This is a genomic window from Methylophaga sp. F-2 (genome assembly GCF_056859315.1).
The window spans coordinates 516,778-574,448 of sequence record NZ_JBSXOF010000019.1; the positions used below are offsets into that span (position 1 = coordinate 516,778).

Annotated in this window: 51 protein-coding genes and 1 tRNA gene (2 of these 52 only partly in view); 15 read left to right on the top strand and 37 right to left on the bottom strand. The window is 43.1% G+C overall.

Annotated features, from left to right (window positions below):
• From AC13DA_RS11815 to AC13DA_RS11855, 9 genes are all read right to left on the bottom strand, one after another.
• Positions 1-655, bottom strand: partial view of a hypothetical protein gene (locus AC13DA_RS11815; RefSeq protein WP_284451922.1) — the 5' portion only. 335 nt of this gene lie to the left of the window's left edge; the window shows 655 of its 990 coding nt (coding positions 1-655); the start codon lies at positions 653-655; its stop codon lies beyond the left edge, outside the window.
• A gap of 179 nt (positions 656-834) precedes the next feature.
• The gene (locus AC13DA_RS11820; RefSeq protein WP_284451923.1) at positions 835-1,818 is read right to left on the bottom strand and encodes a hypothetical protein; all 984 of its coding nucleotides are present in this window, start codon (positions 1,816-1,818) and stop codon (positions 835-837) included.
• 45 nt (positions 1,819-1,863) lie between these two features.
• A complete protein-coding gene (locus AC13DA_RS11825) occupies positions 1,864-5,364 on the bottom strand; it encodes a TonB-dependent receptor (protein ID WP_284451924.1) in 3,501 nt (1,166 codons plus the stop codon).
• 120 nt (positions 5,365-5,484) lie between these two features.
• Positions 5,485-5,886 (bottom strand): type II secretion system protein G, encoded by a 402-nt coding sequence (locus AC13DA_RS11830; RefSeq protein WP_284451925.1) that lies wholly within the window; start codon positions 5,884-5,886, stop codon positions 5,485-5,487.
• A 317-nt stretch (positions 5,887-6,203) separates the two neighbouring features.
• Entirely contained in the window at positions 6,204-9,758 is a 3,555-nt protein-coding gene (locus AC13DA_RS11835) for a TonB-dependent receptor (protein WP_284451926.1), read from the bottom strand.
• Positions 9,759-9,834: 76 nt separating this feature from the next.
• A complete protein-coding gene (locus AC13DA_RS11840; RefSeq protein ID WP_284451927.1) occupies positions 9,835-10,800 on the bottom strand; it encodes a FecR domain-containing protein in 966 nt (321 codons plus the stop codon).
• Positions 10,801-10,802: 2 nt separating this feature from the next.
• A complete protein-coding gene (locus AC13DA_RS11845; RefSeq protein ID WP_284451928.1) occupies positions 10,803-11,300 on the bottom strand; it encodes a sigma-70 family RNA polymerase sigma factor in 498 nt (165 codons plus the stop codon).
• Between the two features lie 125 nt (positions 11,301-11,425).
• Positions 11,426-12,397: a FecR domain-containing protein gene (locus AC13DA_RS11850; protein ID WP_284451929.1), complete on the bottom strand. Its 972-nt coding sequence runs from the start codon at positions 12,395-12,397 to the stop codon at positions 11,426-11,428.
• A gap of 9 nt (positions 12,398-12,406) precedes the next feature.
• Complete coding sequence (locus AC13DA_RS11855; RefSeq protein ID WP_431522810.1) at positions 12,407-12,955, bottom strand: sigma-70 family RNA polymerase sigma factor; 549 nt, start codon at positions 12,953-12,955, stop codon at positions 12,407-12,409.
• A 428-nt stretch (positions 12,956-13,383) separates the two neighbouring features.
• Here AC13DA_RS11855 and AC13DA_RS11860 point away from each other — a divergent pair, with 428 nt between their 5' ends.
• The 7 genes from AC13DA_RS11860 to AC13DA_RS11890 all read left to right on the top strand — a co-directional run bounded on the left by AC13DA_RS11860 (position 13,384) and on the right by AC13DA_RS11890 (position 19,802).
• Positions 13,384-14,127, top strand: a complete 744-nt coding sequence (locus AC13DA_RS11860) for a dienelactone hydrolase family protein (protein WP_007145253.1) — start codon at positions 13,384-13,386, stop codon at positions 14,125-14,127.
• Between the two features lie 158 nt (positions 14,128-14,285).
• Positions 14,286-15,260, top strand: a complete 975-nt coding sequence (locus tag AC13DA_RS11865) for a zinc transporter ZntB (protein WP_284451930.1) — start codon at positions 14,286-14,288, stop codon at positions 15,258-15,260.
• A 127-nt stretch (positions 15,261-15,387) separates the two neighbouring features.
• Positions 15,388-15,463 (top strand) — tRNA-Val (locus tag AC13DA_RS11870).
• A 90-nt stretch (positions 15,464-15,553) separates the two neighbouring features.
• Complete coding sequence (locus AC13DA_RS11875) at positions 15,554-16,327, top strand: nuclease-related domain-containing protein (RefSeq protein WP_284451931.1); 774 nt, start codon at positions 15,554-15,556, stop codon at positions 16,325-16,327.
• A 29-nt stretch (positions 16,328-16,356) separates the two neighbouring features.
• Complete coding sequence (gene ypfJ, locus AC13DA_RS11880; protein WP_284451932.1) at positions 16,357-17,265, top strand: KPN_02809 family neutral zinc metallopeptidase; 909 nt, start codon at positions 16,357-16,359, stop codon at positions 17,263-17,265.
• A gap of 125 nt (positions 17,266-17,390) precedes the next feature.
• Entirely contained in the window at positions 17,391-19,466 is a 2,076-nt protein-coding gene (locus AC13DA_RS11885) for an EAL domain-containing protein (RefSeq protein ID WP_284451933.1), read from the top strand.
• A complete protein-coding gene (locus tag AC13DA_RS11890; protein ID WP_284451934.1) occupies positions 19,467-19,802 on the top strand; it encodes a hypothetical protein in 336 nt (111 codons plus the stop codon). It begins immediately after the preceding gene.
• Positions 19,803-19,825: 23 nt separating this feature from the next.
• Here the strand turns inward: AC13DA_RS11890 and AC13DA_RS11895 are convergent, their stop codons facing one another.
• The 5 genes from AC13DA_RS11895 to AC13DA_RS11915 all read right to left on the bottom strand — a co-directional run bounded on the left by AC13DA_RS11895 (position 19,826) and on the right by AC13DA_RS11915 (position 23,048).
• Positions 19,826-20,632: a quinoprotein dehydrogenase-associated SoxYZ-like carrier gene (locus AC13DA_RS11895; protein WP_284451935.1), complete on the bottom strand. Its 807-nt coding sequence runs from the start codon at positions 20,630-20,632 to the stop codon at positions 19,826-19,828.
• A 4-nt stretch (positions 20,633-20,636) separates the two neighbouring features.
• Positions 20,637-21,578, bottom strand: coding sequence for a quinoprotein relay system zinc metallohydrolase 2 (locus tag AC13DA_RS11900; RefSeq protein WP_284451936.1), 942 nt, complete (start codon positions 21,576-21,578; stop codon positions 20,637-20,639).
• Between the two features lie 42 nt (positions 21,579-21,620).
• Positions 21,621-21,884 (bottom strand): DUF4242 domain-containing protein, encoded by a 264-nt coding sequence (locus AC13DA_RS11905; RefSeq protein WP_284451937.1) that lies wholly within the window; start codon positions 21,882-21,884, stop codon positions 21,621-21,623.
• Positions 21,885-21,945: 61 nt separating this feature from the next.
• The gene (locus AC13DA_RS11910) at positions 21,946-22,539 is read right to left on the bottom strand and encodes a TetR/AcrR family transcriptional regulator (protein ID WP_284451938.1); all 594 of its coding nucleotides are present in this window, start codon (positions 22,537-22,539) and stop codon (positions 21,946-21,948) included.
• 53 nt (positions 22,540-22,592) lie between these two features.
• Complete coding sequence (locus AC13DA_RS11915; protein WP_007145263.1) at positions 22,593-23,048, bottom strand: hypothetical protein; 456 nt, start codon at positions 23,046-23,048, stop codon at positions 22,593-22,595.
• A 163-nt stretch (positions 23,049-23,211) separates the two neighbouring features.
• Here AC13DA_RS11915 and AC13DA_RS11920 point away from each other — a divergent pair, with 163 nt between their 5' ends.
• The gene (locus AC13DA_RS11920; protein ID WP_284451939.1) at positions 23,212-23,541 is read left to right on the top strand and encodes a hypothetical protein; all 330 of its coding nucleotides are present in this window, start codon (positions 23,212-23,214) and stop codon (positions 23,539-23,541) included.
• Here the strand turns inward: AC13DA_RS11920 and AC13DA_RS11925 are convergent, their stop codons facing one another.
• On the bottom strand, positions 23,542-25,227 hold the full coding sequence (locus tag AC13DA_RS11925; protein WP_007145265.1) for a GAF domain-containing hybrid sensor histidine kinase/response regulator: 1,686 nt from the start codon (positions 25,225-25,227) through the stop codon (positions 23,542-23,544).
• Positions 25,228-25,457: 230 nt separating this feature from the next.
• Here AC13DA_RS11925 and AC13DA_RS11930 point away from each other — a divergent pair, with 230 nt between their 5' ends.
• Together AC13DA_RS11930 and AC13DA_RS11935 are read left to right on the top strand one after the other, a co-directional pair.
• The gene (locus tag AC13DA_RS11930; RefSeq protein WP_284451940.1) at positions 25,458-26,867 is read left to right on the top strand and encodes a phospholipase D-like domain-containing protein; all 1,410 of its coding nucleotides are present in this window, start codon (positions 25,458-25,460) and stop codon (positions 26,865-26,867) included.
• Positions 26,868-26,900: 33 nt separating this feature from the next.
• A complete protein-coding gene (locus AC13DA_RS11935) occupies positions 26,901-27,176 on the top strand; it encodes an Lrp/AsnC family transcriptional regulator (RefSeq protein WP_007145268.1) in 276 nt (91 codons plus the stop codon).
• A gap of 1 nt (position 27,177) precedes the next feature.
• Here AC13DA_RS11935 and AC13DA_RS11940 read toward each other — a convergent pair whose 3' ends face one another.
• The 4 genes from AC13DA_RS11940 to AC13DA_RS11955 are packed head-to-tail and all read right to left on the bottom strand — an operon-like array spanning position 27,178 to position 31,898.
• Positions 27,178-28,077, bottom strand: a complete 900-nt coding sequence (locus AC13DA_RS11940) for an efflux RND transporter periplasmic adaptor subunit (RefSeq protein WP_284451941.1) — start codon at positions 28,075-28,077, stop codon at positions 27,178-27,180.
• Position 28,078: 1 nt separating this feature from the next.
• Positions 28,079-28,288 carry a DUF1656 domain-containing protein gene (locus tag AC13DA_RS11945; RefSeq protein WP_007145270.1) on the bottom strand — a complete coding sequence of 70 codons (210 nt, stop codon included), beginning with the start codon at positions 28,286-28,288 and terminating at the stop codon, positions 28,079-28,081.
• A complete protein-coding gene (locus AC13DA_RS11950) occupies positions 28,285-30,426 on the bottom strand; it encodes an FUSC family protein (RefSeq protein WP_284451942.1) in 2,142 nt (713 codons plus the stop codon). Before AC13DA_RS11950 ends, AC13DA_RS11945 begins: the two co-directional genes overlap by 4 nt.
• Positions 30,426-31,898: an efflux transporter outer membrane subunit gene (locus AC13DA_RS11955; protein ID WP_284451943.1), complete on the bottom strand. Its 1,473-nt coding sequence runs from the start codon at positions 31,896-31,898 to the stop codon at positions 30,426-30,428. Before AC13DA_RS11955 ends, AC13DA_RS11950 begins: the two co-directional genes overlap by 1 nt.
• A 119-nt stretch (positions 31,899-32,017) precedes the next feature.
• Between AC13DA_RS11955 and AC13DA_RS11960 the strand changes: the two genes are divergently transcribed.
• Positions 32,018-32,944, top strand: coding sequence for a LysR family transcriptional regulator (locus tag AC13DA_RS11960; RefSeq protein ID WP_273181503.1), 927 nt, complete (start codon positions 32,018-32,020; stop codon positions 32,942-32,944).
• Between the two features lie 37 nt (positions 32,945-32,981).
• On the opposite strand, the gene fldB is transcribed toward AC13DA_RS11960, so the two are convergent.
• From fldB to AC13DA_RS11990, 6 genes are all read right to left on the bottom strand, one after another.
• Positions 32,982-33,497, bottom strand: coding sequence for a flavodoxin FldB (gene fldB / locus AC13DA_RS11965; RefSeq protein WP_007145274.1), 516 nt, complete (start codon positions 33,495-33,497; stop codon positions 32,982-32,984).
• 103 nt (positions 33,498-33,600) lie between these two features.
• Positions 33,601-34,383, bottom strand: coding sequence for a hypothetical protein (locus AC13DA_RS11970; protein ID WP_273181506.1), 783 nt, complete (start codon positions 34,381-34,383; stop codon positions 33,601-33,603).
• Between the two features lie 444 nt (positions 34,384-34,827).
• Positions 34,828-37,935, bottom strand: a complete 3,108-nt coding sequence (locus AC13DA_RS11975) for an efflux RND transporter permease subunit (RefSeq protein WP_273181508.1) — start codon at positions 37,933-37,935, stop codon at positions 34,828-34,830.
• A gap of 15 nt (positions 37,936-37,950) precedes the next feature.
• A complete protein-coding gene (locus AC13DA_RS11980) occupies positions 37,951-38,883 on the bottom strand; it encodes an efflux RND transporter periplasmic adaptor subunit (RefSeq protein WP_273181511.1) in 933 nt (310 codons plus the stop codon).
• Positions 38,876-40,183 (bottom strand): TolC family protein, encoded by a 1,308-nt coding sequence (locus tag AC13DA_RS11985; RefSeq protein WP_273181514.1) that lies wholly within the window; start codon positions 40,181-40,183, stop codon positions 38,876-38,878. Before AC13DA_RS11985 ends, AC13DA_RS11980 begins: the two co-directional genes overlap by 8 nt.
• 67 nt (positions 40,184-40,250) lie before the next feature.
• Complete coding sequence (locus AC13DA_RS11990; RefSeq protein WP_273181516.1) at positions 40,251-40,541, bottom strand: hypothetical protein; 291 nt, start codon at positions 40,539-40,541, stop codon at positions 40,251-40,253.
• Positions 40,542-40,660: 119 nt separating this feature from the next.
• On the opposite strand from AC13DA_RS11990, the gene AC13DA_RS11995 reads away from it, so the two are divergent.
• A complete protein-coding gene (locus tag AC13DA_RS11995) occupies positions 40,661-41,527 on the top strand; it encodes a carboxylesterase family protein (RefSeq protein ID WP_482945954.1) in 867 nt (288 codons plus the stop codon).
• Between the two features lie 49 nt (positions 41,528-41,576).
• Here the strand turns inward: AC13DA_RS11995 and AC13DA_RS12000 are convergent, their stop codons facing one another.
• Together AC13DA_RS12000 and AC13DA_RS12005 are read right to left on the bottom strand one after the other, a co-directional pair.
• Complete coding sequence (locus tag AC13DA_RS12000; protein ID WP_284451945.1) at positions 41,577-42,539, bottom strand: hypothetical protein; 963 nt, start codon at positions 42,537-42,539, stop codon at positions 41,577-41,579.
• Between the two features lie 152 nt (positions 42,540-42,691).
• Positions 42,692-44,002, bottom strand: coding sequence for a sensor domain-containing protein (locus AC13DA_RS12005; RefSeq protein WP_007145283.1), 1,311 nt, complete (start codon positions 44,000-44,002; stop codon positions 42,692-42,694).
• 149 nt (positions 44,003-44,151) lie between these two features.
• Here AC13DA_RS12005 and AC13DA_RS12010 point away from each other — a divergent pair, with 149 nt between their 5' ends.
• Together AC13DA_RS12010 and AC13DA_RS12015 are read left to right on the top strand one after the other, a co-directional pair.
• Positions 44,152-45,165 carry a catalase family peroxidase gene (locus tag AC13DA_RS12010; protein ID WP_284451946.1) on the top strand — a complete coding sequence of 338 codons (1,014 nt, stop codon included), beginning with the start codon at positions 44,152-44,154 and terminating at the stop codon, positions 45,163-45,165.
• Between the two features lie 32 nt (positions 45,166-45,197).
• Positions 45,198-45,440, top strand: coding sequence for a hypothetical protein (locus AC13DA_RS12015; protein ID WP_284451947.1), 243 nt, complete (start codon positions 45,198-45,200; stop codon positions 45,438-45,440).
• 55 nt (positions 45,441-45,495) lie between these two features.
• On the opposite strand, the gene fae is transcribed toward AC13DA_RS12015, so the two are convergent.
• The gene (gene fae / locus AC13DA_RS12020; protein WP_284451948.1) at positions 45,496-46,047 is read right to left on the bottom strand and encodes a formaldehyde-activating enzyme; all 552 of its coding nucleotides are present in this window, start codon (positions 46,045-46,047) and stop codon (positions 45,496-45,498) included.
• A gap of 158 nt (positions 46,048-46,205) precedes the next feature.
• A complete protein-coding gene (ahr, locus tag AC13DA_RS12025; RefSeq protein WP_007145287.1) occupies positions 46,206-47,204 on the bottom strand; it encodes an NADPH-dependent aldehyde reductase Ahr in 999 nt (332 codons plus the stop codon).
• 179 nt (positions 47,205-47,383) lie between these two features.
• Here ahr and AC13DA_RS12030 point away from each other — a divergent pair, with 179 nt between their 5' ends.
• Positions 47,384-49,000 carry a methyl-accepting chemotaxis protein gene (locus AC13DA_RS12030; RefSeq protein WP_284451949.1) on the top strand — a complete coding sequence of 539 codons (1,617 nt, stop codon included), beginning with the start codon at positions 47,384-47,386 and terminating at the stop codon, positions 48,998-49,000.
• Positions 49,001-49,044: 44 nt separating this feature from the next.
• Here the strand turns inward: AC13DA_RS12030 and AC13DA_RS12035 are convergent, their stop codons facing one another.
• The 8 genes from AC13DA_RS12035 to ureE form a co-directional block, all read right to left on the bottom strand.
• Positions 49,045-49,824, bottom strand: coding sequence for an RMD1 family protein (locus AC13DA_RS12035; RefSeq protein WP_007145289.1), 780 nt, complete (start codon positions 49,822-49,824; stop codon positions 49,045-49,047).
• An 85-nt stretch (positions 49,825-49,909) separates the two neighbouring features.
• Positions 49,910-50,986: an NAD(P)-dependent alcohol dehydrogenase gene (locus AC13DA_RS12040; RefSeq protein WP_284451950.1), complete on the bottom strand. Its 1,077-nt coding sequence runs from the start codon at positions 50,984-50,986 to the stop codon at positions 49,910-49,912.
• 230 nt (positions 50,987-51,216) lie between these two features.
• Complete coding sequence (locus tag AC13DA_RS12045; protein ID WP_007145291.1) at positions 51,217-52,158, bottom strand: response regulator transcription factor; 942 nt, start codon at positions 52,156-52,158, stop codon at positions 51,217-51,219.
• A complete protein-coding gene (locus AC13DA_RS12050) occupies positions 52,151-55,564 on the bottom strand; it encodes a hybrid sensor histidine kinase/response regulator (RefSeq protein WP_007145292.1) in 3,414 nt (1,137 codons plus the stop codon). The genes AC13DA_RS12045 and AC13DA_RS12050 overlap by 8 nt, the downstream gene beginning before the upstream one ends.
• 181 nt (positions 55,565-55,745) lie before the next feature.
• Positions 55,746-56,315: a HupE/UreJ family protein gene (locus tag AC13DA_RS12055; RefSeq protein ID WP_284451951.1), complete on the bottom strand. Its 570-nt coding sequence runs from the start codon at positions 56,313-56,315 to the stop codon at positions 55,746-55,748.
• 21 nt (positions 56,316-56,336) lie between these two features.
• A complete protein-coding gene (gene ureG / locus AC13DA_RS12060) occupies positions 56,337-56,945 on the bottom strand; it encodes an urease accessory protein UreG (RefSeq protein WP_007145294.1) in 609 nt (202 codons plus the stop codon).
• 12 nt (positions 56,946-56,957) lie between these two features.
• Positions 56,958-57,641 (bottom strand): urease accessory protein UreF, encoded by a 684-nt coding sequence (locus AC13DA_RS12065; protein WP_284451952.1) that lies wholly within the window; start codon positions 57,639-57,641, stop codon positions 56,958-56,960.
• 2 nt (positions 57,642-57,643) lie between these two features.
• Positions 57,644-57,671 carry the 3' end of an urease accessory protein UreE gene (ureE, locus tag AC13DA_RS12070; protein WP_284451953.1) on the bottom strand. 464 nt of this gene lie beyond the right edge of the window, so 28 of the gene's 492 nt are visible here — the last part of the coding sequence; the start codon falls outside the window, past its right edge — the gene reads right to left on this strand; it ends in the stop codon at positions 57,644-57,646.

Consider the following 57,671-nt stretch of genomic DNA (forward strand, 5'->3'; position numbering starts at 1 on the left):
CAAGATAGTTCGTGCCATTGAGCTCTTTATTAGCTAACGTGTCATATTTGTATGCCCGATGCTGCACCGAAGTAAATGTACGTCCAACACGATAAACAGGTGAAGTATTTCCTGTAGCACTAAAAATGGTATAGCCAACATTCACTGTTCCTGAATCAGCAAAACCGCCACGGGCAATATCATTAATTTCAAAATACTGTGTGCCACTAGTGTCACTATCATGATCAGCATTAATCATGGTTACACGAGTTCCAAAAATGCACATCGTTTTAGCTGCATTTCGCCAAACCCGATCTACGATTGTGCCAATATTTCCACTGCCACCTGTAGTAGCAGGAATAGTGGTAGTACGAACCCCTGCGGGCAAATATCCTGCTACAGGTGATGCTGCTTCACTTGATGGTGGCGATACATAACAAGTGTTATTGCTTGTTGAAGAAGGCTGATTTGCTGTTGCAATCGGATATGAACCAAAATTTCCTTTTACATCATCAGCGGTGCTTGGAGGTACAACCCTGCCATCGTTATAACAGCTTGTATAGGCTGAACTGCTAAACCCCGTATCGGGTAAACCTACCAAACCTAAAGCGCTTGCCTGCGTTGCAGTCAATCCTAATGCTGCAAGCATGCTGAGTTTTAACGTGCTGTGTTTCATAACTGTCTCCTTACGAGCTACAATAAACAGGCATTTGTGGCTGCCTGTATCACCCCTTCATTTCAAGCGTCACTAAATTTGCCAATTTCTACGCTTGAATATGAATTCTTTCTGGCAGTCACAAATGTCTGCCTCTATCCATGTATCTACTTTAAATTTTCTAATAGTGACTCTTGCAATTACGGCAATGTCGCACCTGGTGGAGCGTAACCATCAACAGCAATTTCTTTCAGTGAGGTAACTTCTTGCCCTGTTTGACGTAATCGAATAGCCCCCGACTTCACCCATGTGCTGGGTGAACTTGAATCACAAGGTGCCTCAATATATAAAAAAGATGACAGTGCAAATGTATCGCCACTATCATGATCTGCATATGTTGCCCTTAGTGTGAAATCAACCCAGTTACTGTTCACTACTCCATCTTGTTTAGCCAATGAAGTACTATAGGGAGGGGTTGTACTGGTTTCACCAGTAATAGCTGCCGTGACACTATTTTTAGTTGGCAAATCTAGATAATTAATACCATTGATTTCTTTATCTGCTAAAAAGATATAGCCATATGGACGATGCTGAACAGAGGTAAAAGTTCGTCCCACTCGATAGACAGGTAAAGTATGGCCGGTTGTACTAAAAATGGTATAGCCAACATTTACTGTTCCAGACTCAGCAAAGCCACCTCTTGCAATATCATTTACTTCAAAGTACTTGTATATGGAGCTGCCATTAGTATGATCAGCATTAACCATCGTCACTCTAGTACCAAAAATACACATTGTTTTAGCTGAATTTCGCCAGACACGATCTACGATTGTGCCAATCATTCCACTACCGCCGGTATTAGATGGAATATCAGTTGCTCTAGCAGCTATTAGGTAATAACCTGAAACTGGTGAACTCGCTTCACTCGATGGTGGTGCAACATAACAAGTGTTATTCTTCGTCGTCGAAGGCTGGTTAACTGATGCAATTGGATACGAACCAAAATTCCCTTTCACATCATCCGCTGTAATGGGCGGTACAACCCTGCCATCGTTATAACAACTTGTATATGCCGAACTACTAAAGCCAGTATCCGGCAAAGCAATCAAACCTAAAGCGCTTGCCTGCGTTGCAGTCAGTCCTAATGCTGTAAGCATGGTGAGTTTTAACGTGCTGTGTTTCATAACTGTTTCCTTACAAGTTATCTACAAAAAAGTATTCCAATTTACCTAATCAAACTGCCAGTTAAAGCTTAACCACGCGGCTCTGGGGGCACCGGGAGCAATAAAGTTAGTACTCAGCCAATCATTGGAATTGTGGTTATACCCATCTGGACCAATTGCACCATTCACACTGGGTGAGAATGGATTACGCCCCAAACGTCCTGCTGAGTAATATTCTTTATCAAAAATATTATTAATCAGCAGGCTCGCCGTCATAGTGGGTGTGAACTTATAGCTGGTTTGAAAGTTAAATGTAGCGTAGCCAGGCAACTCACCTTTATTAGTCATAGGTTTTCGCTTTACACCATCATTTCTGGTCTGTACTTGACCTATTTCATGCTCATTATTTTCGTTACCACGTACATAACTACCTGAGTGCATCACGGTAGTGAAGCCGACTTGCCATTTTGGTGTTACTTCATAAGTTACAGTGGCATTAAGGTTATGTCGTGAAACACCTGGCATGGTGTCACCTTTATCAACAGTGATGACTTGAGCTCCTATCGTTTTGTCAAAAACAGCTGAACCATTATCATCACTAATCATCACGAAGGGATCTTCAAAAGTCGCTTCTGTTAGGGCATAGTTAACACTAAAACCCCATTTGCCTTTCTGACCAGAAAGTCCCGCTTCGATACCACGACGACGTGTATTACCAATCGTGTCATAAAAACCGGAGCCACCACCAATAGCTACAAAATAGATATCGTCTTTCAAATCTGTTTGATAGGCACCTAAATTCCATTGAAGATTTTCACCGATAATACCTCTGACACCGATATCATAGGATGTAGCTTTTATCTGAGGTAAATACGGGTCGCCAGACAGTGTATTAGGTAGGTAACAGGTTCGTTTTTCCAATACGCTTTTGGGTATTTCGTATGTCCCACCTTGACCATCTGAATAATATTTACCTGTTGGCGTATGATCTGCCGCACAACCTAATTCGATAACACTCGGTACTCTCGTACCCTGTGACCAATTTGCATAGACATTTAACGTTTCTTTTGCTTGCCAGGTGGCACCGATTGAGGGATTAAACGAGTAATAGCTAAACTCTTCCGTTTCAGGTTTTTCTACAGTGCTATCCAAATTGTAGCGTTTAAAATTGGTATCAACACCAGTACAATCGCCATCCGGACATACATTATAGTAATCGGGATACCCTATTAGATCCGTGACTGAGTAATTAGCACCATAACGACCATATCGTGTAGCTATTTTATTTTTTGTTTTGGTGTCGTTATAGCGCCCTGAAAAATTGAAATTCCATGTTTCCACAGGACTCCAAGTCTCACTAAAGTAAATACTTTTAGTTGTATTTGTTCCACTAAAATTATTATTTTCAAGTGGGTCAAAGGCTGCAAGGAACTGTGGATGTGCATTATCAGGATCTAGATAGGCTTCACGATTTATCGTAAAAAAACCAAGTCTCTGACTATTACGATACTCCGCACTGGCATCATCAATTGACAACCCCACCATAAACTTGTGTTTATCCAGGTTCCAGTTAAATTGAATGGAAGCACCATCCGTATTTTGTGTGATTTGGTTATCGGTGATAATGGCTGTGGGCGTCCCTTCGACATAGCCCGATGCATTTAAACCCGCACCATCTATATAAACAGGATTACCCGTATCAGGATCCGTAATCTCATAGTTATTAGCAGTTGCCCGCGTTTGACTACATACATCTTCATTCAGCGCTGGCAAAAACATAAGGTAATTTTTTGAAATTACCCCATTCTCATCTTTAGTAAAGAAAAAGTTTAGATCTGAATGAACAACTCCAGAAGGCTCACTACTTGCCCGCTTTAAATCATAAACTGACTGCAAAGCGTCATAGGAAACCTGACCATAATAATCTGAACTTGCCGACCCTGTTGGAGGAAAATACTTCTCGCCGGCCCTATCGTATGTAGTCGCCTCTTGAAAATTCTTGAACTGTTCAAATACCCCTCGAAGTGCTTTCACATAATCATCAGGAAGCTCGGTATTCTTGTTATCCGCGTATTTTGCTTCAAAGTCTTCTCTACTCAAACTGTACGGATCATCATAAAGAAAAAATGAACCAGCATTATCAAAAGTAAACTCATCCCTGACATCGGGCTCATAATTATCAATAGCAACTACATAATAATCCGGTAGGTTATATTCATTTGAGCTGTTGTATAAACAGGTATATTGTTCACCATCAGTAGGTAAACGTTTTGCAAGCAATTCTTGATCATAATCCGTCACCACATCAGACCCAATCTGACGCCGATCACTATTTCGTCGATAGACCTGTGCAGTTACGCTGAAGGTGTCATTAACTTGGTAAGCACCTGAAAGTTGAAATTGTTGCAAATCATTATCTGTTTTGTCTGGAGAGGTAAAGACGCTTTCTCTATCATCTTCGTATTCTTCAACAGGGCTTAAGCCATTACCCACTAATTTTGTTTTTACCAGCAAGGTGCTGAGATTCATGTCTATCTTGTCACCACGATAGCTAGCTTTACCAAACACTTGATTGACTTTACTGGGAGAGTTGTCACGCCAACCATTTTCATCATGAAAACTACCAGCACCATAAAAAGCGATAGTGCCGTTATTCCAACCTTTATCCACTTGCAATTGTTTTCTATCGAATGAGCCCGCTAAAAGTTGAACATCGCTTTTTGTATAGTTAAAACCATCTTTAGTTTTGACAGTAAATGCGCCCCCCAGAGTATTCAGACCGAAAATCGGGTTTGACCCGGGAAATACATCCACACTTGAAATGGCATTCATTGGGATCATGTCCCAGTTGACGACATCACCAAAAGGTTCGTTAACACGGATACCATCAAAGAAAACGCTCAACCCTTGAGGTGTACCTATTTGTGGGCCCGCCGTGAAGCCACGATATTGGATATCCATCTGGAACGGATTACCTTGGTAATCATTAACTGTGACACCTTGAAGCTTCTGATTAAACAAATCAGTCATGCTTAAGGCGTGGGCCTCTTTGATATCTTCTGCTGTTAAGCTTTGTACGTTGCCTGGAATTTCGTCTTTGGTAAGCCCAAGACCTGGCAGCGGTCCGACTTCATAAAAACGTTGTGCTCTGACTTTAACGGTGTCCAGAATTAGACGGTCATCACCAAGAGCAGGTAATTCTTCTTGGCCTGGCACCAAAAAATAGCCACCATCAGTATCATCAATAGCTTCGAGGCCACTGTCGTTTAATAATTTCTGGAACCCTTCTTCAACAGAATATTCACCATGAAGACCTTGGGTTTCTTTTCCTTCTGCCAAAGCAGGGTCAAAGGTTAATCTCACACCATTTTCGGCTGCGTAATTTGAGATGGCTTTGCCCAAAGGGCCAGCAGGAATGTCAAAACGTTTGACCTGTTCAGCCTTGTTATCTTCAGCCAGGGCAAGATGATTGATTGACATGGTAGCTACCATGCTCATCGTGGCGATGGATAAACAACGACATAGTTTTTTCTTAAGGCACACTTGGCCCTTTGCTTGCAGTTCCAATATTTCTCTCCGACTAATAATTATTATTTTTTTGTTGTTCTTATTAGGTATGCCAATCGAGAATTGGAAAGTGACAATTATTTTTTAGACTTTTTTTAAATTGGTTTGCAAAACATTGATTTACCAGTCTGAATACGGTGTGCCTTTTGATGACATAAGCCGAGAGCTACTTCGGACATCAGTAATCACGTCGTCAGTTTCTGCCTGTCTTATTAATTCCCAGGTTTCGTGACTATTGGTGATGGGATCGGCAGGAATGTGTCGCAAATAGCCAGTATCAACAAGTTGCTCTAGTGAGTGAGGATAGGTATTCATGACACTGTGGTATTGGGTGATAGCACTACGCATCACGATAAGTTCATGACGGAGCACATTCTCTTGTGCAGTGAGTTGGGTATCCGTGGTTTCGTAATTATTGATGAATACAATAACAATGATGCTAAGCGTGACGAAGATAACGAGAAGTTGATATATCGAAATCCCGAATTGCCTATGCTTCTGCTTGTTTTTAATCCCCTTCACTATTTTTGATGTCCTTTTCTTTTTTATCAGTCACATTCATTAGCTGAATCAATAGCCATCCTTAACCATATTAGCCAATGACCTTGGATCATGTAGCTATCTTCCCTACGATGTCTTGAGTAAATTAGTTGGACTAGTCCAGGCCATAATGGACTAGTCACCAACAAGAGATAGACGGGCATTCGTTGCTGCCTGCAGCACCTATTCACGCAACCTCTAGTTCGTGTCTCACTACTTACCATGGTTATAAGTGAATTCCTTGTAAGGCAGCCACAAATGCCCCGCCTTTTTTCCCTAATTTTTCCTCAACCCTATAATCAAAATTGCCACCTTAGGCTCAACCATCCAGCGCGTGGTGCACCTGGCGCTACAAAGGTGTCGGTATCCCATTCCAGTGAATTATGGTTATAGCCACTTTGACTGGTAGCTCCATAGGTTGCCGGAGAAAATGGGTTACGTCCTAAAGAGCCTGCACTGTAATACTCTGTATCAAACAGATTATTGACTAATAAAGTGACACTTAAACTGTCATTAAAGTGATAGCTGCTCTGGAAATTAAACGTGACATAGCCAGGCACTTCACCATCACTTTTTGATGCTTTTCTATTAATTTTTGTAGGTGTGCCGTTAACATCGACTGTATCTGTGATGACAGCTCCTGCTTGATGTTTATTATTTTCATTGCCACGCACATAACTTGATGAGTGAGCAATCGCGGTAATGCCTACTTGCCATTTTGGTGTTACTTGATAAGCCACTGTGGCATTGAGGTTATGTAAAGGTACACCTGGCATACGGTCACCCGGTTTAACCTTAATCATGCGGCTATAATCATAGTTACCATAGAAGTCTTCTACTGAACTGCTGTTGTCATTCGCTGGCATCCAGAATGTATCTTGAAATGTAGCTTCTGTCATAGCGTAGTTCACTTGAAAATGCCATTTTTCAACTGCTGCAGTAATCCCTGCTTCCAAGCCTTGGCGTCGTGTCTTACCAATAGTGTCAAAGAAATTCCGATTGCCGGGGAAACCTATTAAATAAATATCGTCTTTAAGATCTGTACGGTAAGCGCCTAAGTTCCATTCGACATTTTCGTTGAGCCGTCCGCGGATACCAATATCAATACTGGTCGATTTAATTTGGGGTAGGTATGGATCACCTGACAAAGTGGTAGGCAAATCACAAGAGCGATTTTCTATAAGACTTTTGGGACCTCTGTAATCCCCATTGGGCAAATACATCGGCGTATCATCAAATGCACAACCTAGCTCGATAACAGAAGGTACTCGAGTACCTTGTGCCCAGTTTGCATAAATATTGAGATCTGGTGTTGCTTGCCAGGTGGCACCAAAAGAAGGGTTTAACGAGTAGTAACTAAAATCTTCTTTTTCAGCATCATTAAGCAGCTTACTGACATCTGGAACATAATAACCAGTTGGGCAATCTTCACCAGGTGAACATACATTATAATAAGCAGGAAACGCAGCATATTGTGCTAAGTTCCAGACACTGCTGCCCCAGCTCCTGGCAGCGATTTTATTTTCACCTTTTGTGTCGTTATAGCGCACAGAACCAGTAAAATGCCAATTATCTACTGGACTCCATGTTTCACTGGCGAAAATGCTTTTTGTGACTTGATCACCAGAAAAATTACTGTTGCTAATTTCAGCATCAGCAGCAGCATATTGATCACGGATTTCATCAGGTGCCAGGTAAGCATGACGATTTTTGTCCAACATGCCTAATCTCTGACCACTTTTGTACTCTGCAGATGGGGTGTCAATCGAAGCACCAACCATGAATTTGTGTTTATCTAAATTCCAGTTGAATTGAATTGAGGCACCATCAGTTACTTGATCAATAGTTGTATTAGTAAACACCGCCGTCGGCGTGCCATCAGCATACCCAGTCCCAGTCTCGCCATAGACAGCACCGTCTACAGTGTACGGTCGGCCTTGAGAATCTGTAACTTTCAATCCATCGTCATTGATATCACCTACACATTCGTCACCATTAGTTGGAGGAAGAATAAGCAAAATATTCTTCACACCAACACCATCATTAGGCGTTAGGTCACCAGCAGCTGCAGTATCTGGCGTATAAAAGTAGAACGCACTGTCACCAGCGAAAACAGTATCAAATGAAGAGTTATATTTGAGTGCTGATAGGTTTGATGCTGTTAGGTAGATATATGAATTTCCCCCAGCTGAATAACTGGTGGTTTCACCTGGTAAAACAGGCTCGCTTTCTCCAGCACTAGGTACAAAAATTGCGTTTTCCGCAAATTTATTATTTGGCCCATTAAGTTCATACTGTGCATAATTTACATAATAATCGGGTAAATCAGCATTAAAATACTTATTAATATCTTCACCGTTGTCGGTTATTGCTTGTGCTAATGCTGCAAAAGCAGCATCGCTAGCGCCTTCAGATAGAAAAGCAGAAATATATGGATCAGCAAAAAAATTGCCATCTTGTACGGGTATCAGATAATAATCCGGTAAGTTATAGTCGTTAGTAGTAGTAAACAAGCATGTGTATTGCTCACCTGCATTTAAATCTCTTCTAACAAGTTGATTATCAAAATCAGTATAAACATCAGCTCCTTCCTGTTTCCGTTTGCTATTTCTTCTATATATCTGACCTGTAATCGAAAACGTGTCATTCACCTGATAAGCTCCGGAAAGCTGGAACTGTTGTAATGTGTTCTCAGTAGTATCTGGCGATGTAAAGACACTTTTATCATCCTTGTCATACATCGCTGTAGGGATTAACCCATTACCCACCAGTTTGGTTTTCACTAATAAAGTACTTAGATTGATATCTAGTTTGTCACCTCGGTAGCTGGCTTTACCAAACACTTGATTCACCTGACTCGGTGAGTCATCACGCCAACCGTTTTCATCATGGAAACTACCTGAACCAAAAAATGCGATAGTGCCGTTATTCCAACCTTTTTCTACTTGTAATTGCTTTCTGTCGAATGAGCCGGCTAATAATTGAACATCACCATCTGTGTTGTTGAAACCATCTTTTGTTTTGACGGTAAATGCACCACCCAAGGTGTTCAAACCAAATATTGGGTTTGAACCGGGAAACACATCGACGCTGGCTATCGCATTCATTGGGATCATGTCCCAATTGACGACATCACCAAATGGTTCGTTAACACGAATGCCATCAAAAAAGACGCTTAACCCTTGCGGCGTGCCAATCTGTGGGCCCGCCGTAAAACCTCGGTATTGAACATCCATTTGAAAAGGATTGCTCTGGTAGTCATTAACCATAATCCCTTGAAGCTTGGAGTTAAATAAATCCGCCATACTGAGTGAATGTGATTCTTTAATGTCTTCAGCAGACAAGCTTTGCACATTGCCGGGGATTTCTTCTTTGGTTAGCCCAAGACCTGGCAGTGGCCCAACTTCATAAAAGCGTTGTGCTCTGACTTGGACGGTATCCAGAATTAAGCGGTCATCACCGAGTGCAGGTAATTCTTCTTGGCCTGGTGCCAGAAGATAGCCGCCATCTGTATCAGGTATCACAATCAGGCCCGAGCCTTTTAATAATTGTTCAAAGCCTTCTTCTAGACTGTAGCTACCTTGTAACCCTTGTGTGGTTTTGCCATCGGTGAGGCTGGGGTCAAACGAGAATGTAAAGCCGTTGATACCGGTATAACTCGATAACGCTTTGGATAGTGGGCCCGCAGGAATATTGTAATGACGGTTAGCTTTTTCTGTTTCATTGCCTTTTTCGTTGTCAGCGAGTTGCATTGTTTCGGCAGAAAGCGGCGGTAGATAGAAAAAGGCCAATATCGCCATGATGATGGTGAATTTAATAAAGCTGTTATCACTGGAAATTGTACGTTTCGACATGGTTAACCTTGGGTAATTAAGTGATTCTTAATTACTAGGTCAATTAAGGATTAAAAAGGGGACACGATTTTTTAAATTAACGTTGTTTTTTGCTGATTTTTGCCCAGAAACGAGTTCGCCATTCAATTTCTATTGGTCTTGTTTTTTCTAATACGTGCAGGATGTGGTCAGGGTCATTAATTTGAAATGAGCCTGAGACATAAATGTCATCACATGACTTATCACAGGTGATGACACCTGTTCGATAACGTTTTAGATAACTAATAAACTCGCTGAGCGGCATATTGTCGGCGTAGATAACACCGTTTATCCATGCATTGGCATTATCATCTAATGCGGATGGTGCCTCTATACCTGTCGAATCAAACCGCGTTTGTTGACCTTTTTCAATGATCTGGTTTTGATTTGGGTCATCTTTGGGTAAGACATCAACCGCGCTCTCAATAACACCTAAATAGCTATAGTCGGCGTGCTGGCGAACTACAAACTCAGTACCCAAAGCATGGAGTCGACCCTGTGCAGTTTGTACCAAGAAAGGTCTTTGAGCTGAATCTTTAGCCGTCTTAATATAGATTTCGCCTCGGTATAATTTCACCAAACGCTGAGTATCATTAAAGGCTAAATCGACAGCACTATCAGTATTAAGTATGAGTTGGCTGCCGTCAGCTAATTGAATTGATCTTTGCTCACCGGTCGCGGTTTTAATGTCAGCTAAGGCGGCTTGCCATGGAGCATATTTATACGTTATGCCACCAATTGGAACGAGCGTAAGCAACAGGCCAAGATGTTTGGCAAATTCACGCCTATCCATTGTTGCTGATCGGCCTAATACCTGTTTGCCTATATCTGGTGGTATTTTCTGTAAGGTCATGCCGAGATTTTCAGCACGCTGCCAGGCAAGTTCGTGCAGATGATTTTCATTTCGCCACGCGAGTAATGTTTGTTGTTCTTGTGTTGTTAAATCGTCGTCTTGCACTTTGACAAGCCACATGACGACTTCTTTAATGACATTTTCTGGAATATCGGCTGGATTTAAAGACATCGTTAAGCTGCGAAAGTGAGACAGTGGGTAAAGGCAAGTGCCATGTAGCGTTTAACGGTACGTTCGTTAACGTTTAACTTGGCAGCAATCTCTTTATATCGCATGCCGTCAAGTTGTGACATTAAAAAGGTCTCTCTGACATGATCTGGCAACGTAGCGAGCATTTCGTCAATTTCTTGTAAGGTTTCTAATAAGAGTAATCGTTCTTCACTGCTTGGCGTGATAGCCTCAGGCAGTTGGCTGATGGCTTCTATATAGGCCTGTTCTAAAGATTTTCGACGGTAAAAATTCACCATCAAGTCATGGGCAATCTTAGTTAAATAAGCACGCGGTTCGATAATATCTTCCGGCATGTCTTTCTGTAATACTTTGACGAACGTATCTTGCGTCAAATCAGCGGCATCATGATGCGAGGCCAATTTTTTACATAGCCAGCTATAGATCCAACTATGGTGACTTTCATAGGTTTGACTAAATGATTGAATAGTTGAGGTAGTCATAATGAACTTGCATCACTCCATATCAAAACAGGGCTTAAGATGTGTGCGGTTGGTTGTATTTACTTGCCTCTTAACACTATTTTTATTTGTTGTATTCATGTCTCTCTCCAACTTATTTTGATGTATCAGGCCGGTTTAATCATCACAAAATAGCGGGTATAGCGTTCTATTCGTATTGATAAAACTTCACTGGTGCTGGTTAAGGCGGCATTTACATCATTGACTGGGAACGCGCCTGAGATAGTCAAATCAGCAACAGCAGGATCACAACGTATGATGCCTGAGTGGTAACGTGATAGATGATCAACAAAGTCAGCCAATGACATTTTATCGGCGATAATAAACCCATTTATCCATGCCATCGATGCCCTATCTATGAGCTGCTTCTGCTGAGAAAAGGCCGTATTAAATGTGACTAATTCCCCCGCATTGACCACAACATTATTATCTAAATCATCACAAGGTCTGACTTCTACCGCATCCTGATACACACTGACAGAGCTGTGTTTAGACTTAATTCGAGTGCTAAATTTAGTGCCTAATGCTGTTACCGTACCGTGATCAGTAATTACACTGAAAGGACGATAATTCCGGTCTTGCTCCTGTGCCGTTTCAATGTAGATTTCACCCTGCAGTAACCTGATTGTTCTGGCTTGGTCACTAAAATCAATAGCTACCTTGGTATCAGTATTTAAAACAAGCAGACTGCCATCTTCTAAGGTGAGGTGTTTAATTTCACCTACTGCCGTTGAATAATCTGACATTAATAGATACCAAGGCTTTTGTTTATAGCCATACCACCCTGCCGTTCCAGCAGTCAGCATAAGACTGAGGGTTTTAATGAATTGGCGACGTTCCTGTGATTTGATGTCTTTGGTATCAATCGGACGATTTAATACGGTGATACTGGTTTTTGAATCCAGCCCCATAAAACAGTTGGTGACCGCTTCTACTTGTTCCCATACTTGTCTGTTTTCTGGGGAGGCATTTAGCCATCTTTGCCATTCTTTACGATCTGCGTCTGTGGCTTCACCAGAAGTCAGCTCAACAAACCAGTTGGTCGCTTCGTAGATAGCATCTCTATTAGAACGGGCCATAAAAAAATTTTAATTATTCATGTTTAAACAATGCAGCAATGCCTTAGCAATGTACTGTCTAACCGAGCTGACTGAAACTGATAATCTCGATGCAATTTCTGCGTGTGAAAGTCCTTCGAGCTGACACCATAGAAAGGCACTACGAACACGTGTAGGTAAGCCATCGAGCATTTCATCTATTTTGGCGAGCGTCTCCACCATAATATTGAGTGACTCAGGTGAAGGGACTTCCGCTTCTGGCATATTCTCTAAAGCTTCAAGATAGGCTCTTTCAATATCCCGACGCCGAACATGATTGACCATCAGGCCGTGCGCCACAGTGGTGAGATAGGCACGAGGCTCTTTGATACCCGACAGATCGTCTTTTTGCAGAATTTTGGAAAAGGTATCTTGCATTAAATCAGCTGCATCGAAACTGCAACCAAGTTTCTTACGTAACCAGCCTAATAACCAGCTATTGTGTGCACGATAAAGATCGGTGACGATGGAGTCACGCGTTGCATTAAGATTACCCAGAATACTGACGTCTGATTCGTAGTGTAGGGCTATGTCACTCAATTGCCTGCTCCCCTTTTACATAAGCTGCCGGATTGTGCCTGCCTTATGTTTTGTCGAGGTTTGCAGTAACATGACTAACCACAAGTTCTGGGTAAACTCTGCGTGCATGTTCACAAAATTTCACATAAGGTAACGTAAATTTACTACGCATTACCTTGAGTAAATATAGGAAAAAATCCTAAATTTACAAAGATTAATCCATTTATAAAAAATGAAAGCCTGCTTAGCCGCATCGGGAGGTTTTTACCCTGACTTTTTAAATATTAACTATTTTTCATTTTTTCAATCTGAATACAAAACTTAAGTATGGAGGTGATGGAGGATGCTTTTTGATTTGCGGATAAATACAGCGATGATGAAGCAAACGACTTCTTGTACAATAGCCTCCTTTCATTCTTCAGACATTCAAGCAATCTAGCGAGCCTACTATGAAAATTCAAAGCCACTTTGTCGATCTTGATACACCTACTGGCGTTATGCGTACTTATATCCACCGTCCGGTTGGTGAAGGTAGCTACCCGGTGATTTTGTTCTACTCTGAAATTTTCCAACAGACTGGCCCGATTGAACGTGCAGCAAGACTGATGGCAAGCCATGGTTATGCTGTATTAGTGCCTGAAGTCTTCCATGAGCTGAACCCTATCGGCACCGTATTGGGTTATGACGACGCTGGTCGTGATAAAGGTAATGCCGATAAAGAAGCGAAAGATGTTCAGGGTTATGACTCTGATAACGTCGCCATGATTGAGTTTGTAAAAACCCAACCGTGGTGCAATGGTCATATTGGTGCTATGGGTTATTGCATTGGTGGTCACCTGGCTTTCCGTGCAGCTTTACAACCTGAAGTTAAAGGCACAGCGTGTTTCTACGCGACGGATTTACATATCCAAAAAATTCCAAACAAACCCGGCCAACACAGTATGGAACGCCTTGATGACATTAAAGGCGAGTTATTAATGATTTGGGGTAAACAGGATAATCATGTACCTGCTGATGGTTTGTTAAAAATCTATCAGGAATTAAAAGCAACCGATATTACTTTCACCTGGCATGAGTTTAATGCTGAACATGCGTTTATGCGTGATGAAGGTGATGGCGGCCGTTATGATGCACAAACCGCACAAATCGGCTATCAACTGGCGTTAAATCTGTTCAGCAGAACACTTCGTTAATCAGCTTTTCTATTTAGCCTGAAAGGGAGTCAGTGACAGCATTGACTCCCTTTTTTATTAGCCAAAGATTGAGAAAATCATCTGGCTGAAATACTGGCAATGCCCCAGTCTTGTTATGCTAAGCTCAAATTTTTTAATTGCATGGGAACACCTTTGTCATGTCCAACCCTTCAGGTTTAGCCTTTGCCCATTTACTTAACGGTGAGGGTGGAAGTACCCGTCTCAATGTGAATGATCTGCCGCAATGGCAGGCTGAAGATGGCATTCTCTGGCTGCATTTTGACTACACGCATCCTGATGCTGAACGTTGGCTACTTGAACAATCCGGATTGGATGGTGTGATCGCTAATGCCCTATTAGAAGAAGAAACACGACCACGTACCACTTCCATTAATAATGGTTTGTTGATGTCGTTACGGGGGATTAATCATTATCAGGATACACACTCGGACGATATGATTTCGATTCGGGTGTGGATTGATCCACGTATTATCGTCACTACCCGTCGGGAAATGTCCGCTTCTGCAGGAGAACTGGATAAATTACTGGACAAAGGTATTGGCCCTAAGAACAGTGCAGAGTTTCTCATCAAGTTAGTGGATCTGACCGTTGATGGTATGTCAGAAACTATTGCCGGTTTCGAAGATACGATTGCCGATTATGAAGATGCTGTCTTAGTGAATGATACGGAAAACTTACACAATGATATTGCCAATTTACGCCGTCAGGTGATTAAAATGCACCGGTATTTAGCCCCGGAAAGAGATGCCTTGGCTCGTCTGACTCTGGAGAAGATATCCTGGTTATCAGATTATGATCGTCTTCAAATCCATGAAATCAGTGACACCCTCATTCGTTATATTGAAAACCTGGATGCGGTGCGTGAACGAGCCGTACTGGTTCAGGAAGAGCTGCACAGTAAAACGTCTGAACAACTTAATTCGCGTATGTATGTGTTATCGGTGATTGCAGCCGTGTTTCTTCCATTAGGCTTTGTGACAGGATTATTAGGTATTAATGTGGGTGGCATCCCTGGTGCCAATGACAGTCATGCTTTTACTGATGTAATCGTGATTCTCTGTGTGGTGGCTGTATTGTTATTATTTTTATTTCGTTGGAAAAAATGGTTTTAGATGCGCTTTAAACGGTGAATCAATCACTTATCGGCACTACTGTTGAATCCACCAGATAAATATAACAATTTCTTTATTTTTTTCGAGCAAATCTGAAAAAGATGTTGTAGAATGCCACGCTTTCTTGGGGTGCTTAGCTCAGCTGGGAGAGCATCGCCCTTACAAGGCGAGGGTCGGGGGTTCGAACCCCTCAGCACCCACCAAGAAAAATTCCTCTTTGCATAATCAGTACTTGTTTCCCATTAAAATATTGTGCATTGTAAGCCCTTGGCGACTCTATCCAAGGTGCTGAAATGGACTTCACTCCGCTCTACACGTCATTACTGTCTTTCTGGTATTTCATTCCTTTATTTTTCTGTCTGGCTATCCTGCGTTCAGCTTGGTTCAAAGGTGTGATGGGCGAGTTTCTGGTCAATGTCATTGCCCGATGGCAACTCGATAAACAACATTATCATTTAATCAAAAACGTGACCCTACCGACCGAAGATGGGACCACTCAGATTGATCACATTATCGTTTCGGTTTATGGTGTTTTTGTGGTGGAAACAAAAAATATTCGTGGCTGGATATTCGGTAATCCCTCCCAGAAAAACTGGACTCAGCAACTATACAAACATAAATACACTTTTCAGAATCCACTGCAGCAAAATCATAAACACCTCAAAACGCTTCAGGCTTTACTCAACTTATCTGACGAACAAGTCTTTTCTGTGATCGTTTTCATTGGTGACAGTGACTTTAAAACGCCCATGCCAGACAATGTCACTTATGGTCTGGGTTATGTTCGCTATATCAAGTCTAAAACCAATCCAGTTCTCAACCTGGCAGAGAAAGAAAACCTCATATCACAGATTGAGTCTGGTCGGCTTTCACCTAGCCTGAAAACAAACAGAGAGCACGTGGCCCATGTTAGGCAGTTAGTTGAACGAAAGCTGATAGATGCCCCCATATGTTCACGCTGTGGTCATAAGATGGTGAAACGTCAAAGCAAAAAAGGTGACAATGCGGGCCAGTTTTTCTGGGGCTGTAGTCAATATCCGAAATGTCGTAATATCAACACGGTGTAACCCTATTCCCTTCTATTAAGGACAGGAAAATGAAATGGCGCGGTAACCGAAGAAGTAGCAATATTGATGACCGTCGAAATCAGCGTGTTTCAGGGATTCGTGGTGGTTCAGGCGGTATTATTCGATTATTACCCGCCGTGTTTAGATTACTCGGCTTCAAAGGCACCGCCTTATTGCTGATTGGCATTGTTGTATTAGCGGCATTGACTGGTAATTTACCTGTACTGTTATCCCTTCTCGGTATGCCCTCTTCGGCACCTACAGTCTCCTCCTCCGAACCGCTACAGGAAACAGCTGAAGAAAAAGAACGTGTCGAGTTTGTTTCTGTCATTCTGGCGGATACCGAAGACACCTGGTCAGCCATCTTTAAAGAAAATGGTCAGCGTTACACTCCACCCAAACTGGTTTTGTTTCGTGGAGTGGTGAACTCGGCCTGTGGTTCTGCACAATCAGCGATGGGGCCATTTTATTGTCCAGCCGATCAACAGGTTTACATCGATCTGAGTTTTTATGACCAGCTAAAAAATCAGTTCAAAGCTCCTGGCGATTTTGCCCAGGCTTATGTCATTGCCCATGAGGTGGGTCATCACATCCAGACCTTATTAGGCATTTCACAACAAGTAAATGCCGCCCGCAGCAAAATGAGTCAGGTGGAATGGAATAAACTCTCTGTCAAACAAGAATTACAGGCCGATTGCTTTGCCGGTGTTTGGGCATATCATGCCAATGAAACAAGACAACTCTTAGAAGCTGGTGAGTTAGAAGAAGGCTTAACAGCGGCCAGTGCTATCGGGGACGATACATTGCAAAAACAAGCGACGGGCGTGGTTAGACCAGATTCATTCACCCATGGCAGTTCAGCTCAACGAGTGAAATGGTTTAAAACCGGTTATGACACAGGTAATGTTGAAGCATGTGATACATTTATCAACAGATAAAAACAAGATTAGATCATCACGCTTAGGTTATGATTTATATAAATTTATGAAGCGATTCACTGCTTTTTATTAGTGTATATGTTTCAATTGGAAAAATTTTAGAAATGTCTTTAGGGAGAAGCATATTGAAACAACGAATGCTGTTATGGATAGTAGCTACACGTAATAGCTTTGTTTCATTACTGCCATTGACATTTTTACGAGTGACTTTGGATTTACTTATTTATCTGCCATGGCCTGCCTACCAACAATTGATGAATTCGCTGTTTGGTGCTTCATGGAAAACTCCACTACTCAGTATCAGTGAGCTGACCTTTAGCTTTTTTGCCCTGGCTTTGACAGCCATTATTTCAGTGCAATTGGTTTATAGACTTAATAGTAGCAGTAACATTGAAAGCGATATGCCGACACCATTAATGGTCGCTATCAGTGCGGCTATTAATTACATTATCGTGACTAGCTTGCTGGGATATTCTGCTATCGAATTCAGTATGGAGTCTATGCTACTGGCGGTCATTTTAGGGGTTGCAACGGCTGAAATGATCTGTTGGTTAACCCATAAACGACTGCTGGATTTATTACACTTATCCGTCGAATCTGACACCGCCTTTTATAACGCCATGCGCCTGACCCCGACCATTGTTATTGTCGGGGTTTTCTTTTTTGTAGTGGCAGCATTTATAAACTTGTTACCTGATTTTCCTGATGTGTACGATGCCCTCACACATTGGGCTCAGGCTGAGGGTTATGGTGCATGGATATTAAGCACGCTGACGGTATTGGTTAACCAAAGCTTGTGGTTTATCGGCATACACGGTGGTATCGCTATTGAGTCATATCACCAAGGCGCTTTTTTCATTAATGACGTTACAACTATTAGTACTGACTGGGTGACACGTCCTGTTTATGACAGTTTTGTTTTGATCGGTGGCTCTGGTGCAACGCTAGGCTTAGTGATTGCTATTTTGATCACGACACGCCGTGGCATGCAAAATAAAGTCGCCAAAATTTCGATCATCCCTAGTCTTTTTAACATCAATGATATTCTCATTTACGGTTTACCCATTGTTCTCAACCCACGCTATTTAATTCCCTTTTTTATGGTGCCTTTGTCATTAATGGCTATCTCATTGCTGGCTTTTCAATCAGGCTTGGTGCATGTAGTTAACCCAGGCAGTGTCACCTGGACGACACCGCCCATTTTGTCTGCGTGGTTACTCACTGAGTCATGGCATGGTGTCGCGCTGCAATTATTGGCAATCAGTATCAGTACACTCCTCTATTTACCTTTTGTTCGCAAAACCGAGATATACAGACATCAGCAAGAGCAATTGGCTTTTGAAGAGGCGACTAATACCATTATTCATAATGGCCAAACCAAGCAACAAATTATCAGCAGGCAAGACAAGGTTGGAATGATTGCCAGAGATCTGGTCTATGACTTGCGTCAGGCAATTTACCATGATGAATTAACGGTTGTTTACCAACCTAAACATCATCGTGCTGGTCACATTGTTGGGGTTGAAGCACTGGTTCGCTGGACGCACCCAAGATACGGTTTTGTGTCTCCTGCGATGCTAGTCATGCTGGCTGAAGATAGTGGTGATATTAATAAATTAGGTCGATGGGTATTTGAACACTGCTGTATCACTAAGGCGAAATGGAATGCTTTAGGCCACCAGAATCTGACAATGGCCATCAATATCTCTCCACTGCAACTGAGTGATAATGCTTTACCGAGTTTTTTATCGGGGTGTGTTACTAAGTACGGACTTCATCCTGAAGAAATTGAGCTGGAAATTACCGAGTCATCAGAAATTTCTGATTCACAGCAAGTTGAGAAAATATTACAAGAAATCAGTGATATAGGCATTCATCTGGCTATGGATGATTTTGGCATGGGGTATTCATCACTGTTACATATGCGTCGCTTTAAAGTAAATGCGATTAAGATTGATGGATCAATCACACGTGATGTTCTAACCAATTCAACGAATGCCGATATCATTCGCACCATCAGTGCTTTAGGTAAAGCTCAAAAAGTCTCTGTGGTAGCTGAATACGTGGAAACACAAGAACAACGTGAAGCCTTGCTTGAGATGGGCTGTGATATCTTTCAGGGCTATTATCATAGTCCACCACTCAAACCTGAAGATTGCCCTGGGTATTTTTTATCTCACCGCCATGAAGTTGCTGAATAAATGACAAGTGCCGCTGATACGGTGATGACGCTTTATCACTGGAATATTCTGATTCTGCCCACTGGTGAGGAAATTTTTGTTGGGCTCCGTCAACGTCCTGAAACCGTGCCTCCGTTCAAACCTGTTGATGAAGAAGATGAGCTGCTTCCGTTTACTTTACGTAACAGCAGCCCAATTACTGAATTTAATCCGGCACGAGGTATAGGTTATACCGAATCAGGCAGACGTTATGTTGTGATAGGATCGGCCAGCGATCCAACCGGGATGATTCGTTTGAGTGTCGATCAAATGATGCCAGCTGAACAAATTAACTGGAAATATCCATTCAGCGACTGACATCCTTGTCAGTCAGAACACTATTAAATCTGCTTTTCTATCGTATAGATCTGCTTTTTATTATCGGTTACTTCTGCTTTCAACAAACCATGCCCTGCTTTCCCGGCTGGCAACATAAAACGCATGCTGGGATCTTCACTAATCGATATGCCAGTATCAATAGTCATCAACACCTTATCATCCAGCGTAACCTGCATTTTTTCGACATAATGTGCTGGTATATAACCACGGGTTTTTAAGTCCATTTGTAGACCGCTATTGTTGGGATGACTGATGACCACCTGGACAGGTTTTGCCTCATCAGAGTCACCATCACGATAACGAATCTGCATTTTGCCCAGTCTCGCCATGGCAGCGACCTGATCTTTTGCTGCTGGCGCACTACAACCACCCGAAGCTTTCACAAAACGCTTCACCATGTGCAGGCTGCCATCTTTCATTTCTGCAATGGCTCGAATATAGGTGTATTGATCAACACGCATTCGTGTCGAGATATCAACCGTTTCCAAACTCGGTGATAAATGGAAGTTAGCCGAGTATGGCATTGGATTATTATCAATAAATACATGCAGATTTTTGATGTAAGAACTGGCGGTTTGCGGTTTCTTTGAATAGAGGTGGATTGGAACTATCGCGGCATCTTCAGCTCTTTTAGGTGCTTCGATCACTAACCAGTCGTCGGCATCTTCTAAAATCGTTTTATTTTCAAAATAGATTTCTTTAAGGGTTTGCCATTGCTCTTGAGGCTCATCAGCGGCCATGCTCAAAATAGGCAACAAAAATAAGCTCAACAAAGCAGCAAGCCCGATATTTTTAAATGATGTGTTCATTCGGTTATTCCCATTCCAGTTCAGTAAAAGCCGCTGTGATATTACGTTTATGATAGTCGTCGAATAACAGCCACTTACCCTTCTCACTCAGGCCGACAGATTCGGTTGCTTCGTTGATGGTTCCCATATCATTAATGATGGCTCTGATTTGCTCTCGAATCGTACTGAAATAATGCGCTTCATCATCAAAGGCTTGTTGCCACTCTTCATGTTGAGCAGGTCCATGGCCGGGAATCACCGCATTTAACTTCATGGATTTAAGTGCTTCAATTGTGCTTAGCCAGCCATTAATACTGCCATCCAAGGCTGGAATCCGTTTTACAAAGAGTAAGTCGCCGGTCCATAAGGTCTTGGTTTTTTTATCCAGCACCGTCAGATCATTATCTGTGTGAGAGGTGGGATAGCTGGTCAGAACCAGTTCACGTTCACCCAAGTCAATGGTGATGGGGTTACCCACACTCACTAATTGGCTGGGTTCAATAAACTCTGTGCCTTTAAAGTGGGGCCCCAGAATGTCACTGAAACGGGTTTCATAAAACGATTTTCGGGCTTCGATTGCAGCTGGCATTTTATCGTTGCCAATAAAGGTTGCTTCAGTATCTTTGAATGCTGCATTGCCTAAAAAATGATCAGGATGGGCATGGGTATTGATGACATAACAAACAGGTAAATCACTTTTATCGCGTATCGCTGCAAAGAGCGATTTCCCCTCAAGGTAACTGCCGCCGGTATCGACAACGGCAATACACTTTTCACCGATGATAAAACCGGTATTAGCTATTTCGCCTTTATTGTCCCGATTCGCATCTTCCTGAACACCCTGGTGATAATAAATCCCCTCACTCACTTGTTTTACTGAGTATTCTTCCGCATTGGCTTTCAGCATCAACAAGGTGCTGATGGCTATAGTCACGGCGCTTAACGTGACTTTTGTTTTATTTTTCATTTCTCTCCCCTTTTCTATGTAGGGTGTGTTCTCTCTCAGTATTTATTTTGGTTTAATCATATTTTTGACTTCTGAGATAGCGTTGGCAGGAAAACCACCTTGCTCTGCATGACGCAAGATTAAATCCTTACTTTCAGCTTTGTATACACAATATATTTTATTATCTGTCACATAACTTTCTACCCACTCAATTTCCGGCCCCATCTCTCTTAAAATTGAACAGGATTTGTCCGTTATCTGGTCAAGTTCATTCTTGGTTAGCTCGCCTGCTCCTGCTATTTCACGTTCAATAATGTATTTATTCATTTTGTTACCTCATAAATATGACCGGTCGTCTTTACAACCTGTTAAAAAAAATCAACGTCATTTAACGTTGAAGAAAATAGCCGTCCAGTAATTGCGATAAACAACGTGATAACGGGGCTGTAGATTTTTCCACTTTCATATGCAGTAACGCCCCTTGCCATTGATCAAACAATAGTTTTGCCATTACGTCAGCTGTTATATCCTGTCGAACAATGCCTTGTTGCTGAGCTTTATACAGTCCTTGTTCCATTAGTTGACAATAGTCACTCACTGCAGCTAACAATGTTTGTCGGCATAATTCACTGGCACTGCTGATTTCCCCCATCATATCGCCTAATAAGCAGCCACCACGGTAATCTGACTGCTCCAGATCCTCGATTAGTGATTCAAAGTAGGCTTTGATAGCCTCGTGACCATTTAAGTCTGTTTTGTTCAGAAAAGATTGTAGCCGTGCAATAAATGGGGCGATGTAGTGACGAATGGCTTCTGCCGTGAAGTTCTCTTTACTTTCAAAGTAGCTATAGAACGAGCCTTTGGGCACCTGAACGGTATCTAATATCAATTTGATACCGGTGCCGTGATAACCATTTCGCATCAGTAACTCAATCCCCTGATTGAGGATTTGTTCTTTTTTAATCTGTTTTTGTGTGCTCATAACCGCATAATGCGACCGGTCGTCTTTGCTTGTCAATCATTGATTATAGCGATTTACTTTTCGCTTCGGCACTCTCTGGCTTGCAAGCGTGCATAGGCTTCCGCTTCATGATGGATATCACTAATCAAACCGCGATGTAATGCAACCGAAATGGCATCCTGATTATGAAAACGAGCTCCTTGTTTAAACAATAAATCCAGTAAGTCGCGTGCAGGCATATCTAAGTATTTCGATAATTCCTGGGCTTCTTTGGAGAGCTTGTCCAGTACTTCAGGATGTTGCTGTTGCACATTCAGCGTCGCCAGGTTATCAATGATGGCCAACTCTCTTATCGTTTCATCACTGAGCCCGTTATCCTGAACAAATCGCAGGCTGGTTAACCCTGTTAATTGGTGAAATGTATTTTGAACAAGATTTAAATCGGCATTCCTTCCGGCTAACGCGACTTTTAACCATTTCAGGCGATGCCGGGCGAGAACAATCATGCTTTTTTCTGTTTCTCTACTCATGCTAATTGCTCCGAGTCAAAACACACTTCCTTGTTATCACATAAAAGCTGTCTCTGACAAACCTTGATCGTATTTTTTCAGTCACGAAAAACAGCCGGTTTCTCTCATTTTCTATTAGAATCAATAACTCACTATGTGAATAATCATTTAGGGGATAACTCAGATGAAATACGTTTATTGCCTGATAATGTTATGCCTGACCTCATCACTAGCCACAGCGGATGACCTTGAACGAAATACAATCACCAGTTGTGCTTACCAGGCTGGAACAGCCTATGAAATACAAAAAATCAGACAAACTGAGGGCGATGACTGGTCCACATTTGAGAATAAAATCAAGTTGATTTATAAAGATACACAAGGACGTGATGATCTTTTAGCGATAGGAAGACGCGTCTATATCTACCCTGTTGAAACCTCTGTCGATAAAGTGCATGAGGAGCTGTTTCAGGCCTGTGTAAAACGCCAGCAAGGCACTGAACCATTAATTTAACTAATGGGGATGTTTGCGTGTAGACCAATACACCATTTTTTCTAATAATTGATCGAGCTTAATAGGCTTTGTCATGTAATCAGTCATACCTGCTCGCAAACATTTTTCATCGTCCCCTTTCATGGCATTAGCCGTTAAAGCAATGATTGGTATATCCTGACAGTGCTTACCCAACTTACCTTCTCGGATTTGTTTACTAGTGGTATAGCCGTCCATCACAGGCATTTGACAGTCCATCAAAATCAACTGTACTGGATTATAAGCGTCAAGTTGAGTGAGTAATTGACTTGCTTGAACACCATTTTCAGCTGAAGTGAATTGCACATTTAACCGAGTCAGGAAAAATTCCAGTACAGATCGGTTAGTAATGTCGTCATCTACAATCAAAACATGGGCTCCATCTAGCTCAGATTCAGTGAATGATGCTTGTTGGTGAACTTCTGTTTTTGTTAATGTCGACGCTGTCTCTTTCAGCCGTTTTAGTTTGATAGTGAAACAAAAACAAGAGCCTTTACCCGGCTCACTTTTAACAGTGATATTGCCACCCATTAATTCACACAGTTTTTTAGAGATCACCAAGCCCAGCCCAGTACCGCCAAAGCTTTTTGATGAACTATTGTCAATTTGTTCAAAGGGTTCAAACAGACGATTTATCTGATTGGCATTAATACCAATACCACTATCAATCACCTGGCAGGATAGCGTCATATCATTATCAGATTGCTCAACAAGACTGGCCATGACCTGAATATGACCATGCTGGGTAAATTTATCTGCATTGCTTAATAGATTGCGTAGGATCTGTTCTAGGCGGGTAGCATCACCTTCGACCACTAAATCCTTGTTCCAGTCCAGCGACAGATGATAGTTTTTATCCGTTTTTGTGCTGCGTAAACTAAAGGTTTCAAACACATCTTCAAATAGCTTTGTCAGATTAAATATGTCATCACGAATGTGGACTTTTTTAGCTTCAAGTTTGGAAAAATCAAGAATGTCATTGATGATATTGAGCAACAAGTCGGCACTTTTACTGGCTAATTCAATGTGCCGTTGCTGAGTTGCCGTAAGCTCACTGTGGGTTAATATATCCAGCATACCAATCACACCGGCTATGGGACTGCGTAACTCATGTGTCATATTCGCCATAAAAGCTGATTTGGCTTTGCTGGCCTGCTCTAGTCGCTGACTGGACAAACGAAGTTCAATAAGCGACTCCACCTGATAGGCAAACATCTGCAGGCGCTTTAATTCTTGTTCACTTAATGTCCTGACTTTGTGATCAATGATACATAGGGTGCCCAGCAGATATTGGTGATTATTAAATCTGTATCGCAGTGGAACCCCAGCATAGAAAACAATGTGTGGTGGACCTGTGACCAGAGGATTGTCCCTGAACCGTTCATCTGCATCTGTATTTTCAACGACCAATGGGGTTTTATGATAAATGGCATGGCCACAAAAAGAGATGTCACGTCCCGTTTCGCAAACATCCAGACCTTGTATCGATTTAAACCACTGGCGAGATTCATCAATTAGAGAAATCGCCACGATTGGGATGTCAAAAACATCGGCGACCAATCGAGTGAGATTATCAAAAACTGCTTCAGGTTCTGAATCCAGAAGCTCAAGAGAAAATAAAGCGTCTAAACGTTCTCGTTCATCGCCAGGTATTTTCGGTGCTTCCATTGTCTGCGCCCCCGCCTAGTTACCTCCCGCTTTGACACTAAATTACTATAGTAAAATCAATCGGGTAGAAAAACTGATATAGAGCCATCATAGCAGAATCTTTAGGCAAAAAAACCGGCTGATGTGCTGATTCACATTCTGTCATCAGCATAGGCCGTTTTTCAGTGAAGTGAATCGTTTTCTTAGTGAGACTCCGTTACTATGACGTTTGTCATCATTGGGTTGTCAACATGGATATCGTTTACATTTTATTGTTAGTTCTATTGCATGCAGGTCCAGCGGCTTATAGTGTTTTTCATATTTTGCTTTACAAACGTGACAGCCGAGCCGCACTTGGCTGGATAATGTCTTGCTTGTTTATTCCCTATGGTGGTCCCATCGCTTATTTTTTCTTTGGTGTGAACCGGGTTCGCAGCCGTGCCACCAGTATCAAGCGTCGTTTATTCAAAATTCCGTTTGAGTCAGGTTATGCCAAACGTTCAATACGACATATTAACGGCTACGGACTGGATAGCATTGGCGAAAGAATCACCGGTACAAAGCTCAGTGCCGGTAATGATGTCAGCATTTTTCATAATGGTGATAAAGCCTACCCTGTTATGATTGAGGCCATCAACTCAGCTCAACAACGTATTCTGTTAACCACCTATATTCTCAAAACCGATAAAACAGGTACCGAATTTATTGACGCACTTTCTGCTGCCGTCAAACGTGGTGTTGAAGTCAAAGTGATCATTGATGGCATTGGAGAGTGGTATTCCTGGCAAAAACCGTCAAAGCGTTTAAAAGCGTTGGGCATAGAAGTCGCGAAATTCACACCCCCTCGTCTTCTGCCCCCCAATATCTATATCAATATGCGTAATCACCGCAAACTGATGATTATTGACAACACTATCGCGTTTGCCGGTGGCATGAATATTAGTGATGATCATCGTCAACTGGCGCTGCAACCCAGACGTATCACCGATATTCACTTTAGTTTTAAAGGTCCCGTTGTAAAAGATTTAATTCGTATTTTTTATGATGACTGGTTAATTGCCAGTGAAACAAAAATGGATTGCCTGTTCCCGACACCGGATCCTCAGCCAAACAGCTACCACTGTCGCGTGATTCCGGAAGATCCTGATGAAGCGATGGATGCCTTATCGTTAACGATTCAGAGCGTAATTTCAGCGGCAAAAAACACCGTGGATATTATGACGCCCTACTTTATCCCCAGCCGCGAAATCATCGCATCATTACAATCAGCATCGATGCGTGGTGTTCGGGTTCGCATCGTGTTGCCTGCAAAAAATAATCTCATCTATATTCACTGGGCTAACCGAAATATGCTGACTGAGCTATTGTTGTGGAATGTAGAGGTCTTTTATCAACCGGCGCCGTTCTGTCATAGCAAACTGCTATGTGTCGATGACCACTATTCTCTGGTGGGCTCGGCTAATCTGGATCCTCGCAGTCTGCGGCTAAACTACGAATTAGGCATTGAGATTTTCTCGCACACCTTAAATAAAGAATTAAGCCAACACTTTGATAACATCATTGCGAAAAGTGAAGCGGTCAGTGATCAAGATCTGGCAAACCGTAGCGTGCCTGTTAGACTACGCGACTCATTTATGAGCTTGTTATCCCCTTATTTGTAAACGATAACCTAGTGCAACCGTCTGGAGAACCCAATGATTACCTCATTTATTTTAATTCAAACTGAACGTACGAAAATTACCCAAGTTGCTGAAACACTGGCGGATGTGGATGGTATCAGTGAAGTGTATTCTGTCAGCGGCAATTACGACCTGGTCGCCATTGCCCGGGTTAAGGATAATGATGAACTGGCCACCTTAGTCACCAACAAAATTGTCGATATCGAAGCGATTACGAAAACTGAGACCATGTTGGCTTTTCGCGTTTATAGCAAACATGATCTCGACTCAATGTTTTCAATCGGACTCTAGGTTACTTCGCTGACATTGAACCTGTGACGGCAGGCTCAGTGTCAGCTTTATTATTTTTCACGATCACCGTACAAGTCATACCCGCAGCCAGCAGCGTCTGTTCGGGAACATCATCTAAAGCGATACGCACCGGTATACGTTGCTCCAGACGAACCCAGTTGAAAGTGGGATTCACATCCGCTACCAGATCACGACTCTCCGGATTGTCACTGTCATAAATGCCTCTGGCAATACTCTCAACATGACCACTGAGTATTACCCCATTCATCAGTTCAATATCGACGGGATCATTCACTTTGAGTAAAGCCAGTTTTGTCTCTTCAAAATAGCCGTATACCCAGAAAGAATGTTTGTCGATTAATGCCATCATCGCCTGTCCTGTGTGGGCATAATCACCTACGTAGACATTTAAGTTTGTTATATAACCATCTGTTTTTGCATAAACTTTCGTTCTTTCCAAATCCAGTTTAGCCGCATTTAACTTCGCCACTGCCGAATGGTAATCGGCTAGTGCTGCCGAGGATTGGTGATCCGCATCAATCTTACTTTCACGGGAAACCGTGCGTTTATCCATGGCCTGACGGCGTTTGGCCTGGGCCTGATACATTTCCAGAAGTGTTTTTTTGTTTGCAACCACTGCTTCTGCATTTTTGACAGCTAAGGCATAACGCTCCGCATCTACTGCCATCAGCAAATCCCCTTTTTTCACTTCCTGATTATCTTTGACAGCCACTTCAGTAACGATACCTGACACGTCTGGTGCGACATTAATAATCTCGGCACGCACACGCCCGTCACGTGTCCAGGGTGAATGCATATACTTCTGCCATAAGCTGTAGGCCAGAAAACTGGCGGCCAGAAAAAAACATAAGGTGACAAGATAACTTATAAACTTCTTCATGCTATTGATAGACCATAAAAGCAGTGAAACAAAATAAACAGACAAACACACTCAGTTTAAACAGTGCCGGATGCCAGACATAACGGTAGACACCTAAACGGGCAAACAGCATATCCAATAACCACATCAGCATTAAACTCAAAACAAACAGGCCAGTGATGGCAGGAAAGATCACACCAGAGATACTCCACTCACGCATCACATCCATCATGACTTCACTCCAGCAGGTAAAGGCTCAGCAAACAGGTAGTTATCAAGCAAGACGTTTCTAATAAAGTGCAGATAGCTCAATATCTGTTTAGGAATAGATTCATCAAAATGCACAATGTCTGAGGTATATGGCTGCAACCAGGCCATCATTTTCTCCAGATGCCCTAAAGCACTTATCCTGTGATTAGCAGTAGGTCTTTCAAACACCGTTATCAACGCTTTATTTAATCCCTGTTTATACCATTTCCAATCGTCATTCAGCCCACCTGATGATGAAAGTCGTTGTTCAACATCATCGATCTCCATCAATGCATGGCCGACTATCTGCACTGAGAAGCAGGTTTTTAATAATGTTTTATATTGTTGTGGTGAGTCACCGGCAAAGCCATAGGACTGACTTAATAAGTCCCGTGTCTGGCTCTCAAATTGATGGCGACGTTGAGAACGCTGACGGTTGAATAAAGCCATTATTTGATGACGCATTTCCTTATTCAGTCGTTGCCAGACGAAACGATTATCAGCAGGAATAATAACGGTCAAAATCACAGCCACCATACTCTGAGCCAGTATCAAGGCAATATAGTTATTTAAGGTCGCCGCTGTATCGTAAACCGCTTGGTTGAGCGGAATAGCACCTAAACAAAAGAAGATAAGCAGGCCCATGCCATAACCGGTATATTTTGGTTTAGTGGAAAGATAAAGTCCCACTATCAAGGGAACAGCAAGAGCAAAACACAACAAAGCAAAACCATCTAAATGCGGTAGCAGAAGCAAATTAATAAGTGTGCCACTCAGCGCTGCCAATATGGTTCCCAGGGTGATCTGTTTGGCTGATCTGGCCGGGTTTGGTGTTGTGGTCACAATGGCAGAAATCGCAATGGCGACCATCGCGAATGTACTACCACTTGGCCAGGCAGTTTCAATCCAAAATGTGCCAAATAACAAAACGATAAGACTGGTTCTTAATCCAGTTATCAGTGCACCAACAGGGTTCATTTTTGTACTGAATGTCACACGCTGTCGTTCGTAATGATGTTGATCAGCCGCCAGCGTGGACTGTGTTTCACAATACAATCGCATTTCATCAAACAAACGAAAAATTAACTCACAGGCCGTGTCAAAATCCCGCTGATCTGCTTCACTGATATGACCAGGAAGAAACTGTCGCTCTTCACGAATTTTCTGTCTCAGTTGTGCTTGACGGGAAAAAATTTCATTTGCCAGATCAGCAGCCTGTTGCGACGTCAACGTGGCATGACGAACAGGCAGCAATGTCTGTTTGATCGTCTTTAAACAGCGTTCAATAGCCACCATTACCGACGTTGGTGCATCCTGTCTGATACGATTCAAAAGCATATGCAAGCCCGCATAACGGGTCGTTAACTGCATAAACTCCTGGTTTAAACGCGCCAACCGTTGTTTACGTAACTTGGTAGAATAATCTTCTATACTACTGACATACCTAAGATTTTCCAAACCTACAGACTGCGTTGCAAACAGCATCATTTTGTTTTCATACACTGCCTGCTGATCGGGGTTTTCCAGACTGGTAACCATAAAATCAGCAAAGTCACCAAAACGCTGGCTGACCGCTTTTTGAATTGCCTGACCCGATGTTTGTGGAAATAGGGTGGCACTGATCACCGTGGCAATGAATATACCAAGGCTAATTTCCAGTACTCGCCATACGGCTAACATAAAGGCCATATCAGGGCTTTGTATGGCCGGAATACCAATCAATGTGGCTGTATAGCCCGCCAGCACAAAAGCATAGGAACGATAATCCCGAAATGCCATTGCCCCAGCAGCACAAAGACCAATCCACACAGCTACAGCTAACAGAAACAACACACGCTCCTGAGCGACTAATGCAACCAGAATGAGCATCACTACACAACCAATCAAAGTGCCTAGAAAGCGAAATAATCCCTTGACCAGCACCTGCCCGCTCTGTGGCTGCATGACAATAACCACCGTGATACAGGCCACGGCAGGTTGTGGTAACTCCAGTCGCATGGCAAGCCATAAAGTCAGAAATAAAGCGACCAGACCCTGAATAATAAAATTCCAGGTCAGTCCATCTTCATTTAACCACTGTTTTGTTGCCTGTTTTAGCGTCAACACGCTGCTGGAAGCCATTAAGGTTTTTCCTGATACCGAAGTGCAGCTTGTTTTGGACCATCATCCTCTGTGGTCAGCCCTCCGCCTAATGCAATAATGAGGTCAGCCCGATATTGCAGCACCTGTGCATTTATTTGTTGAGAAAAAAGCTGTTGCTGTAACCAGGCCAGTCTGGCATCCAGTACGGGTAAATAATCCGTCAGCCCCACTTCATAGGCGTCATTTGCATGTAGATATGCCTGATGTGATGCCTTAATAGCAGAGGCCAGTGTTGCTGATTGTGTCAGCGAACTTTTCAATGAGACGGCGCTATCTGCAATTTGCTGCATCGCCTCAGTTAAGGTTTTTTTGTACAGGGCCACTGTCATATCATAACTGGCCGTTGCTTCAGATAACTCACCTCTAATTCTGCCTGCATCAAAAATCGGCAGAGAGATGGCTGGTCCTGCATCGTAGGTCAGTTTGTCGTGACTAAAAACACTTAATACGCTTCCGTTAACAGCCATGAAACCGATAGCAGCGGAAAGATTAATATTCGGATAAAAAGCAGTATGAGCAATATCAATATGTTTATTTGCACTGAACACTAACCAGCGGCTTGCCACCACATCCGGCCTATGCCCAAGTAATTCAGCTGGTATATGACTGGGTAAAGACACCTCGTCTGTTCTCTTTAAGTGTGGTGGTTTTAGACTGTCAGCAAACGCTGGACCTTTACCTAATAAAGCCGCAATTGCATGTTTGGCTATCACAATATGATCCTTAACTGCTTCAAGTTTTGCCTCAGTGTCAGCAAGCTGCGTTTCAGCCTGATGTACCGCAACTTCCGTATTCAAGCCCATTTTCAGCTGTGCTTTTATCACATCAAGCTTCTCTTGATAGGTGTTCACAGCCTGCTGAGCCAGTTCCAGCTCATCGTGATTCAGTGACAGTTGAATATATGAAGACATTAATGCGGATTCGATATTCAGCTTCGCTATCTGGCTTTTTGCTGTTTGCTTTTTAATCTCACTTAATGCCACTTCACTTTGCAGTGAGTTTTTATTCCAAATATCAGGATCATAGTGGAGGCTGAGTAAGCCTGTATTATTCCAACTGGTGGTACCGCCCAACTCGCCCGGGCCGTAGAAATAATCCGTCGGCCAACGTTTACGGTTAATTTGAGCTTCAGCATCCATTGTTGGCGATAAAGCAGCATCGGTCTGTGCCGCTAATGACGTAGCCAGCCGAATCCTTGCCTGTGATTCCTGCACCGATGGGCTTTGGCTGACGGCAAGCTGCATTAACTGATTAAGTTGTTCATCCTGAAAACATTGCCACCACTGATCTGTCGGCCACGCCGCATCTTCTTGTATTTCTTGCACATGTTCGCTTAATTGGAAGGTGTTATCTACCGGCACATCACTCTGCGGCACAATACCCTCAGAGCTGATGCAAGCAGACAAAAGTAGCAACATCGTGTAAGGAAAAAGAAGAAATAACGTTTTCACTATCGACTCAAAATACGCTTTAAATGACAAATGGTTGGCTATTTTATTTCTTATCAAACTACCAATAAACAGTATTTAATGTTAATAATTGTTACAAAATTCGTAACAATAGGTGATAAATGGATACCATTGAATCAATGAAAATCTTTTTACAGGTAAATGAAAGCGGCAGTTTTACTAAGGCAGCAGAAAGATTGGAAACCAGCTCAGCTAATGTGTCACGTGCTATATCGGCCTTAGAACAGCACCTTAGCACTCGTTTATTACACAGAACTACGCGTCGAATCGCATTAACTGAAGCCGGCCAACGCTACCTACTGCGATGTGAACAGATATTAGCGAATGTGGAAGAAGCTGAAGCGGAAGCACGGGATGCTCAGATGAATCCGGTTGGACGACTTAGACTTCATGCAATGCCAGCATTGGCAAACAAATATCTTGTTAGAGCCGTTAGCGCCTATAGAGAGCTTTATCCGGCTGTTTCCTTTGATATCACACTGGCAAACCGTATTCCTGAGTTGATTGAGGAAGGTATTGATGTCTCGATCATCATGGCGCCACAACTGCCTGACTCCAGCCTGATAGCAAAAGTGATTGGTCAGACCTACAGCATATTGTGTGCCTCCCCAGCGTATTTAGCCGAGCACGGCATGCCTACAAACCCGGCTGACTTAGAGCAACATCAGGGTATAAAAATGGCTTCTAGCGTGCTGCCATTAGATTACTGGGAACTAACCTCAGCCATTGGCGACGCCAGCGTTGATATTAAAAATTCGCCCTTTCAAGTCAATGTAGGCAGCACCGTCAAACAAGCGATTATGCATGGTATGGGAATAGGGATGATTCCTATATTCAGTGTCGTTGATGAGTTGGCATCAGGTTCATTGATACGGGTATTACCTGACTATCGAGGCACGTTATTTAATGTCTATGCTCTCTACCCATCGCGGGCTTATCTGGATGCAAAAACCAGTAGTTGGGTCGATTTTTTAAGTCTTCACTTGCCCGATGAGCTCGCCAGGGATTCTGAACGTCTGACAGAATGAAAAGACGGCTCCAGTTTGAAACCGTCCTCACTCAAATTTATGCTGCTTTCAATAAGCTCGATTTCAGTTGCTGACACCACTGATTGAGTCGACTTTCCGTCAGTTCTGGCTGACAGTCTTCATCCAAAGCTAAGCCAACAAAAAACTGCTTATCAGCCGTCAAGGCTTTTGAGGCATCAAACTCATACCCCTCCACAGGCCAGTGACCAATAACTTTAGCCCCTCTAGCCAGCACTTTATCGTGCAACATACCCATTGCGTCCTGAAACCACTCGGCGTAGGCAAATTGATCACCCATTCCGAGAAAGGCCACGGTTTTACTGGAGAAGTCGACTTCATCAATCTCGTCCCAGACATCCTGCCAGTCTGCCTGCACCTCACCATAATCCCAGGTCGGGATAGCAAAGATGATATTGTCAAAAAACTCCAGCGCCGCCAGTCCGACATCTTTTACATCAAATAGCTCAACCTGATCTTCACCCAGGATTTTGGCTATTTTTACTGCTGCGTCTGAGGTATTACCTGTGGTTGAACCATAAATAACTGCAATCATTACTCACCTATTTGCATTTAATTAACATATGCAAATGATATTCATTATTATTTAATAATTCAACTGACAATGTCACACTGGCAAGGTGAATGCTTCACAAGGCCTATAATTGTGGACTTGTTTTTCCCGCATTACGTTTATCAAGCGCTTCCTGCTTTAACTCGCCTACCCACTCCATAGCAGCCTCATACGCCTCAACCCAACCTGGCACATCAACCATCGTTGCTGTGATATTGGTAGCGGGTTGATCATCGATTGTGCCAAATTGAAAGCTCATCCAGCTTGCACACTCATCCAGACTTTTTACTTCAGGGTTTCTGAAATCATTCACTTGATAACGGCTACCCTCTTTGTTGAATACCAGTCCCATAATGGTGTCTGCATTCAATGTCCGTGGTGGGGTGATTTGTGAACTGGATGCGCCCAAACAATTGAGTTTGCCCTGCGGAAAAATCCAGTCCAGTGGTCCGGCATTATCAAAGGGCTGACCATATTGCTCAATAAGTGATTGACGATAATCAGCGACCGTAACGGGATCAACATGGTTTTCAGAGACACGATAAATGGCAACTAAACGACCTGCTTTTGGTAAGGGCGTAAATATCAACTTAAAGCTATCTGCACGACGCTGACCTTGCTCGGTTTCCTCAATATTGGCAGATAAGCTATGAATAAAACTTGGCGTTTTATATGTCTTCACGCCATCACTGTAGGTGTAATACTGCTTTTCTTCTTCAATCGCACTGGCATTGACACCGTAATTGAGCAGAGCACTTTTTGCATCATCAAGCGTCATGCCAAGCTGTAAGCCGGCCATATCGACATCATCTGCCAATGCAGAACAGCTAAACAATATAGCTGCAAAATACGGGATGAAGGTTTTCATATTCTTTTCCTCTATGGGATCTATAAGACTGGGCTGACGATATAAAGCAATTTATTGTTAAACACAATATCCCTTGTATCATAACCCTGTTATAGGCATAAAACGTTACAGTGATGAAGCGGATTATTGTGCCTGATACAAACCTTCAAATTCACTCATGGTGAAGACAGCCATGATATTGTGCTCATCATCGAGATTTCCATACTTTGGCCCTTCTGTGCCACGTATGCTGAATAAAACACACGTATTCTCATCGCCACCACACGTTCTGTTCGGCTCAGGCTAGCTAATCATATATGCACACAATGTAGACTCTGTACCACATAAGTATGGCTAACCGCACAGTGGCTATGTAACACAGTAGGATCGTTGGCTTTGTAAAGTCGGTACTTTTACCCACAATAAACATCAGGGCTGCCATCACAACCCTGATTTTATTTTTATCTAGTTTTTACGATGATGTACCAGCAGATATAAAGCCGGTAACACGATTAGGGTAAGTAAGGTGGATGACACAATACCGCCTATCACTACCGTTGCTAATGGTCGTTGTATCTCTGCACCGGTACCCGTATTCAGTGCCATAGGAACAAAACCAAGACTAGCAACTAAAGCAGTCATCATGACCGGACGCAATCGTAACATCCCCCCCTCCACAATCGCTTTATAGAGATCGCCGTTTTGGTGCCAATGATCACGAATAAATGACAACATCACCAAACCATTTAATACCGCAATACCGGACAGGGCAATAAAACCGACAGCCGCTGAAATCGATAGAGGCATACCCCTTAACAATAAAGCCACAATGCCACCGGTTAAGGCCAACGGTACTCCGGTGAAGATAATAGCGGCATCCTTAACAGAACCCAGCATGGTCACCAATAACAATAAAATGCCAAATAAGGTGACAGGTACTACGATAGCCAGCCGTTGACTGGCTGAGGCTAGCTGTTCAAAGGTACCACCAAACTCCAGCCAATAACCATCAGGTAATGTCAGTTGCTGACCAAGTTTTTGCTGAGCTTCCTGCACAAAAGACCCCAGATCACGATCTCTGACATTGGCTGTGACCACAACACGACGTTTCGCATTTTCACGCGAGATTTGGCTTGGCACATCAACAAGTTTAATGGTTGCTATCTCCGATAACGGCACATAACTACCAGAAGGCAAAGACACGGGTAACTCAGAGAGTGCCGCCATATCCTGTCGGCGTTCATCAGCTAATCGAATAACCAGTTTAAAGCGTCGATCACCTTCATAGATTAACCCCGCATCCTGACCACCAATCGCTGTGGACAGCATAGTCTGCAAGTCATCCACACTGAGGCCATAACGCGATAGCGCCAAGCGTTTGGGTTCTACTGAGACCATCGGTAAACCACTGACTTGTTCCAGTCTGGCATCCGCTTGGCCTGGTATCTCTTTGATAATAGTTAAAATCGATTGTGCTGATTGTTTAAGCTGTTCCAGATCATCACCAAACACTTTTATGGCCACATCCGCCCTGACACCTGAGATCAACTCGTTAAAACGCATCTCAATGGGTTGGGTGAATTCATAGTTATTGCCAGGCAAGTCCTTCACAGCTGTCTCGATTTGCTTTATAAGCGCTGACTTTGGCAATGCCGGATTAGGCCAGTCTTTTCTTGGCTTTAATATTAGAAAGGTATCAGCCACATTCGGTGGCATAGGGTCGGTCGCTACTTCAGGCGTACCGATTTTGGCGTAGACCTTATCCACCTGTGGAAACTGTTTCAGCCGTTGTTCCAGTACTTCCTGCATGTCTATCGATTGCTGCAGACTGGTACCGGTGGTACGTAAGGCATGTAAGGCAATATCGCCTTCATTGAGCTGAGGAATAAACTCTGTACCCATTTTTGATGCCAACATGAGTGAACAGGCCACCAACACAAACGCAGCAACTATCACCAACCAACGTAACTTCAGACTCCATATCAACAGCGGCCGGTAAATCGATTTGCTGGCAGAAATAATCAGACTTTCACTTTCTTTGACTTTGCCTTTCATAAACACAGCCACAGCGGCAGGCACAATGGTCAGAGACATCATCATTGCTGCCAGCAAAGCCAGTACGACTGTCGCTGCCATGGGTTCAAACATCTTGCCTTCCACCCCAGTCAAAGTGAATAAAGGGATGTAAACCAGTGTGATAATCAACATGCCAAATAAGCTGGGTCGAATTACTTCATTGGTCGCATCAAACACAACCGTCAGCCGTTCATTTAATGGTAAAACTGCATCACGACCAGACTGAGCCAGTGATAAACGCCGCACACTGTTTTCCACAATAATCACTGCACCATCGACAATCAGGCCAAAATCCAGTGCGCCCAGACTCATCAGGTTGGCAGAAATACCAGCCTGAACCATGCCAGTTATGGTTGCCAACATGGCAAGTGGAATCACGGCGGCAGTGATAAATGCAGCGCGAATGTTACCCAGTAATAAAAACAACACCACAATGACCAATAATGCGCCTTCCAATAAATTTTTCTGAACGGTGGCAATCGCTTTATCGACTAGTGTAGTTCTGTCATATACCGCTTCGGCAATAACGCCGTCAGGTAGCGTCAACTGAATCTGGTTTAACTCAGCAGCAACCCGTTTGGCGACCTCACGTGAGTTCTCCCCTATCAGCATCATCGCCGTGCCCATCACCGTTTCCTGACCATTCTGGGTAGCAGCGCCGGTTCTTAGCGTTTTACCGATTGCTACATCAGCAATATCCATAATCTTGATTGGCGTGCCTGACATCTGCTTCACCACGACCTGCTCGATATCATCGATGGTTTGTAACTGTCCTGGAGAACGCACCAGTAATTGCTGTCCATAACGCTCGATATAACCGGCACCACGATTACTATTGTTTGCTTTTAATGCGTGATGGATGTCGCCAAAGCTGATACCAAACTCCAGCATTTTTTGTGGATCAGGTTGGATATGGTATTGCTTAGCATAGCCGCCTATCGTATTGACCTCGGTAATCCCTGGTACACGCGTTAACCGGGGCTGAATAATCCAGTCCTGTATTTCACGTAACGCCGTCATATCATAGGGTTGACCATTGGCTTGTCGGGCTTTTGGTTGAGCAGAAACGGTATAAACAAAAATCTCACCCAATCCGGAGGCAATCGGCCCCATTTCGGGCTCCAAGCCATCAGGCAGTTCACTTTTGATACTAGCCAGACGGTTATTTAGCAGATTTCGGGCGAAATATAAATCCGTCCCCTCTTTAAATACGACGGTGACCTGCGATAGACCATAACGAGAAATCGATCGTGTATACGACAACTGAGGAATACCCGCCAGCGCACGCTCAACGGGGTAGGTAATACGCTGCTCGGTTTCTAACGGCGAATACCCCTCAGCTTTGGTATTAATCTGTACCTGCACATTGGTGATATCCGGTACCGCATCAATAGGTAAATGCTGGTAACTCCAAGCACCAGCTGCCATTAGTAAGATAATTAATGACAATATAAGACCACGTCGCTCAATAGAGAAACGTAAAATTGAAGCAATCATAACGTCTCCTTGAGTTTAGTGACTGTGCTCAGCGCCGTCTTTTTCAAGATCGGCTTTTATCAGATAACTGTTTTCAGTCACTATTTCTTGACCCGCATTCAAACCTTCCAGCACTTCGGCATACTGATTGTCCTGAATCCCCAGCGCTACTGGGAGTGGTTTATAAACGTCCCCTTCTTTAATGAAAACAACGGTTTTATTTTCATATTGCTGCAAAGCGGATAGCGGTACCCTTAGATTCACTTCACGTTTATCAATGAGGACTTGAGCACCGACCAGCAAGCCCGGAAACCAGTTGTCATCAGGATTTTTGAATTTCACCCTGGCAATTCTGAATGGCTCGCCACTGGTATTGGGCAAAAGCTGGGAAATGACAGAACGGGTTTGCATATCATCACTCTGTAAAACAACCGTCTGCTTTGAGTTAATCAGACTCGCCTGAGAAGGAAACACTTTGAGCTCAGCCCATAAAGTAGACGTATCAGTAATGGTAAACAGCGTCTGCTCAGAAACGACTTCACCGGCATTGGCATGTTTTGCTATTACGCTGCCAGACAATGGTGCGGTGACATTATAGGTTTGCAAGCTGCTATTGGATTCTACACTGGCTAATACCTGACCTTTTTTCACCGTATCCCCATACTCAACATACACACGGGTGATACGTCCGGCAAAGCGTGCAGTCACATGGCTGGTATGCTCAGGCGACAAAGTCACATCACCATATAAGGTGATTGTTTTACTGATATCACCGCCACTGACAACAGCCGTAGTGATGGCGTTTAATGCTGCCGTATCCTCGGAGATGTGTGCTGCTTCCTCCTCATGATTTTCGTCATGTTCGTGGCTATGCTCATCGGCAAAAACAGGCTTAACTGAGATCAGCATCAAGATAAAAAATACGATTAACATGAGAAAATCAGCAAGGCTTATATATCGCTTATTCATGGCTGTTACCCTCATTATTTTGTTCGATTAACAAAGGCTCTGCTGTGAGTTGTTCAATTTCTGCCGCCAGTAATAAGGCATCCGCTGACGCCTCTATAAGAGCACGCTTGGCATTAAGCAACTCTTGTCTTGCGGTGAGGAAATCGAGATAGCTATACAGGCCTCGCTGGTAAGCTGTTTTGGTCTGAGTTAAGGCATCGGTCAGTTGTGGAATGATGGATTGCTGCAAGGTCGTGGCTGCATTAATCGCCTGTTCTCTTGCGCTATAAGCCTGATACAGTTGGGTATGTATACGCAGCAGAAAGTCTTGTTGGCGATAGCTTATTTCATTTCTTGCTGCCAGAGCTGATTTCACCGCTGACTCAGCACGTTTTTCTGCAAATAACGGGACAGAAAAGCCGGCCACCAGGGCTGATTCATCAATATCGGCATTGCGTCGAATACCAACAGACCAATCAATATCAGCGTGTTGTTGGGTTTTTGCCAACCGGATTTCCGATTCCTTTAAGCGTGTTTCAGCAGCAAAAAATTCCAACGAGGGATTATTCTTGACCATCTCAAACAGTGACTCAAATGAGCGACTGCTACCGTAATCAAACAAAGAACCGGAAACCTGATTAAAGTCTGGCTGCATCTGTCCCCATAAATTAGCCAATGCCATTTTGTGAGCATGCATGCGTTGCTCGACGCGCTTAACATTTAACCTGGCCTGCTCAACCGCAGCCACCGCTCGGGCATAATCGGCCTTAGGGGCAATCGCTGCCCTGACACGTTTATTCACTTCGTCAGCCGTGGCTTGAGCAAGTGATACTTCTTCTTCAGCAAGCTGTATGCGCTGTTTATCGATCAATAACTGAATATAGTTTTTGGTGACCGTACTCAGTAAATCAAGCGAAGCAATCTGTTTTTTTATCTTGCTGAGAGCCAGTTGTTGATCAACCACATTGACCCTGGCTTGTTTTTTTCCGCCAAGCTCCAGTACAGAAGATAAAGACACCGTCAGCTCTGCTGATTTAGTGCCACTTAGCTGACCTGTACCAGCGACGTTTTCTAGTTCAGCCCCTATACGATAGGCTGGTGATAGCTGGGCTGTTTCACGCTCAGCCTGCAGGCCTTGTTCACGAATTGGAAAGACGTTAAGTGAAGGATTTTGATTTAAGGTTTTTTTAATTGCTTCAGCTAATGTCAATGTAGCATTTGTTGCGGCATGGGCCTGAAACGACACCATCAACAGACTGAAAGCACAATAAAGGCACACACGCAGTAAAGGCGTTTGCCCATTTGTATAAATGAGTTTCATTATATGAATCCTGAAATAAATACTCTTTCATCACGAATACGTGATGAGCTAAGGTGTTAAATCAGGATCAGGCTTTTGGAGGGCGATACATCGAGCTGATGGAGCCCGATATGGGTGTGTATTGGTAGCGACTGAAAAAAGCGTCTTTGAATGAAGACACGGATAAGTTCACCATATGTGGCACAGCAACAAAGTGTACACAGTGGCTATGACCACATTGATGATGGTCGGCATCGATATGCACAGAATCCGGACTATCGTCGGCAATGGGATCGATAAGACTATGATTATCTTGTTCGTCAAAAATAATATGATGCACATCAGCAGCGACAATGCTGGACTGCAGCACCATCATCATAATTAAGCTGTATAAAAAACTCTGATGTTCATCATGACTGCTAGGATAACTGAAAGCCGGGTTCAGATGAAACAAATTTAATGAATTAAACGCTGAACAATGTGATGAAGGATAAGATGATGAAATTAAATATCCTGCTTGGATTTTTTCTTTTACTAATGAACGGTGCAGTGTTATCAGCAGACAATTCCATCAAGATGATTCGTGATCTGTCTTATGGTGACTCACCACTTCAAACCATGGATATCTATTTACCTGCCAATGCTGACAAGGCGCCCATTTTATTTTTAATTCATGGTGGAGCCTGGCAGTTTTGGGATAAACGTGCCACCGGGTTAATCAAAAACAAAATCGATCGCTGGCTCAAACAAGGATTTATTATTGTTTCGGCCAATTACCGTCTAGTCCCTGAAGTAGACCCAGTGACACAGGCCCAGGATCTTGCTTTGGCATTAAAAACAGTACAACAACAGGCCAGCGCATGGGGTGGTGATGCGGATAAATGTATCTTGCTGGGTCATTCCGCTGGCGCGCATTTGCTCGCTTTACTGACAACCAACCAAGCCTTTAGTCAACAAAATTCACTTCGTCGCTGGTTAGGTAGTTTGATTATTGATAGTCAGGTGCTGGATTTGGTCTGGCTAATGCAACATAAGCATGTTGAGTTTTACGATAAAGCGTTTGGAGGACAGGCAGGCTACTGGCAAAAGGCGTCACCGATAAATTATGTGGATGCTAATGACCTGCCCATGCTTATTGTGTGTTCACTGCAGCGTCCCTATGCCTGTGATAATTCAGCACGCTTTGTTGATAAAGTGAATGATGCTGGCAGTAAAGCGGAATTGCTTAAGATGGATATGACCCACAATGAAACCTTAGAAGAAATCGGCAGGGACAATGCATATACCAAGAGCATCGAGAAATTTATGTCTGGGTTGGATCCTGTTGTGGCTGATCATCTAAGCCGACCTAATGATAAAAAATAGTAAACATCGCCGTCAGCTTTGACCACGATGTTTACCATTGGACGTATATCTATTTACCTTTGATTTTGAGATTTAATTCACGCTCAATCTCGTCTTCATCTGCTGCAAATAAAGCGACTTTCTGAATATCTTCAATCGTCATCGGTGTTTTTGGAGTCAGTGCTATCTTGAATTCATGGCGATCATCAACAAAGTCTTCAACCGCACTGTAAAACATTTTCTCAATAGCTTGATGGCTATATTCGATGTCCTTCTTCAGCTCATCAGTCAGCTGCTCTTCAAACTGTTTTTCGCTCATATTCATCTGCTTTGCCATATTCTCTATTAGCAGATCCGTTGTTTTACCTTTATCTTTTACCACCAGTTCAAAGTGATGAATGAGGGCTCGTTGCATGCCACCGAACATCAACACAACAGGATCGAGCGGCATATTTTCTATTTCCGCCTTCACTTCCATCCCTGCCACCTTGTTCAGTTCGGATTTTAACTTGATGTCGACAAATGGCAGTGAATTACCTTTTGCTGGTGAATAGTCATATTCCAGATAAAAATCCGTCGTCGGTTTGCCATCTGTTAAGGTGTTTATGGTCTGATAAACCACCTTCTCAGCTGGTTTAACACTATTCTCAGCTAAGAGTTTGAAATCGACTTCTGTTGCTATACCGCTTAAGGTTACTTCGAGCTGACTAGGTAATTTGGATGATTCCAGTGAGGATAATCCCACCTCACTATCGACTGTTACTGATTCAATACTCACCACATTAGCGGCATTATTGCCCGCTAAATTTTGCAGACCAGACATGTCTATCGTGACATTTTTTAATGTCACTGCATTTGAAAACAAAGAGGTTTGAAGTGCGCCATACTTCACCGGACTGGTGCCATCCATCATGGTTAGCTCGCTATCAATGCGTTCTTTCACAAACTCATGTTTGGCATGATCGGCGTAAAAATAGCCGGAGACAACGGCCAGCCCAACCAGGCCGCCAATAATAAGTTGTTTTTGTTTCATTAAAATCCTTGTGTGAGGTTTAATTTGTGGCTTATAACACTAGATATTTCACTGTAGCGCTTGGTAGCACAACAATAGAAATATCGGTGTGAAATCTCTGAATCGATTTGCTGCAGTAAGGGTAAAGCAGAACACGATGCGCGGTTTAGTAATTAATCCAGCGACATAGTAGTGGAACGATCATCAACATAAAATTGATATTGGTTACGACCTGCCGCTTTTGCTGCATACATGGCCTGATCGGCTTTTTTCAATAAATCTGAAATCTCATCAGCATCATTTGGATACTGCACGATACCGATACTTACCGATAAACGACAATCGATGCCATTAATTGGATATGGCACATTGAGTTTACTGATTAATCTGTCCATAAAACGTTTGAGATCTTTTTGTGGAAACTCACCGGACAGCAATATAATAAATTCATCACCGGCATAGCGAGCGATCAAGTCAGCATTACGACATGTTTTGGTTAAAACATCTGCAGCATGGCGCAATACCTCATCGCCAAAATCATGACCATAATTATCATTAAAGTCTTTAAAGTTATCCAAGTCGAGAAATAACAGGACTAAATTATCACGGGAAATAGACTCTTTGACCATCTCCATTTCATGGCAGAGTGATTTCAAAAATAAATCTCTATTAGCTAAGCCTGTTAGATTATCGTAGTTAGCCTGTTTCCAGATAAGCTGCTGTGCTTGCATATCGTGGGTAATATTTCTGGCAATAATAGAACCACCGATAACTGTGCCTGTTTGATCTTGCAAGGGTGAAACTGTCTCAGACACATTAATCACTAAACCATCTCTGTTTTTCCTGGTGGTTTTGTAGTGCTCAAGACTTTCGTGATGCTTAATTTTTCTGAGAATATGATCTGCCTGTTGATCGTCATCATCAAAAAGTAAAGATATTGACTTACCGAGAATATCACTCGCACTAAAACCAAAGATATGTTCAGCACCGTTGTTCCAGCTGGTAATTGTGCCGTCGAGCGAGACACTGTAAATGGCATCTTCAGATGATTCAACGATAGCTCGGTATTCATGGCTTAATCGAATAGCTTCAACTTGCTCGGTGATATCACGAGCAATTTTTGATGCTGCTACGATAGTACCCAGGGCATCAAACACTGGCGAAATGGTGACTGAAATATCAATCAACCGACCCGTTTTATGTTTTCTAACCGTCTGAAAATGTTCAACCACTTCACCACGTCTTAACTTTTCTAGTATCTCAGCCTCTTCACGAAGTTTATTTTCAGGAAAAATTTTGAGCATACTTTCGCCGATCATTTCATCAGCGGTATAACCAAAAATCCTCTCAGCCGCTGGATTCCAGCTCAATACAATGCCATCTAATGTTTTACAGATAATGGCATCAAAACTTGAATCAATGATGGACTGATAAATATTTTCCTTGAACAAGCTGATACTGTGATCTTGACGTTTTTGGTTCACGGGTATACATCCAATGTTATCTTTGCCCTATTCTATGACTTATTAGTATGTGATATCTATGCTTATCAGAATTATTGTTCTGTTTTTGTAGTCTTACAATGTGAGTTTTATTGGCGTCTTCACACTTTTCTTATGACAGGAATACACCCATGGCTACCTCATCCAATTTTTTTATACATACTTTCTTAATATCTTCCCTCACCTTTTTTCCTCTATCCCCAAGCCTTGCAGATGATGACACTGATAAACCAGTCGTTGAACAACTGGTTGATACATTAAGTACAATTGCCGGTCCACATCCAGGCATCAGAAAGAACCATGCTAAAGGAATTGTCGTTTTAGGCGAGTTTACACCCAGCGCTGAAGCTTCATCAGTCTCCAGCGCTGAACATTTGCAATCCGCATCCACACCAGTGACTATCCGGTTTTCTAACACCACCGGTATTCCTGATATTGCCGATACCAATCCGAGCTCATTTCCAAAAGGTATCGCCATACGTTTTCAGCTTGCTGATAATAGCTATACAGATATTGTCAGTATCTCTGTTAATCGCTTCCCAGTAGCCACGCCTGAAGATTTTTTAGGCTTACTTAATGCCGTTGCTGCATCAGGTCCAGATACGCCTGCCCCCAAACCGATTACACAGTTTCTTGCCAGTCATCCTGCAGCTAAAACCTTTGTAGAAATAGAAAAACCAGCCCCCGTTAGCTTTGCGACCCAACCCTTTTATGGGGTCAATGCGTTTGAGTTCACTAATAAAGAAGGTGAGGTTAACTATGGGCGTTATCAGATTATTCCCGTCAATGGCCCTGAATATTTAACCGATGAACAACGTGCTGCAGCCGATAATAATTACCTATTTGAGGAATTACCTAAACGTCTGAAACAAAGTAAAGCGGAATTCATTCTCGCGTTACAACTCGCTGAAAAAGGCGATGAGGTGAATGATCCAACCATGGTTTGGCCAGAGACACGTCAACTTGTCAAATTGGGCACACTCACCGTTGAGTCAATCGATCCCAACGGTGAACAGTTTGCCAAACAAACAATGTTTAACCCATTAGCATTAACGGATGGGATAGAAGCCAGTAAAGACCCTATTTTACTTGCCCGTCCTTCAGCCTACGCTATTAGTTATGGCCGTCGGCTTTCTGGCCAATAAGCAAATACATTCTAAAAACAGAGGATAAGCTGATGGCCGAAGAATTTGAAGAAATCACACACTGCCAGATGTGTGATGCTGAATTTCGGGTGGGCAGACAAGGTAATGAGGGAAACTATATTCCCCGCTACCATTTATCTGTTTGCCAACGTTGCTATGACTGTAATCAGGCGGGATGGTCACCGTTGTATGAACAAAAGCTCATTAAACACTGTGGTGAACATCATATAACCTTGCCGGATAGGAACCAGTCCGGCTTGTTACCGGTTGAATGACTACAAACAAAAAAGCCAGACGTGTGTCTGGCTTTTTATTATGACCGCTGGTCACTTACCACTGAGACTCGCCCGTTTCAGGATCATACATTTCATGATGGATACTGTTGCGGTTAGCAATCAATTCATCAATGGTTGGGGAGCCTGACATTGCGCGTTTAATCGCTAACTTCATTGCTTCATAGTTAGTACGGTATAAATCTTTACGATCCACATCTGGATTTGCAGCCGCATCGGGTGAAATCCAGATCATGGCAACGATACATAATTCTTCTGCATGCTCTTTTGGAATCACGCCTTCAATTACGCTATCCAATACGGCATCAGCCACTGCAGATTGTACCGGACCACCGAACAACTCGACATATGAGCTAGATTTGATAGTGACTTTCGGCACGATCATTGTTGCTGGTTTTACTTGTTGATTGGTCGCACGAATCGCAAACATTCGCGTGTGGCCTTCTGTTTGCCCCATTAAATTAGCAAAGGCATGACCTGCTGGACCTTTGACGCTACCAATCAAAATTTCAGGCATCGCATCTGTGCCTTGATCGTCACTGGCAAAAACAGTGGCTTCGGCGGTTTTAAACCAAACGGGTTCTGACATGTTATTAACTCCATTGATGATAATTTGTGCGCCATTTTAGGCTGATGCCAGAACAAGCCACAAGCGTTTTTTATGCCCTGGGTAACATAAAAAAATAAGCCTGCTCAAAAAACATCTGAACAGGCTTATTTCAACAACCGTGAATGAGTGGGACTCACTCAATATTCCAACACAATCCGATAACGCACATCACCCTCACGAAGCTTTTCGATCGCCTCATTAATTTTTTCAAACGGATAGCGTTCAATAACTGGTTTTACACCATGACGCTGAGCGAACTCGAGCATCATACTGCTGGTTTGCATGCTGCCAGTATCTGAACCAGAGACACTGCGCTGCGCTTCTGTAAGATTAAACACCTTCAAATCTAATGGCTCAAGCGTGGCACCAACAAAGTGAAGTCGGCCTTTGGGTTTTAATTTACTGAGATATAGATTCCAATCTAATTTCACATTCACCGTCGATAAAATCATATCGAACTTTCTCGGCAATAAAGACATCGCTGTCTCATCCCGAGAATCGACGCTGAAATGTGCCCCCATATCCAAGGCTTCCTGTAATTTAGTTTCACTGGTGAAAGCAGTGACTTCGCAGCCCCAGGCATTAAGGAACTGTAAAGCAATGTGACCAAGACCGCCGATACCGATAACCGCCACTTTATCCGTCGGTTTAATGCCAAATTGAACCAGTGGATTGAAGACAGTAACGCCACCGCACAGTAAAGGCCCAACAGACTCCAGATCCATACTCTCAGGTAAGGCAATCACACTGTTAGCATTAGCTCTGACTTTATCGGCAAAACCACCGTGATGACTGACAATCGTACCGGTCAAGTTAGAACAGAGGTTTTCATCGCCGTTATGACACTGTTCACAGGATTCACAATAATCGGCATACCAACCTAAGCCGACCGATTGCCCAACGCTGAATTGTGTGACTTCGCTGCCAACAGCATTAATCACGCCTACCACTTCATGGCCGGCGACTAATGGGTATGAAGACATTCCCCACTCATTATCAATCATGCTGATATCACTATGACAAATACCACAGTACTTCACAGTAATTTCTACTTCATTTTCTCCCAATTTGCCGGGGTCAAATGTATAAGGTTTGAGCGCTTCACCCGCGCTCATAGCGGCGTATGCATTGATCATCAATCGGTCCTTTTATCAGAAATGTAATACAACATCGCTATAGTCTAAAAGTTTATCGGGCAATACTTATCCCATAATGGCAATATTTTGTGGGCTATAAGATTTCTTTAACTTTGATTAAACCTCAACTAAATCGCGCCGATATCTTGTATGGCTCTGTCGTTACTAGGTAGAAAAAAATGAATATAAACCTGCAAAGCATTAGAACAAAAAGCTCCATACCCGTAGTCGTGATGGGGTTAACGATCGTTGTCGTCATTGCCATGTTTTTATGGATGATGAGTAAACAAAATCACGCAATAGAATTACAGACTGAATTATTTATGCCTGCAAATGAGAAGATTCTTAATGCAGACCGGGACTTACATCAAGCAAAAATCGCCTCAATTAATATTCTTACCGATCGGGGTGATAAAGCGGTAGAAACTAAAGTCTGGCAGGATAATATTCAACAAGCTCGTCAACGATACGAACAGTTTTTAGATTACACAAAAATCTATCCTGATGTTTCTAATGGTAAGGAAGCCTTCGAAGAAGCCTTTAAAAACTGGAACATCGCCACTGAAAAAATGGTGAACGAATCAACAGCATCCAATCAACAAGAATTAGCTCAGCAGGAAGAAGAAGCATTCCAGAACCTGCGTTCAATCCTTGATAAAAAAGGTGAAGTGTTACTCAACAAATTTCATACTCTGGATAAAGAGCTAAAGAGTGACTTGAAGCGAAGTATGACTGTTACCATCATCGTGGTGCTGGCTATCATTGTTGTGGCACTTTACTTCAGTTACACCGTCCCTAAAAAACTCACTTCTGACATTAATGATCTCATCAAACGTATTGATATGATCGCCTCAGGTGATGGCGATTTAACTGCACGCCTGGATGTCAATTCAAAAGATGAGTTTGGCGAGTTGGCGCAATCCTTCAACCGCTTTGTTGAAAAGTTACAGGATTTAATCAAAACCACATTGGATAACGTCAAAGGACTCAGCTCTCTCACAGTGCAATTGGCCGATTCGTCTAACAAAACAAAAAGTATTAATGAAACCTTGAATTTATCTACTGAGTCGATTGTCAGTGCTGTGCATGAAATGACGCTGGCTAATAAAGAAATGTCGAATGTGGCGACCAACTCAGCCTCAGAAGCCGATCAAACATCACAACTGGCTGTAAAAGGCATACATGTTGTTGAAGAATCGAATAAATGTATTTCAGAGCTTATCAAAGACATGGATATTGTCCTCAAGTGCTCTCAACAACTCGAACAAAACTCCACCAGTATTCTATCGGTATTAGAAGTCATTAGCTCAGTTGCTGAGCAAACGAATCTATTAGCATTGAATGCAGCCATTGAAGCTGCACGCGCGGGTGATCATGGTCGTGGTTTTGCCGTTGTTGCTGATGAAGTACGTTCTTTGGCAACGAGAACCCAGCAAAGCACAGACGATATCAGCCAGATTATTACGCAGTTGCAAAACTCGGTCAGCCAATCCTCTTCGGCCATTACGCAGGGTAAAACGGATGTTGATAAAACAGCTAATACCTTCCAGGAAGCGTCAACTGTGTTTGATGAGATCAGGGCATCATCTCGCCGAGTTAACGATATGGCAATTCAAACGGCTGCAGCAACAGAAGAACAAACTGCTGTTGCTGAAGATATCAGTAAAAACCTGCATGGCTTGAATCAACAAACTGAATCAGCCCAACAAGTCTCAAAAACTGGTGATGAGATATCGAAAAAAATCACCAACTTCTCTGAAAATATGATGAATCTTATGGGACGTTTTAAAGTATAGACCCGTTCTAAAGAGTCAGATCGCTATCGATCTGGCTCTTTTTTTTAATGTAAAAACAGCACGATTTCCAGTGCGATCAGGATAATAATTATCCACTCTAAGGTCGATGAATGTTTATGATTCTGCTCATTGGCCAGCATATCCAGTAATTCATGAATGCTTTCCAGCTTTTTATTTAACACATTAATTCGGGCAACCACGTCCAGATAGCGTGAAACCATAGTATATAAGGGTTCAAGCTCAGGATAATCCCAGAAAAATTCCGGCGTATCCAATAAACTATAGTTCAATAGAATATCGCCACGTGCACCAAACAATACCCCGCGTGATTTGGCAATGGCTTTTCTACTCATCGCCACTTTACCGGTTTTGGCTAATGAGACCGGAATATGAGCATGAGCTTGAATCACTTCCTGTGCCAGTCGTTCAAATTCAGCCAATTTGACAGACTGAGCGAGTGCATGTGACACGGCCAGGCGTTCCATACTGTCTTCGTTTGCAAAACTGATTTTATCAGCATGCATTTTGATCGTGTCAGTATGACTATCAAAAGCATATTGCTCAAAGTCGGGGATGATTTTTGAATCAAGAACAAATGTCTGAATTTTTGTCAGTAAGGATTGCTTGGTGTTTTCAGTAACGCCCCAAAACACCACCACACCATAATCAAATAGAAAGGCTTCGCCGGAGTCAAGCTCAAGTTGCATTGCATCATGCAGACGAATACAGCGGTAATTGTCATTAACAAACTGCTCTAAATCCGGTAAGACAAATGACCGACCAATCGCTAAAGACTCGATCAATGTTGTAGCAAACTGCGTCATCACTCTACCCCTAAAAAAGTTAGGCGTACTCTACGCTGAAACGCTTGTTTTGGATAGTAAAAACTGTGTATTAATTAACGAAAAATCACATTGTTATCGCCACTTTTAATACCCCATCCCGCTGATGAGAAAACAGGTCATAAGCATCAACGATATCATCCAGTTTGTAACGGTGCGTCACCATATCCTCTAGGTTAACCCGATTTGATTCAATCACACTCATCAGGCGTCGCATACGCTCTTTACCCCCAGGACATAAACTGGTGATGATTTTATGGTCACCCAGGCCCGCACTAAAGGCATCAAGTGGAATCGTTAAATCGGTTGAATACACACCTAAACTGGACAATGTCCCGCCCGGTTTCAATACGCGTAAAGCTGACTCAAAGGTTTGTTGTGTTCCCAGGGCTTCAATCACTGCATCCACACCACGCCCACCCGTAATTTTCATGATTTCTGAAATGATATCGACTTTACGGTAGTCCAGCGTGATGTCCGCTCCTAACTGCCTGGCATAAGATAATCGTTCATCAATACCATCAATCGCGATTATCAAACTGGCCCCTTTTAATCTCGCGCCTGCTGTCGCACACAAACCAATCGGTCCTTGGGCAAATACCGCCACAATATCACCAATTTTTATGTTTGCAGATTCAGCCCCTGCAAAACCTGTCGACATGATGTCAGGGCACATCAAAACTTGTTCATCAGTTAAGCCATAGGGCACGGGTGCTAAATTGGCCTGTGCATCCGGCACCACTAAAAACTCAGCTTGTGCGCCATCAATAGTATTACCAAAACGCCAGCCACCCATGGGTTTATAACCATGACTATGGCAACCGCCATCCTGAGCTGGCAACCCGTCCTGACAGGCGTAAGAATGAAAACTCGGGCATATTGCCCCGGCAATAACGCGCTGACCTTCTTTATAGCCTTGCACATTTTTGCCCAGTTTTTCGATAATACCCACTGGTTCATGGCCGATAGTTAACCCCTGCTCGACGGGATATTCCCCTTTCAGAATGTGAACATCAGTACCGCAGATCGTGGTCGTGGTGATGCGAATCAAGACGTCGTTATCACCAATATCAGGAATCGGTTTCTCAACGATTTCAATACGGCCTTTTTCAATAAAGGCGGCTGCTTTCATCATTCCCGTCATATCAACGCTCCTTGCCTTCGCTGCATTATGTTTATTGAGTCATTAATACAGTAACATTTTGAAATACATTGCGTTATGACCTGGATCAAGTCAGCTTTAGTTAATTTGAAGCAGAGAAAAATACCTGTTTTGTTGCTCGGTATGATGGAAGTATGATCATGGAAAATGAAAACGTCTATAAGGCGCCGGTCACTGTTACATCCCAGCTGACGGTATTGCGTGTTTTGCTTTTAAGTATCGTTAGCATGACCACTTAAGGTGTGCAGCTTGGTAACAGCTAATGAGGCGGCAGCCGTTCGGGTCTCAACGCCCAGCTTCACAAACACATGTTCCATATGTTTATTCACTGTTCTGGGACTGGTACCAAGAATCTCACCAATACTTTTATCGGTTTTCCCTAAAATGACCCAGTGTAATACCTCAGCTTCACGCTTGGTCAGATTAAATACGGCTTTTAAGGCTTCGACCTGAGCGGCTTCTGATTCTTCGCGTAACAAGATAAGCCATTGCTCATCATTACGAATATCGGCTGGGGTAAAAATTAACCGCCCTGTTGGATGGTTAATCATCAATGGTCGTAAACGTTTTTTACCGCCTTCACTTAATTGTTGAATCCATTGCTGTAATTGCTCAGCATGGGTTCCCCCATCCTCTTTATCATTAAGATATTTTTCTACCAGATCACGGGCCAATGGCGTTTGCCAGATAATTTTATCGGTACCGGGAAGCACAGCAATAGCGGCCTGACCAAAGGCATCAAGCGCCCCTTGGGTATGACTCATCATTCTTGAATTTTTCAGATGGGTATTTAACCGGGCAATGACTTCAATGGGACTTAAGGGTTTGGTGACATAATCAATGCCACCAGCAGAAAACCCAGCGACGACATCTTCAGACTCGGTGAGACCAGTCATAAAAATCACCGGAATATGGCGTGTGTTGATGTCCTGCTTTAATCGGCGACACACATCGAATCCGCCAAGTTCAGGCATCACAGCATCAAGTAACACAATATCCGGATAAGCCTCATTACAGATTCGAATAGCATCTTTTCCGTTATTGGCGACCAGGACGGTATAACCGGACTCCACAAGAGAAGCATGTAAAAGTGCTAATGTTTCAGGCGCATCATCCACGACCAGCACCACAGCATGTTGATTTGCCTCAGTCATTTTGCAGTTTCTCTTTGATAAATTGTTTCATATTCTCCAGTTGGAATGATTCTGCCATTCGACGCATTTCACTAATAAACGATTTACTCACCGTCCCTTGCGAATCAAGCTCATCAATGATTTCTTTTAGCCCCATGATATAGCCGAGATCCAGCATTTCAAGCAGGGATTCAAGCACCTGTTTTTCAGGCAGTGGTTGTTGGCTGTCTGTGACCTGTTTTATCTCAGACCGTTCATCCTCTGCTTGTATCCACTCTAAGTTCAATCGTTCACCAATCCAGTTGATGAGCTCCATTAAATTAACCGGTTTGAGGACAAAGTCACTCGGTAAAATACCGGAGGAGTTTTCCAGATTTCGGTCAAAGGCATTAGCAGAAATGATACATATGTGGACATCAGACTGATGTACGTTTCGAATCAGATGACAGGTTTCCCAACCATCCATTTCCGGCATCGCCAGATCCATGAAAATAATATCAGGTTTGAAGTCAGGATAAATACGTAAACATTCTGGGCCTGACGCTGCCTCTCTGACTTCAAAGCCTAGAGGTTCCAGCACATTGATTAATAATTCTCTGTCGATGGGTTCATTATCGACCACGAGCAGTTTACGTCGACGTCCCTTGTAGCCTACAGGCATACGCATTGCCAGCGATGGCAAGGCTTCATCAAGACGCACAGAAGGTAAAAACAAACGAATGTAAAATGTGGTGCCCTCACCCACTTTACTTTCCAGATCTAACACGCCGCCCATCAGTTGGGTAAGTAGTTTACAAATCGTCAGTCCCAAGCCAGTTCCGCCAACACCGGTCGCTGTATTCCCTCTGACGAAGGGCTGGAAGATATTTTCAATATCTTTTTCGTCAATACCGGGCCCGGTATCCGCCACTTCAATCGACAAGAATTCACGGGCATAACGAAACCGGATATCAATACCACCCTCACGGGTATATTTCACCGCATTACCGATAATATTGATTAATATCTGGCTTAAACGTTTGTGATCGGCACGAACCACTGGTGGTAAATCCGCTGGGATATGGTAGTTAAAATACAATCCTTTATTCTTCGCCTGAATTTCAAACATGCTGACAATCTGTTGAATATATTCAGGAAACCGTAAGGATTTAATATCAAACTGCAACTTGCCACTTTCAATACGGGCAATATCAAGTGTGCCTTCAATCAATGACAATAAATGCTCACCACTGCGTAAAATCACTTTTGTAGCGTGTTTATTACTGTCGACAATATCGGCATTATTATCAAGTAACTGGGCATAGCCCAAAATGCTGTTCAGCGGTGTCCGTAACTCATGACTGATACCCGTGATATAACGACTTTTTGCCTGGTTGGCTTGCTCAGCCACTACGCGTGCCTGTTGTAGCTCGGCGTCCGTTTGTTTATGCAGAATAATCTCACGCTGTAATAAGTTATTCTGATTATTCGATTCCTGCTGGGCCACGTTCCGGCTTTGTGATGTCAGCACCAGCCACCACACAATAATGCCACTGACTAATACCAAGGCGGAAAACGCTTTGATAAAACCAAGCTGTATTGCTGGCATGATATGCGCTGAATATTCAGTGACCGTCAGTGAGATATGTACGTAGATCAAGCCGAAGATTGAGGCCAGGATCAGTACCGTCAGTGACATCAATAATAAATAGTGCCCGACACCACTATGAATATTACCTGACAAGGCTTTTGGCAACACTTTACTGATAATGGCTTCCCATTGTGACGTCAAACGTCCATGCGGTTTACAAGCATCATTACAGCGAGCATCCAGACAGCAGCATAGGGAGCAAATCGGCCCTTGATAGGCAGGACAATAAGCAACGTCCTGAATTTCATAATCACGGCCACAAATGCTGCAGGTTTCTTTGGTTTTGCTTGGGTGAAATTTAAAAGGTTGTCGGGCGAGATAATATTTTCCCTTGGTAAACCAGGCAATCAATGGTGAAGCAACCAAGGCAGTAAACATGGCGATAAATGAAGAAAACGCCTGCGCTTCCAGCCCAAACACACCCAGAAAAGCGGTTACCGAAAGCAGTGAGGCAATGCCCATCGCCCCAACGCCTACTGGATTGATGTCATATAAATAAGCACGACGGAACTCGACACCTTTCGGGCTTAATCCAAGCGGTTTATTAATGACCAGATCAGCCACCACGGCGGTAATCCATGAAATGGCAATATTCGAATACAAGCCCAAAATCTGTTCCAGCGCCTGGAATACATCCAGCAACATCAGCATGGTGGCAATCAATACATTAAATAATAACCACACCACACGACCGGGATGACTATGGGTTAACCGTGCAAAAAAATTGGACCAGGCTAATGAGCCAGCATAGGCATTAGTGATATTGATTTTAATTTGTGACAGCACCACAAAAAACACGGTAACGGCCAGCAGCACATCCGGATTAGAGAAAACATAACTAAAGCCCACGTAATACATATGGGTTGGATTGATGGCTTGCTCAATGCTCATCCCCGCCATTAATGCCAGATAAGCCAATAATGCGCCGATGAACATTTTTGCCATGCCCATGGAAATCCAGCCAGGACCGGCCATTAGTACGCCCAAATGCCATTTCAGATTATTTTTACTGGTACGTTCTGGCATAAAACGTAAGAAGTCGACTTGCTCACCAACTTGTGGGATTAATGCCATAGCAATCGCCACAGCCGTGCCAAACATATAGATATTAAAGTCACTGTCATAGCCGGATTCACCGGCAAAATTAATCAGACCGCTAAACGCATCGGGTTGTTTAATAAAGATAAACACCAATGGCAATATCATCATAAACAGCCACAAGGGCTGGGTCAGCATCTGAATACGACTGATTAAGGTCACCCCATGTGTGACTAATGGGATCACCACCACAGCACAAATGAGATAACTGACATAGAGCGGTATGGTGAAATATAAACTCAGCGCATACGCCATGATCACCGCTTCGAGCGCAAACAATATAAAGGTGAACGTGGCATAGACAAACGAAGAAATCGTCGATCCAATATAACCAAAGCCTGCACCACGCGTTAGCAAATCCATATCAAGACCGTATTTAGCGGCATAGTGGCTAATCGGCAGGCTAGTTAAAAAGATAATTAAGCTAACGGTTAAGATCGCCCAAAAGGCATTGGTAAATCCGTAGTTGACGGCGATGGTGCCGCCTATAGCTTCTAAAACCAGAAACGATATTGCGCCCAAAGCGGTATTGGAGACACGAAAAATCGGCCATTTTCTAAATGAATTTGGCGTAAATCTTAAGGCGTAGTCTTCCAGTGTTTCATTGGCAACCCAGGTATTGTAATCCCGACGTATTTTGACAATACGTTGTGGTGCTTCACTTTCAGAAGAAGGAGTTATGGCATCATTCGGTGTCAAATTCTTATCCTGACGTTGGGAAGATGCTTTTGCCTGTCCGTTAAACAAACAGCAACTTGGTACAACAAACGATTCAACATCTTAACTGATGCTCTTAGTGATTTTATCTACGTAATTCTACGTATAAAAAAATGTCCTGATCAGACTCAGGACATTTTTTATATACTGACCAGCAAGGACTTTATGCGATAAGGAAAAATGCTCCTGCTACCGTTAGCACGGATACTAACAGGCTTTGCAGACAACGTCCCACGCTATCTTTCTGGTTACCCAGAACAAAGCCAATAAACAATAAGACTGACGTTGTCAGTACTAATCCGATGATCGCCTGCAAACCATTATTCGCCAGAATGAGTTCTTGACCATGAACAAAACCATGCATCAATCCAAATACGCTGGTTAAGGCAATCTGCCAGACAACATTGATTTTGGCACTCAATAGCAACACAACGCCCATAGCGATGACACTAACGGCAATGCCCATCTCAACTATATTGGACTGTCCCATAAAGGCGCCCATTGTCAGGCCTACAAGCAGAAAACTAATAAATAACGCTGGTATCTGAAAGCGATTCTGTGTCGGTGCCCGCGCTGCCCAGAAACCAATAGCCAACATCACTAATAAGTGATCAAGCCCTGTCAGCGGATGTAAAACACCACTCATAAATCCCACTGCATCATGTCCTGGATGTGCCATCGCAGACAGTGGCAATCCCATCAATGTCATGAATATCAAAAGGCTTTTTTTCATAATCAATTCCTCGTCATTTAGTTAGTGCAGCATTAAGCCTTGTTTTTCAATAAACAAGATAATCTCATCCAGACCTTGTTCATCTTTTAGATTGGTAAAAAAGAAAGGTCGCTCACCACGCATACGTTTCGCGTCCTCATCCATCACTTCTAATGATGCACCGACTAAAGGTGCCAGATCTGTTTTGTTAATAATGAGCAAATCAGATTTGGTGATGCCCGGCCCCCCCTTACGCGGTATTTTTTCACCGGCCGATACGTCAATCACGTATAAGGTCAAATCTGAAAGCTCCGGGCTGAAAGTCGCTGCCAGATTATCGCCACCACTCTCTATAAACACGATATCCAATGGCTCGAAACGTTTACTGAGCTGTGCCACCGCTTCCAGATTCATCGATGCATCTTCACGAATCGCGGTATGTGGACAACCACCGGTTTCCACACCAATAATTCGGTCGGCAGACAGGGCTTCATTTCGGGTCAGAAACTGAGCATCTTCTTTGGTATAAATATCGTTGGTAACAACGGCAATATTATAGGTATCACGCAAACGCTTACATAAGGCCAGGGTTAATGCCGTTTTGCCTGAGCCAACCGGCCCGCCAATACCTACCCGTAATGGTTCTTTCATTCATACCTCACTTTAAGAACGGAATAATCTTGAATATTGTGTTTCATGTCGGCAACTGGCGATACTCAGAGCCGGACAGAAGTTACTGATATCATCATCAGCACATTGCATGGCCTGCTCTATGACTATCGTTATTTGTTCGCTGACAGCAACCAGAATTTGCTGCCCTGCCACCTGGCCTAAAGGAATCGCTTTCATCGCTGCACTGACCTGATTTTCTATCCATGACCAGGCATAAACATGCAGCATTTCATGCAAGCTTATCTGCCAGTTCACTGCCGTAGCCGCATACACCGTAGGGAAACTTGGCTCATCAATTGAAGCGACAACATCTAACATCGCTTGTGGCCAGGCATCTAAATCCTGTTGCAGACGTAATAAGGAATAGCCCATCTGTCTCGATTCAAGCCAGGTTTCAGCACTATCCCTACCCGCTTTATAATAACTATCCCAATGGTTTATGGCCATTTCATCCATGCTCTGCCAGGCCATAAACAAACGTTTAATCACAGGCAATTCGAAGTGTGCATAATAGGTCAGCAACACATCGCTAATCCAACGCTGTGCCGATGTTTTATCTGTGACATCACCCGACTCGATCGCCCATTCAAACCCTTGAGAATAGCTATAGGCACCGATAGGTAATGCTGGACTGGCCAGTTGTAATAATCGGGAAAATGCTGCCGTGGTGCTCATAATTAATGATGGTGGTGATGTGAATGTTCG

What these genes read in the sequence shown, in the direction of transcription:
- AC13DA_RS11900 (WP_284451936.1), bottom strand. Translation starts at nt 21,578, where the DNA reads ATGAAAAATAAAACAAAAGTCACGTTAAGCGCCGTGACTATAGCCATC.
- AC13DA_RS11920 (WP_284451939.1), top strand. Translation starts at nt 23,212, where the DNA reads ATGAAATACGTTTATTGCCTGATAATGTTATGCCTGACCTCATCACTA.
- AC13DA_RS11990 (WP_273181516.1), bottom strand. Translation starts at nt 40,541, where the DNA reads ATGATGATGGTGCTGCAGTCCAGCATTGTCGCTGCTGATGTGCATCAT.
- AC13DA_RS11890 (WP_284451934.1), top strand. Translation starts at nt 19,467, where the DNA reads ATGACAAGTGCCGCTGATACGGTGATGACGCTTTATCACTGGAATATT.
- AC13DA_RS12045 (WP_007145291.1), bottom strand. Translation starts at nt 52,158, where the DNA reads ATGACTGAGGCAAATCAACATGCTGTGGTGCTGGTCGTGGATGATGCG.
- AC13DA_RS11915 (WP_007145263.1), bottom strand. Translation starts at nt 23,048, where the DNA reads ATGAGTAGAGAAACAGAAAAAAGCATGATTGTTCTCGCCCGGCATCGC.
- AC13DA_RS11875 (WP_284451931.1), top strand. Translation starts at nt 15,554, where the DNA reads ATGGACTTCACTCCGCTCTACACGTCATTACTGTCTTTCTGGTATTTC.
- AC13DA_RS12055 (WP_284451951.1), bottom strand. Translation starts at nt 56,315, where the DNA reads ATGAAAAAAAGCCTTTTGATATTCATGACATTGATGGGATTGCCACTG.
- AC13DA_RS11850 (WP_284451929.1), bottom strand. Translation starts at nt 12,397, where the DNA reads ATGGCCCGTTCTAATAGAGATGCTATCTACGAAGCGACCAACTGGTTT.
- ahr (WP_007145287.1), bottom strand. Translation starts at nt 47,204, where the DNA reads ATGATCAATGCATACGCCGCTATGAGCGCGGGTGAAGCGCTCAAACCT.
- AC13DA_RS11860 (WP_007145253.1), top strand. Translation starts at nt 13,384, where the DNA reads ATGAAAATTCAAAGCCACTTTGTCGATCTTGATACACCTACTGGCGTT.
- AC13DA_RS11945 (WP_007145270.1), bottom strand. Translation starts at nt 28,288, where the DNA reads ATGATGGATGTGATGCGTGAGTGGAGTATCTCTGGTGTGATCTTTCCT.
- AC13DA_RS11960 (WP_273181503.1), top strand. Translation starts at nt 32,018, where the DNA reads ATGGATACCATTGAATCAATGAAAATCTTTTTACAGGTAAATGAAAGC.
- AC13DA_RS11865 (WP_284451930.1), top strand. Translation starts at nt 14,286, where the DNA reads ATGTCCAACCCTTCAGGTTTAGCCTTTGCCCATTTACTTAACGGTGAG.
- fldB (WP_007145274.1), bottom strand. Translation starts at nt 33,497, where the DNA reads ATGATTGCAGTTATTTATGGTTCAACCACAGGTAATACCTCAGACGCA.
- ureG (WP_007145294.1), bottom strand. Translation starts at nt 56,945, where the DNA reads ATGAAAGAACCATTACGGGTAGGTATTGGCGGGCCGGTTGGCTCAGGC.
- AC13DA_RS11950 (WP_284451942.1), bottom strand. Translation starts at nt 30,426, where the DNA reads ATGGCTTCCAGCAGCGTGTTGACGCTAAAACAGGCAACAAAACAGTGG.
- AC13DA_RS11935 (WP_007145268.1), top strand. Translation starts at nt 26,901, where the DNA reads ATGATTACCTCATTTATTTTAATTCAAACTGAACGTACGAAAATTACC.
- AC13DA_RS11995 (WP_482945954.1), top strand. Translation starts at nt 40,661, where the DNA reads ATGAAATTAAATATCCTGCTTGGATTTTTTCTTTTACTAATGAACGGT.
- AC13DA_RS12015 (WP_284451947.1), top strand. Translation starts at nt 45,198, where the DNA reads ATGGCCGAAGAATTTGAAGAAATCACACACTGCCAGATGTGTGATGCT.
- AC13DA_RS12040 (WP_284451950.1), bottom strand. Translation starts at nt 50,986, where the DNA reads ATGACGGGAATGATGAAAGCAGCCGCCTTTATTGAAAAAGGCCGTATT.
- AC13DA_RS12030 (WP_284451949.1), top strand. Translation starts at nt 47,384, where the DNA reads ATGAATATAAACCTGCAAAGCATTAGAACAAAAAGCTCCATACCCGTA.
- AC13DA_RS11985 (WP_273181514.1), bottom strand. Translation starts at nt 40,183, where the DNA reads ATGAAACTCATTTATACAAATGGGCAAACGCCTTTACTGCGTGTGTGC.
- AC13DA_RS12065 (WP_284451952.1), bottom strand. Translation starts at nt 57,641, where the DNA reads ATGAGCACCACGGCAGCATTTTCCCGATTATTACAACTGGCCAGTCCA.
- AC13DA_RS11970 (WP_273181506.1), bottom strand. Translation starts at nt 34,383, where the DNA reads ATGAAAACCTTCATCCCGTATTTTGCAGCTATATTGTTTAGCTGTTCT.
- ypfJ (WP_284451932.1), top strand. Translation starts at nt 16,357, where the DNA reads ATGAAATGGCGCGGTAACCGAAGAAGTAGCAATATTGATGACCGTCGA.
- AC13DA_RS11820 (WP_284451923.1), bottom strand. Translation starts at nt 1,818, where the DNA reads ATGAAACACAGCACGTTAAAACTCACCATGCTTACAGCATTAGGACTG.
- AC13DA_RS11980 (WP_273181511.1), bottom strand. Translation starts at nt 38,883, where the DNA reads ATGAATAAGCGATATATAAGCCTTGCTGATTTTCTCATGTTAATCGTA.
- AC13DA_RS11910 (WP_284451938.1), bottom strand. Translation starts at nt 22,539, where the DNA reads ATGAGCACACAAAAACAGATTAAAAAAGAACAAATCCTCAATCAGGGG.
- AC13DA_RS11940 (WP_284451941.1), bottom strand. Translation starts at nt 28,077, where the DNA reads ATGAAGAAGTTTATAAGTTATCTTGTCACCTTATGTTTTTTTCTGGCC.
- AC13DA_RS11930 (WP_284451940.1), top strand. Translation starts at nt 25,458, where the DNA reads ATGGATATCGTTTACATTTTATTGTTAGTTCTATTGCATGCAGGTCCA.
- AC13DA_RS11975 (WP_273181508.1), bottom strand. Translation starts at nt 37,935, where the DNA reads ATGATTGCTTCAATTTTACGTTTCTCTATTGAGCGACGTGGTCTTATA.
- AC13DA_RS12035 (WP_007145289.1), bottom strand. Translation starts at nt 49,824, where the DNA reads ATGACGCAGTTTGCTACAACATTGATCGAGTCTTTAGCGATTGGTCGG.
- AC13DA_RS11845 (WP_284451928.1), bottom strand. Translation starts at nt 11,300, where the DNA reads ATGACTACCTCAACTATTCAATCATTTAGTCAAACCTATGAAAGTCAC.
- AC13DA_RS11835 (WP_284451926.1), bottom strand. Translation starts at nt 9,758, where the DNA reads ATGTCGAAACGTACAATTTCCAGTGATAACAGCTTTATTAAATTCACC.
- AC13DA_RS12000 (WP_284451945.1), bottom strand. Translation starts at nt 42,539, where the DNA reads ATGAAACAAAAACAACTTATTATTGGCGGCCTGGTTGGGCTGGCCGTT.
- AC13DA_RS12010 (WP_284451946.1), top strand. Translation starts at nt 44,152, where the DNA reads ATGGCTACCTCATCCAATTTTTTTATACATACTTTCTTAATATCTTCC.
- AC13DA_RS11925 (WP_007145265.1), bottom strand. Translation starts at nt 25,227, where the DNA reads ATGGAAGCACCGAAAATACCTGGCGATGAACGAGAACGTTTAGACGCT.
- AC13DA_RS11895 (WP_284451935.1), bottom strand. Translation starts at nt 20,632, where the DNA reads ATGAACACATCATTTAAAAATATCGGGCTTGCTGCTTTGTTGAGCTTA.
- fae (WP_284451948.1), bottom strand. Translation starts at nt 46,047, where the DNA reads ATGTCAGAACCCGTTTGGTTTAAAACCGCCGAAGCCACTGTTTTTGCC.
- AC13DA_RS11905 (WP_284451937.1), bottom strand. Translation starts at nt 21,884, where the DNA reads ATGAATAAATACATTATTGAACGTGAAATAGCAGGAGCAGGCGAGCTA.
- AC13DA_RS11840 (WP_284451927.1), bottom strand. Translation starts at nt 10,800, where the DNA reads ATGTCTTTAAATCCAGCCGATATTCCAGAAAATGTCATTAAAGAAGTC.